Genomic DNA, 56,850 nt, shown 5'->3' on the forward strand with positions numbered 1-56,850 from the left:
GCAACGAGATCCTCGTGCCCGCCCCCGACTATCCGCTGTGGACCGGTGCGGTCTCCCTCACCGGCGGTACGCCCGTGCACTACCTGTGCGACGAGGAGAACGGCTGGAACCCGGATCTGGCGGACATCGAGTCGAAGATCACCGAGAACACCCACGCCATCGTCATCATCAATCCGAACAACCCCACGGGCGCCGTCTACTCCGAGGATGTCGTGCGCGGCCTCGTCGACATCGCGCGCCGCCACGACCTCGTCGTCATGGCCGACGAGATCTACGAGAAGATCCTGTTCGAGGACGCTGTGCACCACCACGCCGCGACGTTCGCGGGCGATGACGTCCTGTGCCTCACCTTCAGCGGCCTGTCCAAGGCCTACCGCGTGTGCGGTTACCGCGCCGGCTGGGTCATGATCTCCGGGCCGAAGCACCTCGCCGAGGACTTCCTCGAGGGTCTGACGCTGCTCGCCAACATGCGCATGTGCGCCAACGTGCCCGCGCAGCACGCCATCCAGACCGCGCTCGGCGGCTACCAGTCGATCAACGAGCTCATCGGGCCCGACGGCCGCTTCTACGAACAATCGATGCTGGCCTGGCGAATGCTCAACGAGATCCCCGGCGTCAGCTGCGTCAAGCCGATGGGCTCGCTCTACACCTTCCCGCGCCTCGACCCCGAGATCTACCCGATCGACAACGACCAGGACTTCGTCATCGACCTCCTGCGGGCCAAGAAGATCCTCGTCACGCACGGCACGGGCTTCAACTGGGTCGCCCCCGACCACTTCCGACTCGTCACGCTGCCCGACGTCGACGTGCTCGAAGAGGCCATCGGACGCATCGCCGACTTCCTCGAGGACTACCGCCACCGCGCCGGCACCGCCGACCTCGTGCCCGAACGCGCCTGACGGCAGCAGACGACGAACGGGCGCCCAGTACTTGCTGCGCGGGTCGGTCGAGCCCGGGTAGACGGCGTCGCGACGCTCGTACGGGTGCTCCCAGTCGCTCGTCAACGACTCCGCGGTGTGCGGCGCGTGACGCAGGGCCGACTCGTCGGCGGCGACCTTGCCGTCGATGACGTCCTGGATCTCGGCGCGGATGGCGAGCATCGCGTCGACGAATCGGTCGAGCTCCTCGAGCGACTCCGACTCCGTCGGCTCGACCATGAGCGTGCCCGCGACGGGGAAGCTCATGGTCGGGGCGTGGAAGCCGTAGTCGATGAGGCGCTTGGCGACGTCGTCGACGGTGATGCCCGACTCCTTCGTCAGCGGACGCAGGTCGAGGATGCACTCGTGCGCGACGAGACCGTCGGAACCCGCGTAGAGCACCGGGTAGGCCTCGCGCAGACGCTTCGCGACGTAGTTGGCGTTGACGACGGCCATCTGCGTCGCCTTCGTCAGCCCCTCGCCGCCCATGAGACGCACGTACGCCCACGAGATCGGCAGGATGCTCGCCGAGCCGAACGGCGCCGCCGAGATCGGGCCGACGCCCGTGGCGGGACCGGCCTCCGCGAACAGCGGGTGGTTCGGCAGGTGCGGCGCGAGGTGCTCACGCACCGCGACCGGGCCGACGCCGGGGCCACCGCCGCCGTGCGGGATGCAGAACGTCTTGTGCAGGTTGAGGTGCGACACGTCGCCGCCGAACTTGCCCGGCTGAGCGAGCCCGACCATCGCGTTGAGGTTGGCGCCGTCGACGTACACCTGCCCGCCGGCCTCGTGGACGAGGCTGCAGATCTCGGTGATCGTGTCCTCGAACACGCCGTGCGTCGAGGGGTAGGTGATCATGATGGCCGCGAGGTTCTCGCCGTGCTCCTTGAGCTTGGCCTTGAAGTCGTCGAGGTCGACCTCGCCCGAGGCGGCCGTCTTGACGACGACGACCTTGAGGCCCGCCATGACGGCCGACGCCGCGTTCGTGCCGTGCGCCGAGGCGGGGATGAGGCAGATGTTGCGGTGCCCCTCACCGTTCGCCTCGTGGTAGGCGTGGATCGCGAGCAAGCCGGCGAACTCACCCTGCGAGCCGGCGTTCGGCTGCAACGAGATGTCGTCGTAGCCGGTGATCTCGCACAGCCAGCCCTCGAGGTCGGCGATGAGCTCGCGGATGCCCTCGTTCTGGTTGGCGGGCGCGAACGGGTGCAGGTGCGCGAACTCGGGCCAGGTCACTGCTTCCATCTCGGTCGTGGCGTTGAGCTTCATCGTGCACGAGCCGAGCGGGATCATGCCGCGATCGAGCGCGTAGTCGCGGTCTGCGAGACGGCGCAGGTAGCGCAGCATCGCGGTCTCGCTGTGGTGGCTGTTGAACACCGGGTGCGTGAGGTATTCCTCCGTGCGCTCGATCTCCTTCGGCCACGCCGTGTTCTCCGCCGCCTCACGGGCGCGGAAGCCCCACGCGGCGCCGAGCGCATCGAGCTCGTCCTCGCTCGTCGTCTCGTCGACACTGACGTAGACGGTGTCCTCATCGGCCTTCCACACGTTGACGCCGTGCTCGAGCGCCGAGTCGACGAGCGACTGGGCGCGGCCCTCGGCGCGCACCGCGAGGGTGTCGAAGAAGGTGTCGTGCTCGACCTCGAGGCCGGCCTTCGGCAGCGCCGCCGCGAGGCGGCGAGCGGTCTCGTGGACGCGCTCGGCGATCGCCTTCAGCCCCTGAGGGCCGTGGTAGACGGCGTACATCGACGCCATGACGGCGAGCAACACCTGGGCGGTGCAGATGTTCGACGTCGCCTTCTCGCGGCGGATGTGCTGCTCACGCGTCTGCAGCGCGAGGCGGTACGCCTGGTTGCCGGCCGCGTCCACCGAGACGCCGACGAGGCGGCCCGGCATGTTGCGCTCCAGCCCGGAGCGGACGGCCATGAATCCGGCGTGCGGGCCACCGAAACCCATCGGGACGCCGAAGCGCTGCGAGCTGCCGACGGCGACATCGGCTCCCCACGAACCGGGCGAGGCGAGCAGCGTCAGCGCGAGCAGGTCCGTCGCGGCGGCGATGAGGGCGCCGTGCTCGTGCGCGGCGTCGGCGAGCTTCTTCCACGCGACGATCTGACCGTCCGCCGCCGGGTACTGGACGACGACGCCGAACACGCTGCGACCACCGGCCGCCTCGACGAGGGCCTCGGGCGAGTCGACACCGCGCAGGTCGGCGACGATGACGTCGAGCCCGAGCGGGGTCGCGCGGGTTTGCGTCACGGCGATGCTCTGCGGCATGACCTTCGCGTCGACCAGGAGCACCGCATCCTTGGGCGCCTTGCTGACGCGGCGCATCAGCGTCATCGCCTCGGCGACGGCGGTCGCCTCGTCGAGCAGCGACGAACCGGCCGTCGCGAGCCCTGTGAGGTCGGTGACGACGGTCTGGAAGTTGAGCAGCGCCTCGAGGCGGCCCTGGCTGATCTCCGGCTGGTACGGCGTGTAAGCGGTGTACCAGGCCGGGTTCTCGAGGATGTTGCGCTTGATGACACCCGGGGTGTGCGTGCCGTAGTAGCCGAGGCCGATCATCGAGGTGAGCACCGCGTTGCGCGACGCCTTCTCCCGCAGCTCGGCGAGGACGGCGGCCTCCGACGGCGCGGCATCGAGGGCGAGGGGGCGCTGCTGCGCGATCGTCTGCGGCACCGCACGCGCGATGAGATCGTCGAGCGAGCTCGCACCGATCGTTTCGAGCATGTGGTCGAGATCGTCGTCGCCGGGGCCGATGTGGCGGGCGACGAAGGGGGCGAGCGATTCGCTGGTCATGGAGGACTCCCGTGACACGTCGTGGGTGACGGCCAGCCGTTTGGCTGGCTACTCCCCCTCTGTCACACGCACGCGCTCCAGAGTTGCTTCACCTGGACGGTCCACTTCGCCTGAGAGGTTGCGGGGAGGCTTGCCCCTTCGGCGCCCGTGCTCGCGGCAACAGGTCTCTCCCGACAGGTTCGACAGCGAACACCACAGTACCCGACACCCCTCGCGGGTATCGGGTACTCGAACGGACGAAAAGAGGCGGGTCAGCCGGCCTTCTTCGCGACGCGACGGCGGCGCAACTCGTCGCCGGGATGCTCGGCCATCTCAGTGGCGTCGGGGCGCTCGCTCGGCAGTTCGGCGAGGGTGCCCTCGACCTCGCGCCAGACCGAACCGAGCGCGATGCCGAACACACCCTGGCCGCCGCGCAGCAAGTCGATGACCTGGTCGTCGCTCGTGCACTCGTACACGGACGCGCCATCGGACATCAGCGTGATGCCCGCCAGCTCGCGCACGCCGTGGTCGCGCAGCGCCGCGACCGCGACCCGGATCTGCTGCAAGGAGACACCCGCGTCGAGCAGGCGCTTGATGACCTTGAGGACGAGGACGTCGCGGAACGAGTACAGACGCTGGTGGCCGGAGCCGCTGACGTTGCGCACCGACGGCTCGAGCAGACCCGTGCGGGCCCAGTAGTCGAGCTGACGGTAGGTGACGCCCGCCGCGCGGCAGGCGGCGGGGCCGCGGTAGCCGAGCGTTGCGTCGTCGAGCGCTGCGGTACGGCTGATATCCGCATCGAGCGGCGCATGAACCTGCTTCTGCGATTCGTGCGCCTTGCCGGTGCTGACCACGGCGACCTCCTGGAAGAACAAAGACGTGAGCACGTGCAGCACGCCCTCTTGACTTCCTCAACGGTACGGGCGCGGGTCGCGCCGGGCAACGATTCGACACGCGACACGCCGGAAAGATTTCCCGCCATGACGCGGCATCACGGTCCGATCACGGACATTAACGTTCGAGTCGACGGTGAGTTCCACCCCTGCACTATAGCTCAACGTTAAGTTGAGGGTTAACTCATTCGCCCGGCTCCTCGAAGTCGTCGGCGCTCACCTGGTCGAGGAATTCGCGGAACTTCTCGACCTCTTCCTCCTGCTCGTCGGCCACCTCGAGCCCAGCGGCGGTGATGACGGCGTCGTCGACGAGGATCGGCGTCTGGGCGCGCACGGCGAGGGCCACGGCATCACTCGCGCGCGCATCGACGCGGCCGCCGTCGTCGAAGACGAGGCTCGCCTCGAAGACGTCGTCGACGAGACGCGAGATCTCGACGTGGTCGAGGGCGCGACCGGAGGCGGCGGCGACGTCGAGGAGCAGATCGTGCGTCAGCGGGCGCGGCGCTTCGACGCCCTCGGCGTACAGGGCGATGATGGAGGCCTCGGACGAACCGATCCACAATGGGACGTGGATGGGGCCGGATTCGATCCGCAGCAGCAGCACGGGGCTTGCGGTGGGGACGTCCATGCGGATTCCGGCGATCTCAGCGCGTTTCACGACGACCACGCTACTCCGTCGACGCCACATCGGCGCGTGCCGGTCGCGCGCGCTCGGGGCGTGGCGAGCACTGTCAGTGACGCAGGCCGGCCTTGACGAGCGCGATGTGCAGCGCGAAAGCGCGCTGAGCGATCGTCACGCGTTGCGTCGTGTCACGCAGCGGCACCTGCTCCACGAGACCGACCTCACGGTCGGCGGCGAGGCGGAACGGACGCAGGTGACGGGCCTGCACACCGAACTCAGCGAGCCCGGCAGCGGCTGTCGCGACGGCGAGTGCGTCGGCGTCGAAGTGACCACCGGAATCAGCGCGGATGAGGCCGAAGGTCACGAGGTCGTCGATGAGCGAGGTGCTCGCCTGAGCCCCACGGGCCAGTTCGTCGCGCGTCAGCGACAGGTTCTCGCGGGGTGCGGCCGTGAGCTGCTTCTCGCTCGGGACGTCTTCGTCGACGTGCTGAGCGGGGACGGCGGGCACGGCACTCGCCATGACGTCCTCGTCCGGGGTGAGACCGCGATCATAGGCGTCGAGGGCGTCACGGATGACCTTGAGCGGCCAGAAGCGGTCACGCTGCGCGCGCAGCACGAAGCGGAGGCGGTCGATGTCCTCGTGTGAGTAGCGGCGGTAGCCCGAATCGGAGCGCTTCGGCGAAACGAGCCCCTGCGCGTCGAGGAAACGGACCTTGGAGACGGTGAGGTCGGGAAACTCCTCGCGCAGTTCGTCGAGAACACCGCTGATCGTGAGACCGTGCGCCATGCGTGAAGCCCTCAGGCCTTCGTCGGGGCCGCGTAGTAGGTGAGACGGTACTTGCCGATCATGACCTCGTCACCGGTGCGCAGCTTCGCCTGGTCGACGAGCTGACGCGCGACGTACGTGCCGTTGAGCGAGCCGATGTCCTGCACGCTGTAGCCATCCTCGTCACGCACGAAGATCGCGTGACGTCGCGAGACGGTGATGTCGTCGAGGAAGATGTCGCTCTTCGGGTGACGCCCGGCGCTGACCTCGGCGGCGTCGAGCAGGAAGCGCGCCCCGGCGTTGGGCCCGCTGAGGGCGATGAGCAGGGCGGTGTTCGGGCGCAACGCCTCGACCATGGCCTGGTCGGCGGGCGACAGGCTGCGCGGCGCCTCCGTCGACAAGGTCGCAGCGGCCTCGTGCGAGCCGGGGACGCCGATCGTCGTGGCGTCACCGACGTAGGTGTTCTGCTCGTCAACCATGGTGTGCACCCCCGCGCCGCGATGACGCCGTTCGTGGATCTCGCCTCAGCCGCGAAGGGCTGGAGGGCTCGGAACTGTTGGTCAGAATACCGTCACCCGGCGATCGTCGTGCAATCGCCGGGTGATCTCCTCCTCGAGGAGCTCAGTCGAGCGAGGCGCGGTAGGCCTCGACGTCCATGAGGGCCTCGACGGCGGAGGCGTCGGAGACGCGGATCTCGAACATCCAACCCGACTCGTACGGGTCGGTGTTGACCGTGCCCGGCTCGGCGTCCAGGGTGTCGTTGACGGCGACGATCTCGCCGTCGAGCGGGGAGTACAGGTCGCTGACCGACTTCGTCGACTCGACCTCGCCACACGACTCACCGGCGGTGACGGTGTCGCCGACGGCCGGCAGGCTGACGTAGACGACGTCACCGAGAGCGTCCTGGGCGTACGACGTGATGCCGACGCGCACTGTGCCCTCGCCCTTGTCGGCCACCCACTCGTGGTCCTCGGTGTAGCGCAGGTCGGCGGGGTACTGAAGATCGCTCATGACTCTCCTTGGTTGGTCGTCGTGGTGTCGGCGAACACGGTGGGGTTCACTTCGCCCCGGCGATCGAGGTGATCTTGTTCGTGGCGCCCTCGGTGACCTTAACCCGGGCGCCTGCTTGTGTCAGCGTATCCGTCACACCACCCGGAATGGCCATTGCGGTGCTCATCGTGTGCGGATCGCCGATGGCCGTGATCGTGAACGTCGAGGGCAGCTTGTCGCCCTGCACGCCGGCCGAACCGTCAACGTCCGAGAACCACGTCGAGGCGATGACGCGATGACCGCCGACGTCGATCGACTCGGCGCCCGCGTCCCGCAGTTCCTGCACGGCGTCGAGCACGTTCGCGGACGTCACCTTCTCACCGCCGTCGACGCTGATCGTGATGCCGGGGCCGCTGACGGCGACGCTGCCGTTGAGGATGCGCATCTGGTCGAGCCGCTTCTGTGCGTCCTCGACGGCGGCGCGGTCACCGCCGGAGGCGAGCTTCGACTTGCTCTCGCGCAGGTCGCCCAGCTCTGTCTCGAGGCGCGCCGACTGATCCTGCACGGTCGACAGCAGCGCCACGAGGTCGGGCTGCGACAGGTTGTCCAGGCCCGACTTCTCGTGCTGACGCACCTGCGTCATGACGGCGAAGCCCAGCCCGAGCGCGAGCACGGACGCCGCGAGCGTCCCGACGCCGGTGCCGGGGCCGCCGAACGCGAACCGCTTCCACGGACGGTGGTGCGCCTGGGGCGGCGAGCCCGCGTCTGAGGAGTTCTCGCCCGAGGGGTTCTCGGGCCGAGGCTCGGGCCCGTGCGGGGCCTGAGCGTCGAGCTGCCCCTCGGGCGTCGTCTCACGCGGGGTCGCGGGCTCGTCAGCAGGTGTGCTCATGCCGGTCGCGCTCATGCCTTGAAGATGTGACGACGGATGGAGGCGACGTTCGTGAAGATGCGCAGGCCGAGAACGACGACGACACCCGTCGACAGCTGACTGCCGACGCCGAGCTGGTCGCCGAGGAAGACGATGAACGCGGCGACCACGACGTTCGACAGGAACGACACGACGAAGACCTTGTCGTCGAAGATGCCGTCGAGCGCCGCGCGCAGACCACCGAACAGCGCATCGAGCGCGGCGATGACGGCGATCGGCAGGTACGGCTGCATCCACACGGGGACGTCGGGGTGCAGCCACAGCCCGAGGGCGAGGCCGACTGCGAGTCCGATGGCAGGTAACAACGTGTTCTCCTCGGGGGTGGTGCGTCAGGGAACGATGCGAGCGTGCGTGACGTGCACGCTGTCGAGGGCGGGCAGGTCGACGTCGTTCGAGGCGTTGCTCGTCACGCCGAAACCGGACTTGCGCAGACTCGCGGCGTACTGGTCGGCGAACGAGCCGGTGAAGGTCTTCTGCATGTCGTCTGGTCCCATGACGCTGATCTCGTACGGCGGCGTGAGCGGGCGGAAGTTGACGAGGACGGCCGAGCCCGCGAACCGGATCGCCGTCATCGACGTGACGCGCTGGCCGTTGATGGCGATACCGGTGGCGCCGGCCTGCCACCACCCGTTGACGAGCTGCTGCAGGTCGGTCGAGGTGACCGCGTCCGCGGCGTTCCCGGTGCGTGGATCGCTGTCAGCCGAGTCGGCGTCCTTGGTGTCGGGGTTCGACACCGTCATGACGACGCCCGGGCCGCGAACCTCGGCGAGGCCCGCCGTCCGCGTCGCGTCGTCGAGCGTCTTCTTCAGCCCCGCCTGCGACTGACGATCGAGAGCGCCCTTCTGCGCCGACGCGACGTCGTCGCGCAGCCGCGTGAGCTCGGCGGAGGCGTCGTCGTTGTCGCTCTGCTTCCTCTCGATCTGGTCGACGAGCTGTGCGTGCCGATCCTGCGCGACGGCGCGGGGCACGCGCAGCGCGTGCGCGGCCGCGCCGACCATGAGGCCGATGAGCAGCAGGGAGATGATGAGCAGCGGTGAGCGTCGCCAGCTGCGCGCAGGCGCGCCCTGAGCCTCGCGGCGCGCCGCCGAGTCGGCGTACGAGGGGTCGATGGGGTGACGCATCGCATCGAAGATGAGCGCCATGCTCGCCGCGGGGTCACGCACCTCGACCTCGCGCGGCGCGGCGCCCGGACGTTCGTGGCGGCGCCAGTGAAGGCGCGTCACCGTGCGGCCTGCGGGGCTCGAACGGCGTTGACCATCTCCCTCACCTGCACGGCGTAGAGCAGCCCGGCGAGCCAGTACAGCGTCACGCCCCAGATGACGAACGCCCAAGCGATGGGAGCGGCGACATCCCCGACGGTGCCGTCGAACTGTGCGACGACGAGCAGCGGGAAGGCGTAGAGGAGGTTGAACGTCGCGGCCTTGCCGATGAAGTGCACGGGCGGCAACGGCAGCCGGTGACGGCGCACCGTCGGCGCGAGAGCGAGGATGAACAGCTCGCGCGCCACGAGGGCGAGCACGACCCACAGCGGCAGGATGCCGCGGATCGCGAGGCAGACGATCGTCGCGGCGATGTAGAGCCGGTCGGCCGCAGGGTCGAGCAGCGCGCCGAGACGCGATTCCATGTGGAACCTGCGGGCGATCTTGCCGTCGGCGTAGTCGGTGAACCCGGCGATCATGAGGACGACGAGACCCACACCGTCGTGATGGGCGAGCAGCAGCCACACGAACAGGGGCACCCCGAGCAGCCGCAGCATCGACAGCGCGTTCGGCACCGTCCACACGCGACTCGTCGGATCCCGGGTCTCGCTCACGGTGCCACCCTAGGTCCGATGACGCCCGGAGGCGAACACGACGCGCCACCCGTGAACAGGGGGCCGTCGCCATCCGCGCCTCGGGCCTCGGCGCGCCGCCGGTGGCGCCCGGTGCCTGCGTGGATAGGTTGGAGGGGACCAGCCGTCCATCCGAAGGAGTGACAGGTCTTGTCCATCCGCCACCGCACGCTCGCCTCCGCGAGCGTCGTCGCAGCCATCGCCGCGCTGAGCGCGCCGTCCGCCATGGCGGGTGCTTCGCACCCCGCCCAGCCCGCCGCGAGTGCCACGTCGAAGAACGCTGCGCCGAAGAAGGCGACGCCGAAGAGCGCCGGCGCGAAGAACGTGACCGCGACGCCCTCGTCAGCGCGCCATGTCTCCACCGCGACGAAGGGTTCGACGAAGCCGGCGACGATGCGTGGGGCCAAGAGCACGCCCACGACGAGGGCGCGAGCTGCGCACGCCGCGCCCAAGCAGGCGACGCCCGACAGCAGCGTCATGGTCCGCCCGAAGGCGACGGTGCGCCCGGCGCCCGTCAAGCCCGCCGCGTACGCGAACTGGGCGGGATACCGGGCGAGTATCGCCGGCCCTGAGAGCATCCACGGCACCTGGATCGTGCCCAAGGCATCGTGGCCGGGGCGCGACGGGTACTCGGCCATGTGGGTCGGGCTCGGCGGAGGCACCGCGAAGCAGGGCGAGCTCGTGCAGGCAGGAACGGAGTTCGATGTCGTCTGCACCGCCGTCACGCGCGGGCACTGCACGAAGTGGAAGACGAGCTATTACCCGTGGATCGAGACCTACCCGAGCCGCGCGCAGGAACGCATCACGAACCTGGCGGTCGCGCCCGGCGATGCGGTCGAGGTGACGGTGCGCTACGCGGCGAAGGAAGGCCGTTCGTACTTCACGCTGTGCAACTGGCGCACGAACGACTGCGTCGGCACGGACCGCACGAGTGCGGCACCGCGCGGCGTGGCCGAAGCGGTGCTCGAACGCACGAGCGGCGCGGACGGCCGGGCCCGCGCGCTCGCGAACGTCGGTTCCCCCACCTTCTCCAGCGTCTACGCCAAGGGCAAGGACGGCACGCGCAACCTCGCCGGTTGGCCGTCGACACGCATCACGATGAGCACCGGCGCCGCACTCGCCGTCCCCAGCGGGATCAGCCGCACGGGTGACACGTTCTCCGTGAGCTACCGCCGCCCGGCTTGAGGCGGGTCTCCGAGGCGCGTGATGCCTCAGACCGCCTGTGACGTCGCGCGAGTGACGATGTCGCTGCCGTCCTCGGGGCGCACGGCGCTCGGGCGGATGAGTCGCTGCAGGCGCAGCGGGAACTTGAGCGCGACGAGCAGGATGACGACGCCGGTGAACGTCGCCGACAGCGTCATGAGCGCCGATCCGAGTGGCATGCGTCCGGCGAGCTGGGCTCCGACGACGGGTGAGATGGCGCCGCCGAGTGCGCCGACGTTGTAGGTGAAGCCGAGCCCGGCCGCGCGCTTGTCGAGCGTGAACCAGCTGACCATCCACTTCGGCACGAGCCCGCCGACGCCCGAACCGAAGCACTGCTGGACGAAGAGCATGACGCCGATGAGGACGACGTGCGAGCCGCTCATCGTGAAGATGGGCCACAGCAGCGGGATCGACAGGGCGAGGCTGCCCCAGTAGGCGCGCGTCGTGCCGAAGCGGTCGCCGGTGAACCCGGCCAGGACGGCGCCGGCGGCCGTACCGAAACCGGACCAGAACAGCACGTCACCGACGGTCGCGGCGCTGAGGTGCAGCTCCGTCTTGAGGTACGTCGGCAGCAGCGCGGTGATGGGCCACGCGAAGGAGAACACGGTGAACACGACGAGCGTGACGCCTAGCGCCGTCGGCCAGCGCTCGGGTTCGAACTGGACGAGGAACCACACGAATGTCGCGGCCGTCATGAGCGCGAGCACCGTCGTCATGGGCACGCCGCTCGAGTGGCCCGTGAAGATGACGAGCAGCGCGGCGAACACCACCAGAGTCAGGACGACGTTGAGCGCCGCGCGACGACCGCGGTAGAGCGTCGTGAACATGTCGGGGGCTGCGTCGAGGTCGCCGTTGCGCTTGGCGTGTTCGAAGTCCGCGGGTTCGGGCAGCGCGCGCCGCAGCCACAGTGCGAGGACGATCGGCACGAGCCCGAGCGCGAACAGCGCCCGCCATCCCCACGCCGGGACGACGAAGCGGTACAGCTGCGCGACGAGCACCCCGCCGATCGAGAAGCCGCTGATGAGGAACGCGGACGCCTTGTTGCGCAGGTGCTGCGGCCACGACTCGATGACGTACGTCGCGCTCGCCGAGTACTCCCCCGCCATGCCGAACCCGATGAGCAGACGCGCGACGAACATCATGAGGTAGCCGGTCGAGACGGCGCACAGCGCGGAGCCGACGGAGAACGTCACGATCGCTGCGACCATCGCCTGCCGACGCCCGATCGTGTCGGCGACGGCGCCGAGGACGAGCCCGCCGAACCAGCGGGAGACGAACGCCGCGCTGATGAGCGTCGTCGCCTGCACCGTCGACAGGTGGAACTCGTCGGCGACATCCGTCAGCACGAGCGTGATGATGACGAAGTCGAATCCGTCGAGCAGGTAGCCGAGCCAGTCGGCCCAGAACGCCTTCCACTGCGGCCCGCTCACCTCGCGGTACCAGGGCAGGTCGTACCCGGGCGCGTCGTCGCGCGGCGGGCGCTCGGAGGCGGATGACGTCCTCATGGCGTCAGCATAGGCAGTCGTTGCAGCGGGGGCGTAGCGTTGGTGCCATGGATGCCATCACGCTCATGCTGGACCTCGCACAGCGCCCCCTCGACGCGTCCGGGTCCCTGCGCCCGCAGCTGACCCACGAGGAACTCAACGCCCACCCCGGCGGGCACGACAACTCGATCGCATGGCTGCTGTGGCACACCGCGCGCGAGATCGACGCCCAGGTCGCGCAGTTGTCCGGCGACGAACCGATCTGGACGGCACAGGGTTTCGATGCGCGCTTCGGACTCGATGTCGACGATGACGAGACCGGCTTCGGCCACAGCCCTGAGCAGGCGCGGGCGGTCGTCGTCACGGATGTCGCGTTGCTGTTCGAGCACCTCGAGGCGGCCGTGGCGGCGCAGAAGGCGTACATCAGCTCGCTGTCCGCCGCGGACCTCGACGACGTCGTCGACGAGTCGTGGGATCCGCCCGTGACACGCGCGGCGCGTCTCGTCAGCTGCACCGAGGACGCGCTGCTGCACCTCGGCCAGGCGCTCTACGTCGCCGGCATGACGTCGCTCGGGGAATGACGCCCCGTGGGCTGCATCAGGCCGTGGTTCACCATGTACCAGGCTCGAGGGTGAACACAGAAACGTTCGGGCCTCACGCCATCGCGTGAGGCCCGAACGTCCTCGGTCGGGCTGACAGGATTTGAACCTGCGACCCCTTGACCCCCAGTCAAGTGCGCTACCAAACTGCGCTACAGCCCGTTGCACCTCACGGCGCAAGCCCCGAAGGGCGTGATGAACCATACCCCACGCGGGGCCCGGGCGACCAATCGGCCGGGCCCTGCGACGTCTGGCGGTCGCCCGGAGATGGGGCAGGCTCGGCCCCTGGATGACGGGCCGGCGTCAGAAGTCGAAGATGTCGCCGACGGCGTCACCGATCGAGCCGAAGACGTCGCCGAGACCGTCCGTCAGGCCGCCGAGGTCGAACAGCCCGTCGGCGCCCGAGAGCAGGTCGGCCATTCCGCCGATCGCCTCCGCGCCGAGGAAGACGAGGTCGTCGCCGTAGAACATCCAGAAGAACGGGTCAGAGGCGATGTCGCCCATGATGTTGCCGAAGCCCTCGAGCTGCGCCATCTTCGCGACCTCACCGATGACGCCCGCCCACCGGTCGGCGAGACCGAAGACCATGGCGTACGGCAGGTAGCGGTTGAACAGGTCGGCCGCTTCCTCGAACTTGATCTGCTTGGCCTCGGCCGTCGCGATGTATTTCTTGAACCCGAGCGTCTGGATGCGCACCGCAGTGCCGTCGGCGGTGCGCGGCGAGCGCCCCATCCCCAGGAAACCCTTGCGGCGCGGGTCTCGCTCGTACCAGCCCCGATGAATCGTCTCGCGGTACATACCGTCGGCGATGTCGCGCAACGGCCCCCGCAACTGCGCCTTCATCTGCGGCAGCGTCACGTAACGGACGCCGGGCGGGAACAGGGCGTTGAGGAAGTCGGCCTCGACCTGCGTGATGACGTCGCCGCCAGGAAACTCATTCTGGATGAACACCCAGTCACCCTGCGGCGCCTTGGCACCCCGCCTCGACGTCGGCGCCGGCGACGCTGCGGGCGCCGAACCGTCAGCGGGCTGCAGCTTCTCGATGCGGAACCAGCCGCGCAGCGACAGGTCGATCATCATGGCGCCGATGTCCTGCGAGTCGACCGACCCGTCGACGACGGTGCCTGCCATCGCCGCGCTCACGCCCTGCGGCGGATGGAACTGCACGGCCGGCTCACCCGACCACTCCTTCGCACCCTTGACGCGGCGCACCTCGCCCACGCCGTCCGCCGGGCGCATGCCGGGGGTGACGCCGACGTACTCGTAGTCGTGGTTCCAACCGAACACTGCTTCGTCTGCCTCTCACCGTGAATGGGATTCTCACCCGACGTGCGACGCCGGACGCCGATCATGGCAGGTAACGCACGAGTTACCAGCGCACTACGCGCCGACGCGTGAGTCACTCGCCATCCTGGGGCAGGCGTCGCGCGCGACAGCGCACGCCCGCCCCTCGAAGGTAGGCCCCCCGCTCAGCGCTGCTTGCGCTTCTCGCGCACGCGCACGCTGATCTCGATCGGCGTCCCGTCGAAACCGAACTCCTCACGCAGGCGACGCTCTATGAAGCGGCGGTACCCGGCCTCGATGAAGCCGCTGGCGAAGATGACGAAGCGCGGCGGGCGCGTCGAGGCCTGCGTCGCGAACAGGATTCGCGGCTGCTTGCCGCCGCGTACCGGGTGCGGATGCGCCGCGACGACCTCGCCGAGGAAGGCGTTGAGCCGACCCGTCGGGATGCGCTGGTCCCACGAGTCGAGGGCGACCTCGATGGCGGGAACGAGGCGGTCGGTGTGACGTCCCGTCTTCGCCGACAGGTTGACGCGCGGAGCCCACGGCACCTGGACGAGCTCGCGCTCGATCTCCTTCTCCAGGTAGTAGCGGCGCTCCTCGTCGAGTGTGTCCCACTTGTTGTACGCGATGACGAGCGCGCGGCCGGCGTCGATGACCTGCTGCACGACGCGCACGTCCTGTTCGGCGATGCTCTGCTCCGCGTCGATGAGGACGACGGCGACCTCCGCCTTCTCCAACGCCGTCTGCGTGCGCAGGGAGGCGTAGAAGTCGGCGCCGCGCGTCTGGTGCACGCGGCGTCGGATGCCGGCGGTGTCGACGAAACGCCAGGTCTTGCCCCCGAGTTCGATGTACTCATCGACCGGGTCACGCGTCGTGCCGGCGACGTTGTCGACGACGACGCGCTCCTCCCCCGCGAGCTTGTTGAGCAGCGACGACTTGCCGACGTTCGGACGCCCGAGCAGCGCCACGCGACGGGGGCCGCCGCGCGGGTACGCGCCGGCGACAGCCGTCTTGTCGGGCAGCAGGTCGATGACGGCGTCGAGCGCGTCACCGGTGCCACGCCCGTGCAGCGACGAGACGGGGTACGGCTCACCGAGGCCGAGCGACCACAGCATGGCCGCGTCGGCCTCCGAACGGTTGTCGTCGACCTTGTTCGCGATGAGGACGACGGGTTTCTTCGAGCGGCGCAGCAGCTTGACGACGGCCTCGTCGGTGTCGGTGGCGCCGACCGTGGCGTCGACGACGAACATCACGGCGTCGGCGAGTTCGATCGCGACCTCGGCCTGTTCTGCGACGCGCAGGTGGATGCCGCTCGCGTCGACCTCCCACCCGCCGGTGTCGACGAGTGTGAACCGGCGTCCGACCCACTCGGCGTCGTAGGCGACGCGGTCACGCGTCACACCCGGCACATCCTCGACGACGGCCTCACGGCGCCCGAGGATGCGGTTGACGAGCGTCGACTTGCCGACGTTGGGACGACCGACGACGGCGACGACGGGCCGCAGGTCGGCCTCTCCGTAGCCGCTGTCCTCGTCGACCTCACCGTACAGCAGGGCACGGTCCTCGTCGCTCAGGTCGAAGTCCTCGAGCCCGACGCGCAGCGCCTGCTCGACCGACTCGTCCGGGCCGGGCGCATCGTGGCGCAGGTCGTCGTGCTCGGCTCGCTCGTCGTGCTCGTCGTGGGGGAAGTACTGGTCGTCGCTCACGCGGATTACCTCAGATCGTGGAGTATCCCGCCGGATCCGGCGGGCTCGGAGGCTCTCCCCCGCCACGTGACGGCGCGGCGGCTCGCGCCGTGACGTCGGGTGGGGAGGTCTCGTGTGACGCGCCCGAATGCGCGTCACAAGACCATTCTCGCGCATGGGCACGATTTTTCAGAGTCGAGCGCTCGCGGCCAGCCACGCCCTCGCGACGAGCGCCCGGGGAGACGATCCGGCTCAACCCGCTACGTGGTCGGCGAGGCGGACACGCAGTTCCTCCGTCGCGGCCGCCAGCCGAGCGCGACCTGTCGCGCCCGCCACCGCCTCGGCGTCACCGAGGCGGAACGCCGGCCCGAACGTCACCTGCAGACGACTGCGCAGCCGCGGCCAGCGTCCCCGCGTGCGCCCGGCCGTGCCGACGAGACGCACCGGCACGATCTGAGCATCCGCACCGAGCGCGAGGAACGCGGCGCCCTGGTGCACCGCCTGCACCGACCCGTCACCGCGCGTGCCCTCGGGGAACACGCCGACGACGCCACCCGCCGCCAGGACGCCGCGCGCCGCCGTCATCGCCTCCCGGTCGGCGCTGCGCTGCGTGACGGGGATCTGCCCGAGCCGCCTCAGCAGCGCCCCGAGCGGCCCGACGAAGTACGCACGCTTGACGAGGAAGTGCGCCGGGCGCGGCACGAGCGACGCGGCCAGCGGGCCGTCGATGACGCCGATATGATTCGCGACCACGACGACGGGGCCGTCAACCGGCACGTTCTCGCGCCCGGTCACCTCGAGGCGGTACAGCGCACCGAACAGGCCCTCGACGGCGGGACGCAATCGGCGCATGAGCCCCTCGCACGCGGACGGATCGCGCGGCGTCGAATCACGCGACGCGGCAGCCTCGACGTCACGACGCGGGAACATCAGCCGCGCGCCCGTTCGACGAGCGTCAGGACCGCCTCGACGGACTGCTGGAACGTCAGGTCGCTGGTGTCGAGCGTGACGACCCCGTCCGCAGCGCTCATGAACGACGAGACGGTCGAGTCGGCCTTGTCGCGGTCGACGATCTGCGTCCGCGTCGCCGCGATGGCGGCGTCGTCCGCGCCGCCGTGCAGCTCCTTCGAGCGGCGGGCGAGCCGTGCGGCCTCGCTCGCGACCATGAGGATGCGCACGTCCGCGTCGGGCGCGACGACCGTCGTGATGTCGCGCCCCTCAGCGACGACGCCACCCCGGTCCGCGGCGATCTGCGCCATCAGCTCACGCTGACGCTGCTGCAGCTTCGGGCGCACCTGCAAGTTGGTCGCGACCTTCGAGACGACCTCGGCGATGCGCGTCGTGCGGATTTCCGCGTCGATGCGCGTACCCCCCATGCTGATCGACGGCGCGCTCGGGTCGGTACCCATCTCGAGCGGCATCGCGGTGACGGCGTCCGCGACGGCGCCCAGGTCGTCGAGGTCGATGCCCCGATCGAGGCAATACCAGGTGAGCGCGCGATACATCGCGCCCGTGTCGAGGTAGCCGATGCCGAGGTGCGCCGCCACCTTCTTGCTCACACTCGACTTGCCCGAACCCGAGGGCCCGTCGATCGCTACCCGGATGCCGTTCGCCACGCTCGTCATGAACGCAGATTCTAGGCGGTCTCGACGAGGTGGGCGGCCCACCCCCGCGCGCTGAGCGCGCTGACGAGGGTCTGAGCGCGCAGCGGCACGACGCTGAGCTCGAGCAGACCGGCGGCGACGGCGTCGTCGTGCTCGAGGCGCATGTCCTCGACGCTGATGCCGGTCTCCCCCACGTCCGTGAACACGCGACCGAGCGCACCCGGCTCGTCGGGGATGACGACGGCGACGCTCGCGTACGCCTGCGCCGGCGCGCCGTGCTTGCCCGGGATGCGCGCACGACCCTCCTGGCCACCAGCGATCGTCTGCGCGAGCACGGCCCGGGGGCCGGGGGTGGCAACCGCATCGCGGATACCGACGGCATCCTGTGTCACGGGGGTGGCCGGTGCAGTGACGGCAACCGACGTGCTGCCTACGACCGCCGCATCGGCCAGGCCACGCGTACCGCCCGATGCGTCGCCCCCGGACGTGATGACCGACAGGGCGTGGATGACATCGTCGAGCGAGGCGCGGACCCGTTCGAGCAACGGCAGCACTGCGGCCGCGTTGCCGGCGAGGATCTGCGTCCACAGCATCGGGTCGCTCGCCGCGATGCGCGTGACGTCGCGCACGCCCTGCCCGCTGAGAGCGACGGCGTCGTCGGGCAGCTCACGCAGCTGCGCGGCGACGAGGCTCGCGGCGACCTGCGGCACGTGCGAGACGGCGGCGACGGCCTCGTCGTGCGCGGCAGGGCTCATCGTGACGACGTGTGCCCCGCAGACCTGCGCGACGGCTGTCACGTCGGCGACGTGGGCGTCGTCCGCGCCGTCAGGGCAGATGACCCAGGTGCGCCCCTCGAACAGGTCGGAGCGCGCCGCGACCGCGCCGCTGCGCTCACGACCGGCCATCGGATGCCCCGGCACGAAGCGGCGCCGCTCGGCGCCGCAGCGTCGTGCCACCCCTTCGACGACGACGTTCTTCACGCTCGTCACATCCGTCACGGTGGCGTCCGGCCACGCCGTGAGCTCCGCGGCGACGACGTCGACGACCACGTCAGGCGGCGCGGCGACGACGACGAGGTCGGGCGCCTCGTCCTGGGCGTGCGCGACGCGGCCGGCGCCCATGTCGGAGGCGAGCGCCGCCGCCGTCGGCGAGGTGTCGGCGAGGGTGACGTCGACGCCTCGCGCCTGCAGCGCGAGCGCCAGCGACGTGCCGAGCAGGCCGGTGCCGACGACGCGGACGCGCTGCGGCAGTGTCACAGACCGGCAGCCTTGTACAGGTCGGCGACCTCGCGCTTGTTGAGCGGCCGCATCTTGCCGGGGCGCAGATCGCCGACCTTCACGGGCCCGACCTGCGGGCGCGCGAGCGCGATGACGGGGTGACCGACCTCGTCGAACATGCGACGCACGATGCGGTTGCGGCCCTCGTGCAGCACGATCTCGACCAGGGCCATGCCCGGCTGAGAGTCGACGACCTTGAACGAGTCGACGGCGGCCGGGCCGTCCTCGAGCTCGATGCCCTCGCGCATCCGCTTGCCGAGGTCGCGCGGCACCGGGCCGGGGATCGTCGCGAGGTAGACCTTCTCGACGCCGTAGCGCGGGTGCTGCAGGCGGTTGGCGAGGTTGCCGTCATTCGTCAGCAGCAGCAGACCCTCGGTGTCGTAGTCGAGTCGGCCGACGTGGAACAGGCGCTCGGTGCGCCCCTCGAGGTACTCACCGACGCACGGGCGACCCTCTTCGTCCTGCATCGTCGACACGACACCCGTGGGCTTGTTGAAGGCGAGGTAGACGAGCGTGTCGTCGAGCTGGATGCGGTCGCCGTCGACGTGGATGACGGCGCTCTCGGGGTCGATGCGCGTGCCCAGTTCGGTGACGACCTGGCCGTCGACCTCGACTCGACCCTCGGCGATGAGGTTCTCGCAGTGGCGTCGCGAACCGACGCCGGCCTGCGCGAGCACCTTCTGCAGACGCGTGCCCTCCTCGACGTGCACGTCGCGCGTCGCGGCCTTCGGTGCACGCTCTCGCGGCGGGGCGACCGGCTGCCCGCTCTTCGTCGTGCCGATGCCGAGGACGTCGGCCTCGTAACGGCTGACGCCGCCGCCGGAGCCGCGGTTGACGCGGCTGCTTCGGTTGTCGCGCTGACCCTGACGGGGTTTCCTGGAGTTCATCCGTGTCCTTGTTCCACTAGTTCGTCGATGATGGCGGCGTCCGGCAGGTAGGGCGCCAGCGGGGGAAGCTCGTCCAGCGAGCCGAGCCCGAGCCGCTCGAGAAAGGTTGGGGTAGTGCCGTAGAGCGTCGCGCCCGTCTCGGGGTCGTCACCAACCTCCGTGACGAGCCCACGCGTGAGCAGGGTGCGGGTCACGCCGTCGACGTTGACGCCGCGGATGGCGCCGACGCGCGAACGCGAGATCGGCTGCCGGTAGGCGATGACGGCGAGCGTCTCGAGTGCCGCCTGCGTCAGCTTGGCCTGCTGCCCGCCCCGCAGGAACGTCTCGACGGCATCCGCGTAGGCCGGCCGCGAGTACATGCGCCACGTGCCGTCGACCTCGCGCAGGGTGAACCCCCGCTGCTGGGCGCGGTATTCCACCTCGAGGCCCTCGAGGTTGGCGCGCACCTCGCTCTCGCCGACGCCGAAGGCCGCGGCGAGATCGGCCACCGAGACGGGCTCGTCGACGACCATCAGCACCGCTTCGAGCGTCGATCGCAAGCCGCCGGGCAGGTGGTGCACGACGACCGGCTCGCGGGCGCCCCGCGCCGGTGGTTGCGCCGTCGTATCGTGCGTCGTCATGCGTTCACCTCCTCCTGCTCCGGGCCGTCGTCGGCGCGGGTCGTTCGTCTCGTGTCCCCACCCATGAGTCGTCGCAGCGCGGCGAAGTGTGAGGTCGCTCGTGTCATTGTCTCAGGACGCAGCGTCATCGCTCGCGCCCACGCCGCCCGAGCCCGGCTCGGCGTCGTACTCGTCGGAGACGAGGATGCGCGCATCGGGCGCCGCGACCCAGCGCACGGTGAGCGGCCGCAGGTGCTCGGCCTGCTCGAACGCGATCGCGGCCTCCTTGAACAGTTCGAGGATGGCGAGGAAACGCCCGACGACGACGAGGTTGTGCTCCGCGTCCGCGACGAGCTGCGCGAACGTCAGCTCACCACCGCGTCGCAGCTTGCTCGTCACGATGCGCGCCTGCTCACGCACGCTGACTTGCACGGCGTGCAGGTGGTCGACGTCGACGCCCGGCGGCGCCTTGGGCGTCAGCGCCCGCGCGGCGACGGCCGCGAGCTGCTCGGGCGTCACCGTCATGACGAGCTCAGGCAGTAGCCCCGAGAAGCGTTCCTCCAACCCGGCCTGACGTGCGACGAGACGCCCGTCGCTCTCCATCCGATCGGCCAGGAACTGCGCCATGTCCTTGAACGCCCGGTACTGCAGCAGCCGGGCGAACAGCAGGTCGCGCGCTTCGATGAGCTCGAAGTCCTCCTCGTCGGAGCCGCCGAGGTTCGGCAACAGCCGCGCTGCCTTGATGTCGAGCAGCGTCGCGGCGATGAGGAGGAACTCGGTCGCCTGCGACAGATCCCACTCGTCACTCGCCTCGCGGGCCGCCCTGATGTGCGCGATGAACTCGTCCGTCACCTGCGACAACGAGATCTGCGTGACGTCGAGACGATGCTTCGCGATGAGGCCCAGCAGCAGGTCGAACGGTCCGTCGAACACCTCGCCCAGGTGGACGTGGAACGGCGTCGCCGCCGCACGCCGCGTCAGGACGCCGCCGGGTGCGCTCGCCGTCGACGCTGCCGTCGGCCCAGAGGTCGTGACCGCCACTGCCGATGCGGGCGCGTCGCCGACGGGCTCGGCCTCGGTCGCCGTCATCGGCGTGCGGCTCAGGGAGCCCCGCCGCGCGAGATGAGCTCGCGCGCGAGCTGGCGGTACGACTCCGCGGCACCGTGCCCGGAGGCGTACTGCGTGATCGGCTCGGCCGCAAGCGTCGCGTCGGGGAACTTGACGGTCCGCGAGATGACGGTGTGGAACACCTTGTCGCCGAAGTGGTCGACGACGGAGCGGACGACGTCGCGGCTGTGCAGGGTGCGCCCGTCGTACATCGTCGCGAGGATGCCGTCGATCTCCAGGCGCGGGTTGAGCCGATCCTGCACCTTCTCGATCGTCTCGACGAGCAGCGCTACGCCGCGCATCGCGAAGAATTCGGCCTCGAGCGGGATGACGACGCCGTGCGACGCCGTCAGCGCGTTGACGGTCAGCAGACCGAGCGACGGCTGGCAGTCGATGAGGATGACGTCGTACTCGTCCGCGACGCTGCGCAGGACGCGCGCGAGCACCATCTCGCGGGCGACCTCACCGACGAGCTGCACCTCCGCGGCCGACAGGTCGATGTTGGCGGGCAGCACATCGAGGTTGTGCACCCGCGTCGTCTGGATGACGTCGTGCGCGTCGTGGCCGCGCTCGACGAGCAGGTTGTAGATCGTCACGTCGAGATCCTGCGAGCGCACGCCGAGGCCGACGGACAAGGCTCCCTGCGGGTCGAAGTCGACGAGCAGGACGCGGCGGCCGTATTCGGCCAGGGCGGCGCCCAGGTTGATCGTCGACGTCGTCTTGCCGACGCCGCCCTTCTGGTTGCACATCGAGATGATGCGCGCGGGGCCGTGCGACTCGAGAGGTCGAGGCGTCGGGAAGCCGGGCAGGGGTCGACCGGTTGGACCCCACTGGCCCGTCGCGTCGATTCCCGGCAAACGGTCAAGTCGAACGTTAGAGTTCGTCGACTTCTGTGAACTCTCGGAAGTCACTCGAAAGCCTCCACTGATAGTTGAGCGTTTGGCATCACGCCAATCAGCACCAGATTAGCGCCCCGGGTGCGGCAACGCCCAAACCGTCGCCCGTCGACCGTCAGTGGGCGCGCGGATGCGCCGCCGCGAACGTCTCGCGCAACTGCTGCACCGACACCATCGTGTAGATCTGCGTCGTCGTCACCGAGGCATGGCCGAGAAGCTCTTGCACGACGCGCACGTCGGCGCCGCCTTCGAGCAGGTGCGTCGCATAGGAATGCCGCAGCGTGTGCGGCGAGATCTCGCCGTCGAGCCCGGCCACCTCGGCCGCGCGACGCACGAGCCCGAACACGCTCTGCCGGCTCAACCTGCCGCCGCGCTGATTGAGGAACACGGCAGCCCCGGCCTTGCCCTTCGCCGCAAGAGCAGGCCGCTCACGCGTCAAGTAGGAGCCGAGCGCGTCGGCGGCGTAGCGCCCGAGCGGGACGATGCGCTCCTTGCTGCCCTTGCCGAACAGTCGCAGCGAACGCGACATCAGGTCGACGTCGTCGACGTCGAGCCCGACGACCTCACTCACGCGCGCACCGACCCCGTAGAGCACCTCGAGCAGCGCACGATCCCGGAGTGAACCGGCGTCCTCGCCATCGCCGGCAGCCGCGAGCAAACGTTCGACGTCAGCTAGAGGGATAGCCTTCGGGAGTTTGCGGGGCAACCTCGGCGGCGCGACGTCCGTCGCCGCGTCGGGCGCGTCCGTCTCGAGCGAAACGAACGCATGGAGGCGGCGGACGGCGACGAGCGCGCGTGCCGCGGAACTGGCCGCCAGCGGCGGATGGCCCTGGCCGCCCCCACGCAGCGATCGCAGGAACGCCTCGACGCGCGCCTCCTCGACCCCGTCGAGCGAGGTGACGCCGGAGGCGGCGAGGTAGCCGAGGTAACGCGTGACGTCACGTCGATATGCCGCGAGCGTGTGCGGCGAGAGGCCCCGCTCGACGCGCAGGTGATGCAGCCACTGCGTCATCACCTGCGTCAGTTCGAGCGAGGGCTCCAGGGCGCTCACGACGCCGGTGACGCCTCGGCGACCTCGAGTCGCACCTGCTCGTCGGCCGCGGGGAGCACCCAGCTCGTCGCGTCCGCATCGAACTGCTCACCGCTGCGGATGTCCTTGATCTGGTCGCCGGTCTCCCCCGCGCCCGGGAACCAGACGTACGGGATGCCGCGACGGTCGGCGAACTGGATCTGCTTGCCGAACTTGGCGGCCTTCGGCGACACGAGCGTCGGGATGCCGCGCTCACGCAGTGCCGCCGCGATCCGCATCGACTCGGCGCGTGAGGTCTCGTCGTTGACGGCGACGAGCACGGCCGTCGGCGTCGGACGGCTCGTGCGCAGGCCGCCGTCACCGATGAGCTTCGCGAGCAGGCGCGAGACACCGATCGACAGGCCGACGCCAGGGTAGGTCCTCTTGCCGTCACTCGCGAGCGAGTCGTAGCGCCCGCCGGAGCAGATCGAGCCGTAGCCCTCCTCGCCGACGAGCTGCGTCTCGTAGACCGTGCCGGTGTAGTAGTCGAGGCCGCGTGCGATCTTCAGCTCCGCGACGAGCAGGCCGGGTGCGTGCTCGGCGGCCGTCTCGACGACGACGCGTAGCTGCTCGAGGCCCTCCTCCAGCGTCGGGTGTTCGACGCCCAGTGCGCGCACCTGCTCGACGAAGGACGTATCGGGCGTCGAGATCGCCGCGAGGGCGAGGATCTTGTCGGCGGCGTCTTCGACGCCTTCGGCGACGAGCAGCTCCCTGACCTTGGCCGGGCCGATCTTGTCGAGCTTGTCGACGATGCGCAGCGTGCCGACGATGTCGTCGATGCCGAGCCCGCGGTAGAAGCCCTCGGGGATCTTGCGGTTGTTGACCTGGATGCGGAACTCACCGATCGGCAGCCGCTTGAACACGTCCGCGATGACGAGCGGCAGCTCGACCTCGTAGTGGAACGGCAGCTCCCCCACGTCGACGATGTCGATGTCGGCCTGGACGAACTCGCGGTAACGCCCCGCCTGCGGGCGCTCGCCGCGCCAGACCGGCTGGATCTGGTATCGGCGGAACGGGAACGTCAGCTTGCCCGCGTTCTCGATGACGTAGCGGCTGAACGGCACGGTGAGGTCGAAGTGCAGGCCGAGGCCCGGCTCGGCCTTGTCGGCCTCGTCCGCAGCGAGGCGGCTGACGGCGTAGATCTCCTTGTCCGCGTCACCGCCCTTGCCCGTGAGGCGCTCGACGGGCTCGACCGCGCGCGTGTTGATCGGCTCGAAACCGTGCAACTCGAACACCTCACGGATGATGTCGAGCACCAGCTGCTCGGTGTAACGCTGCGCCGGCAGCCATTCGAGGAAGCCGGAGATGGGGGTCGGTTTGCTCATGCGCCAGATCCTTGGAGTGCTTGCAGGTACGGGTTGCTCACGCGCTCGCGCGCCATCGTGCTGGCCGGGCCGTGCCCGGGAAGGATGAGGGACGAATCAGGCAGCGGTAGCACCTTCGTGCGCAGGCTCTGCTGCATCGCCGCGTCGCTGCCGCCCTCGAGGTCGGTGCGTCCGATCGAGCCGGCGAACAGGACGTCCCCGGTGATGACGCTCTGGTTCACCGTCGCGGCGACGGCGTCGTCGAGCCCGTCGGGCACCTCGTCGACGGTGAACATGACGGAGCCCTCGGTGTGCCCCGGCGCGTGGGTGACGCCGAACGTCAGCCCCGCGAGTTCGAGGGGTTCGCCCTCGTGGATGGAGACGACCTTCTCGGGCTCGCGCCACGTCGCGCTCTTGCCGAACGACTGCTCGAGCATGCCGCGCAGCTGCGGGCCGAGCTGGTCATAGGGGTTGACGAGGCGGTAGCGATCGTCGGCGTGGATGTGCGCGGCGATCCGCCCACCGCACACCGGCGTCACGGAGAAGGTGTGGTCGAGATGGCCGTGCGTCAGCAGCACCGCCGTGGGCTTGAGATCGAGTTCGCCGAGGACCTCGAACAGCTGGTCGGTGACGCCGATGCCCGGGTCGACGACGACGCACTCGCTGCCGCGTTCACGGGCGAAGACGTAGCAGTTCGTACCCATCGCGGCTGCGGGGAAAGAGACGGTCAACACGTGCCCCAGCCTATCGGGCGCGCGCACGGGCCGTCCGACCCGAGGAACGCCGGGCCGCTGCGGGCACGCGGACAACCTCCTCCCCCTAGACTGATGACGTTGCTGTCCGGTCCGCGCGTACCCGCGGGTCGGCTACGTCGAGAAAAAGGTCATGACCGTGTCCGAGGACTCCACCATCCCCACACCCGCGTCCGTGAAGCCGAGCGTCGTGCCGAAGCCCCCGAGCGCGGCATCCAAGGCGCCGACCCCGGCCGCACCGACGTCGCCGTCGGTTCCTGCGGACACCCCGGCAGCCGCCGCGACCGAGGCGAGCGCACCGGCCACGCAGGCGGCGCCCGCGCCGTCGGCCGCGGTGGAGACGCCGTCGAATTCGAACGCCGCCTCGTTCGGGCGCGTCGACGAGGACGGCACGGTGTACGTACGCACGCCCGACGGTGAGAAGGCCGTCGGCTCCTACCCCGGCAAGAGCGCCGATGAGGCCCTCGCCTACTTCGCGCGCAAGTACGACGAACTGCGCGCCGCGGCCGCCTTGCTGCTGCAGCGCGTGACGCAGACCGACATCAGCGCCCACGACGCCGGCGAGTCGCTCAAGACGCTGCGCAAGCAGGTCGCCGAGACGAACGCCGTCGGCGACCTGCCCGCGCTCGACAGCATCATCGAAGACATCGCGACGGCGCTGCGCGTCAAGCAGCAGGTGGAGGGTGAGGCCCGCGCCGAGGCGAAGAAGGAGGCCCTCGTCCACCGCGAGCAGCTCGTCGCCGAGGCCGAGCAGATCGCCGCACAGGATCCCGAGAAGGTGCAGTGGAAGAAGAGCACGACGCGCATGCGCGAACTGCTCGACGAGTGGAAGAACCACCAGAAGAACGGTGCACGTCTCGACCGTGACGTCGAGTCGGCGCTGTGGCAGCGTTTCTCCGCTGCTCGCAACGGGTTCGACAAGACGCGTCGCACGCACTTCAGCCAGCTCGACGAGCAACACGGCGCGGCGAAGAAGGAGAAGGAGCGTCTCGTCGCCGAGGCCGAGAAGCTCGCCACCTCGAACGACTGGGGGCCCACGGCGTCGGCGTTCAAGCGCCTCATGAGCGAGTGGCGTCAGGCCGGGCGCGCGTCGCGTTCCGACGACGACGCGCTGTGGCAGCGCTTCAAGAAGGCGCAGGATGCGTTCTTCGCGGCGAAGGATGAGGTCGTCGCCGAGGAGAACAAGGTTTTCGAGGCCAACGCCAAGGTCAAGGAGGAGCTGCTGGCCGAGGGCCAGAAGATCCTGCCGGTCAAGGACCTGGGTGCCGCGAAGGCCCAGCTGCGCGCGCTGCAGGAGAAGTGGGACGCCGCGGGCAAGGTTCCGCGCAAGGACATGGACCGCATCGAAAAGGGTATGCGCCGCATCGAGAACGCCGTCCGTGACGCCGAGCAGGCGCAGTGGAAGAAGTCCGACCCCGAGGTGAGCGCGCGCGCCAACTCGATGGTCACCCAGCTCGAGAACGCCGTCGCGTCGCTGCGCAGTGACGTCGAGGCCGCCGAGGCCGCGGGCAACTCGAACAAGGCCGCGAAGCTGCGTCAGGAGCTCGAGGCGAAGCAGTCGTGGCTCGAGCAGGTGCGCTCGACCGCCAACGAGCTGGAGGGCTGAGAGGCATCATGAGTTTCGGATCCGGACGTTTCACGACGGATTCGGCCGCCGAAGGGTTGGTCGCGTACCTGCGCACCAGCCCTTCGCCGTTCCACGCGGTCGCATCCTCTCTGTCGATGCTCGTCGAGGCGGGCTTCACGCCCCTCGACGAGCGTGACGCCTGGGCGAGCGAGCCGGGACGTTACGTCACGACGCGCGGCGGGTCGCTCGTCGCGTGGTCGACGGAGCGCGTGCTCACTCGGCCGTTCGACGGCTCTGGTGGTGGCGCTGATGACGGTGACGCCGGTGGCGAGCGCGGCGCGGTCGCGTTCCGAGTCGTCGGTGCACACACCGACTCCCCCAACCTGCGCATCAAACCGCGCCCCGACCACGAGCGCGTCGGCTGGCAGCTGCTCGGCGTCGAACCGTACGGCGGCCTGCTGCTCAACTCGTGGCTCGATCGCGACCTCGGGCTGTCAGGGCGCGTCGCGGTACGCGAGGCCGACGGCAGCGTCGGTGAACGGCTGTTCGCCGTCGACGAGCCGCTGCTGCGCGTCTCGCAGCTCGCGATCCACCTCGACCGCTCGACCAACGACGCTCTGACGCTCAACAAGCAGCTGCACATGGAACCGTCGTGGGCGCTGTCGCAGGCACCACTGTTCGTCGAGTGGCTCGCCGAGCAGGTTCGCGTCGAACCGGTCGACGTGCTGAGCTGGGACGCGATGACGCACGACGTGCAGCCGGCCGCGCGCACCGGGTTGCACCGCGAGTTCGTCGCGGGCGCCCGGATGGACAACCTCGCGACGAGCTACGCCGCGACGCAGGCACTCATCGACGCCGTCGAGCGCCCGGCACCCGAGGGTGAGGTGCCGCTCGTGCCGCTCATCGCGCTGTTCGACCACGAGGAGATCGGCTCGATGTCGGAGCGCGGCGCGTTCTCGAACCTGCTGCCGACGATCTTCGAACGCATCATCTCGACGCTCGGCGGCGGGCGTGACGACGTGCACCGCGCGATGGCGCGCACCGTCATCGCCTCGGGCGACATGGCGCACGCGACGCACCCGAACTACGCCGATCGTCACGAACCTGCGCACCACATCGCGATGAACGGCGGGCCGGTGCTGAAGATCAACACGAACCTGCGCTACGCGACGGATTCGGTCGGCGCCGCCCACTTCGCCGCCGCGTGTCGGGAGGCGGGCGTGCCGGTGCAGGAGTTCGTCGTGCGCTCTGACCTGCCGTGCGGCTCGACCGTCGGGCCGATGACGGCGGCGCTCACCGGCGCGACGACCGTCGACTTCGGCGCCCCGACTCTGTCGATGCACTCGGCGCGCGAACTCGTCGGCGCCGCCGACCAGGCGATGTACGGCGCGGCCCTCGCAGCGTTCCTCGCTCCGGGGCGTGACTGACGGGTCGGCGCCTGGCGCGCACGGCCGCTGAGGTTGCGCAAAGGTCCCCAGCTCGAGCCACATCGCCCGAGAACGCGTCAGCCGTGACTCGTTCTCGGGCGATGTTCGTGCGGTGACGCCGTACACCGCCGTGAGGTCAACCCTGGGCGGCGTGCTCGTTCAGCCCGGCGAAGATGCCGCACAAGCGCGCGGCGCGCTCGCTCGTGAAGACGTCCTCGAGCCGGATCGGCTCACCGTCGGGGCCGGACAGCGGCACACGCCAGTTCGGGTACTCGTCGGCCGTGCCGGGCTGGTTCTGCACGCGCACGTCGCCGACGGCGTCGACGAGCGCGACGTTGAGCATCCGTGACGGCGTCGTGACGAGGAACGCGTGCAGTGCCTCGACGACCTGTTCGTTCGGCGCGTCGGCGTCATCGAGCAGGCCCTGAGCGACGAGAAACTCGCGCCACCGCCGGCGGTCCGCCTCGTCTCGCGCCAACTCGTCCTCGAGCGAGCCGTCGAGCAGCCCCAGCTCGTGACGCAGCCGCACGTGCGCGGCGTCGAGATAGCCGGCCGTCGGCGGCAGGTCATGCGTCGTCACCGACGCGAGGCACTTCTCGCGCCAATCCTCGGGTGGCAGCGGACGCTGCGCATCCCAGTCCTGTTCGAACCACAGGATCGACGTGCCGTACACGCCGCGCTCGGCGAGGAACGTCTGCACCCACGCCTCGAGCGTGCCGAGATCCTCCCCGACGACGAGCGCACCCGCGCGCTGCGCCTCGAGGACGAGGATGCCGATCATCGCCTCGTGGTCGTACGTCACGTACGTGCCGTCCTTCGGCGTCATGCTCTCCGGCACCCACCACAGGCGGAACAGCCCGAGAATGTGGTCGATGCGCACCCCACCGGCGTGGCGCAGGACGATGCCGACGATCTCGCGGAACGGCGCGTAAGCCGTCTCGGCGAGACGATCCGGGCGCAGTGGTGGCTGCCCCCAGTCCTGCCCGAGCTGGGTGAACTGATCAGGCGGAGCGCCGACGTGGATGCCCGCCGCGAACGCGTCCTGCAGGGCCCAGGCGTCCGCGCCCGCGGGGTTGACGCCGACGGCGAGGTCGTGGACGACGCCGAGCGCCATGCCCGCGGCGACGGCGTCCGACTGCACGCCGCGCAGCTGCTCGTCGAGGCACCACTGCAACCAGCGGTGGAAGTCGACCTCGTCGGCGTGCTCGGCGCCGAACCGCGCGACAGCGGGCGCCGTCGCGTCCTGATAATCGTGCGGCCAGGTTCGCCAGTCGGGCCCGAAGGTGCGGAACAGCACGCACCATGTCGCGAAACGGGTGAGCTGCTCGCCGCCGGCGCGGCAGTAGGCGTCGAACGCGGCCTGACGCCCCGGCGTGCGCCCGATCTGCCACAGGACTCGCAACGCCTGCTCCTTCGCCCCCCACGCAGCGTCGCGGTCGATGCGGTCGACGTCGTCGAGGCGCGCGTGGACATCGCGCGCCAGGTCGTCGATGACCCCGCGGACGTCGGCGGACGCGCTCGCGTACTCCTCGACGTGCTCGACCCGCAGGTAGAGCGGGTTGACGAACCGGCGCGACGTCGGCAGGTACGGCGACGGCTCCATCGGCGCGCTCGGTTGTGCCGCGTGCAGCGGATTGACGAGGACGTAGTCGGCGCCGTGCTCGGCCGCCGACCACACGGCGAGGTCGCGCAGATCGACGAGGTCGCCCACGCCCCATGACCCCTGCGAACGCACCGAATACAGTTGCGTCGCCAGGCCCCACACGCGCTTGTCGCGCATCGTCGCCGGCACCTCGAGCACCCGCGGGGTGACGATGAGGCTTGCGCGCGCACCCGCGGCCCTCATGTCGTGCCCGTCGCCGGCCTCGGTGGACGGGCGATCCTCGCCGTCGACGCGCGTGTCGTCACTGTCGCCGTCGCCCGCAGCAAGGCCAACAGGCGACACGATGACGGTGTGGTACCCCAGCGGCAGGTCGCCGTCCACGCGCGCGACATGCCGTTCGACGACGCATCCGTCGACCTCGCGGGTCTCCTGCGCGCGCGACGACACCGTCACCGAGACATGCGTCCCGACCTCGGTGACGACGTGCACGGCCACCTGGTCGCACTCAGCGACGTGCACCGGGAACTCGACATCGTCGCCCTCGCGCACGACGACGCACGGCGGGACGATCCGGCGCCATGGCGCGTCACGACGGGCCTGCAACGCCGAGCGCACGGCGTCGGGCGTCGAAGCGTCGACGTCGAGCGCCGCCAGGACGGCGACGAGCGTGTCAGCCGCGACGCTGACGCGGACCTTCTTCCAGTCCTCGTACTCGGTCGTGATGCCGTACGCCTCGGCGAGTTCGACGAGGTCAGGCGTGGCTGCGGAGTCGGTCACGGCGGGCGTCCGTTCGTGCGGGGGCAGGTCGCCGTCAGCCTATCGCTGGGCGCCGACACACCGTCGGCACCGTCAGCGGCTGCGGTTCACTCGTCCTCGTCGGCCGCCGGCGACGCGGCGGGCTTCACCTGCTCCGGCGTCGTGCGATGGTCGGCGCGCGCGCCGGTGCCGGTGCCGGTGATGCGGTAGACGTCGAACACGCCACTGACCTTGCGCACCGCGCGCATGACGTGGTCGAGGTGGCTCGCATCGCCCATCTCGAACGTGAACTTGCTGATGGCGACGCGGTTGGCTTGCGTCGCCAGGTTCGCCGACAGGATGTTGACGTGCTGGTCGCTCAGCGCGCGCGTGATGTCGGAGAGCAACCCGCTGCGATCGAGCGCCTCGACCTGCAGCTGCACGAGGAAAACGCTCGCCTGTCCGGGCGCCCACGCGACGTCGATGAGCCGCTCGGGCTGGCGACGCAGGTTCTCGATGTTCGTGCAGTCCTCGCGATGCACGGACACGCCCGAGCCCGTCGTGACGAACCCGACGATGTCGTCGCCCGGCACCGGTGTGCAGCAGCGCGCGAGCTTGACCCACACGTCGTCGGTGCCGACGACGGTGACGCCCGGATCGCCCGCACGTGAGCGCGGCGCGGTGCGCGGCGTCGTCGCCTCCGCCATGTCCTCCGTGGCTGCTTCCTCACCGCCGTGCGCCTTGACGAGGGCACGCATGACGGCTTCGGTCGAGACGTGCCCGTCACCGATCGCGGCGTACAGGGCGTCGATGTCGGCGTGGTTCATCCGCGTCGCGACCTCGGTCAACGACTCGTGCGACATGAGGCGCTGCAGGGGCAGACCCTGCTTGCGCAGTGTCTTCGCGAGGGAATCCTTGCCCTTCTCGATGGCCTCCTCGCGGCGTTCCTTCGTGAACCATTGCTTGATCTTGCTCTTGGCACGCGGCGACTTGACGAACGTCAGCCAGTCGCGACTCGGCCCGGCGCCGTCCGCCTTCGAGGTGAGCACCTCGACCGAGTCGCCCGTGACGAGCGTCGTCTCGAGTGGCGCGAGACGCCCGTTGACGCGCGCGCCGATGCAGTGGTGGCCGACCTCGGTGTGCACGGCGTACGCGAAGTCGACGGGCGTCGACCCGGACGGCAACCCGATGACGCCGCCCTTCGGCGTGAAGACGTAGATCTCGCGGCTGCCGACCTCGAAGCGCAACGACTCGAGGAACTCGCCCGGATCCTCCGTCTCGCGCTGCCACTCGAGCAGCTGACGCAGCCACGCCATGTCGTTCGTGCCCGTCGCCGGCGAGGCGCTGACCGTGCCGTCGGCGCTCGTCGCACCCTTCTTCGCGTCGTCCTTGTACTTCCAGTGCGCGGCGACGCCGTACTCGGCGCGACGGTGCATGTCGTAGGTGCGGATCTGGATCTCGACGGGTTTGCCGCCGGGGCCGATGACCGTCGTGTGCAACGACTGGTACATGTTGAACTTCGGCATCGCGATGTAGTCCTTGAACCGCCCCTGGACGGGCGTCCACCGCGTGTGCAGCGTGCCGAGCACGGCGTAGCAGTCGCGCACCGACTCGACGAGGACGCGCACGGCGACGAGGTCGTAGATGTCCTCGAAGTCGCGGCCGCGCACGATCATCTTCTGGTACACGGAGTAGTAGTGCTTGGGCCGGCCCGTCACCTCACCGGCGATGCGCGCGGCCCTTAGATCGGCCGACACCTGCTCCTTGACGGTGCGCAGGTACGACTCGCGCGCCGGTGAGCGGTCGGCGACGAGGCGGACGATCTCGTCGTAGACCTTGGGATAGAGCGTCGCGAACGACAGATCCTCCAGCTCCCACTTGATCGTGTTCATGCCGAGCCGGTGCGCGAGCGGCGCGTAGATCTCGAGCGTCTCCGTCGCCTTGCGCTGGGCGGACTCGGCGGAGACGTACCGCCACGTGCGCGCGTTGTGCAGGCGGTCGGCGAGCTTGATGACGAGCACACGGATGTCCTGTGCCATCGCGACGACCATCTTGCGCACCGTCTCAGCCTGCGCGGCGTCGCCGTACGTCACCTTGTCGAGCTTCGTCACACCGTCGACGAGACGCGCGATCTCGGGCCCGAAGTCGTCGGTGAGCTGCTCCAGCGAGTAGTCGGTGTCCTCGACCGTGTCGTGCAGGAGGGCCGCGGCGAGCGTCGGCGGCGTCATGCCGAGCTCGGCGAGGATGGTCGCGACGGCGAGCGGGTGGGTGATGTACGGGTCGCCGCTCTTGCGCACCTGATGACGGTGGCAGCGCTCCGCCACCTCGTAGGCGCGCTCGATCAGCGCGGTGTCGGCCTTCGGGTGCGTCTCACGCACCGTGCGCAGCAGCGGGTCGAGCACACGGTTCAAGCCCGGACGCGGGCCCCCGAAGCGGACGAGACGGGCGCGCACGCGCGAGGTCGCGTTGGAACCGGACTGCTCAGCCATGCGCCGATCGTAGTGCCCCTGGCGTCAGTTGACGACGAGGCCCGTGTGGAGCTCCCACCGATCAAGCCGTTCGCGGCCGGGCAGGAAGGCCAGTTCGACGAGCACGTCGAGGCACGCCACACGCCCGCCGACCTTCTCGATCAGCTCGCAGGCAGCCACGGCCGTGCCCCCGGTCGCGAGCACGTCGTCGACGACGAGGACGTTCGCACCCGGCGTCACCGCGTCCGTCTGCACCTCGATCGTCGCCGAGCCATACTCGAGGTCATAGGAGGCGGAGACGACGTCACCGGGCAGCTTGCCCTTCTTGCGGATCGGCACGAACCCGACGCCCATGCGCTGCGCCAGCGGCGCGCCGATGATGAACCCGCGCGCCTCGACGCCCGCGACGACGTCGACGCCGTCATGACGCTGGGCCAGCAGGTCGAGCACCTGTCCGAACGCCGCCGGGTCGGCGAACAGGGGCGTCAGATCCTTGAAGACGACACCGGGGCTCGGGAAGTCGGCGATGTCACGCGTGTGGCGGGCGACGACGTCGGCGATGCGCTGCTCGATCATCGCGGCGGCCTCAGTCGTCACGCTTGGCAGCGGGGTGGATGCCGCGCGTGCGCGCCGTCTGCGACGCGCCACCGCCCTGGGAAGGGGCCGGCGCCGTCACGACGCCCGAGGCGGACGCCGCGGTGGCGTGCTCGTCGTCGGTCGTGGCACGCGACTGGTAGCTCCCGGCTCGACGCGCGAGCTCCTGGACGCCCTTCTCGCGGCGGCGCAGGTCCGTCAGGGCCGGCGTCGCGATGAAGATCGACGAGAAGGTGCCCACGGCGATACCGATGAACAGGGCGACGGCGATGTCGAGTAGCGTGCTCGGGCCGATGAACAGCGCGCCGACGACGAGGATGGCCGAGATCGGCAGCAACGCCACGACGGAGGTGTTGATCGAGCGCACGAGCGTCTGGTTGACCGCGTAGTTCGCGGCCTGGTCGAAGCTGCGGCGGCCGGTCGCGAACGCCTCGCTCGTGTTCTCGCGCACCTTGTCGAACACGACGACGGTGTCGTAGATCGAGTAGCCGAGGATCGTGAGGAAGCCGATCATCGTCGCCGGCGTCACCTCGAGCCCGGTGAGGGCGTAGATGCCGACCGTGAAGAACAGGTCGTGCAGCAATGCGATGAGCGCGGCGGCGGCCATCGTCCAGGTGCGGAAGTACAGCGCGAGCAGGACGGAGACGAACGCGAGGAAGACGAACAGCGCGACGATCGCCTTGTGCGTCACCGTCTCACCCCACGAGGGGCCGATGAACGAGGACGTGACGTTGCTCGGCGACACGCCGAACTCCTTGGCGAGGGACGTCTTGACGGCGTCCGTCGCGTCGGCGGTGCCGTTGCCGAGCTTCTCGCTCTGCACGCGGATCGTGTCGGAGCCGAGCTTGGTCACGACGATGTCGGCGTTCGAGCCGGTCGCCGACTGGACGGCCTTCTCGGCGCGCGTGTCGTAGTCGTGCGTGCTCGAGACGCCGGGCACGCGCAGTTCGGAACCACCGGTGAACTCGAGGCCGAAGTTGAGCCCCCGACCGAACAGACCGACGGCGGCGAGCGCGAGCAGCAGCGCCGTCAGGGCGTACCAGCGCTTGCGCTTGCCGATGAAGTCGATCTGGCGACGACCGGTGAACAGGTCGTTGCCGAATGTTGCGAGGCTGGCCATCAGGCTGTCTCCTCCTGTGCGGCGGCGCGGCGGCGGTCGGCGATCGTCACGCGACCGCGGCCCGCGTATGCGGCCTGACGGGCGCCCAGACGCGCGGGGTCGAGACCGGAGGCGGGGTGGCCGCCACCGAAGAACTTCGTGCGGGCGAGCAGGGCCAGCACCGGGTGGGTGAAGAACATGACGACGACGATGTCGATGATCGTCGTGAGACCGAGGGTGAACGCGAACGCCTTGACGGTGCTCTCCGACAGCACGTAGAGCACGGCGGCGGCGAGGAAGTTCACCGCGTCCGAGATGATGATGGTGCGCTTCGCGCGCGTCCATCCCGTCTCGACGGCGGCCCGCAATGGCCGTCCGGCGCGCACTTCGTCTCTGACGCGTTCGAAGTACACGATGAACGAGTCGGCCGTGATGCCGATGGCGACGATGAGGCCGGTGACACCCGCCATCGACAGGCGGAAGTTGTTGAGCGAGCCGAGCAGCGTGACGGCGAGGTAGGTCATCGCCGCGGCGACGAGCAGGCTCGCGACGGTGACGAGGCCGAGCGCGCGGTACTGGATGAGCGAGTACAGCACGACGAGGCCGAAGCCGATGGCTCCCGCGATGAGACCCTTCGTCAGCTGGTCGGAGCCGAGCTGGGGGCTGACCTGGTCGGAGGTGAGTTCCTTGAAGGACATCGGCAGCGCACCGAACTTCAGCGAGTCTGCGAGCAGCTTGCCGCTCGACTCGGTGAAGCCACCGGTGATCTTCGCCTGACCGTCCGTCAGCGGGGCCTGCACGGCCGGCGCCGAGATCGACTGACCGTCGACGACGATGGCGAAGCGGTTGCGCGGCTGCTCGAGCGGGGCGACGCGACGCGTCACGTTCGCCAGGGCCGTCTTGCCCGAGCCGTTGAGCGACAGGTTGACCGCGACCTCGCCGGTCTGGTTGCCCTGCTGGTTCGTGTCGAGGCCGCTGCTCGCGTCCGTCAGCTGCGAACCCTTGATCTCGACCGGGCCGAGGAGCAGCTTCTCGTTGCCCTCCTTCGCGCACATGACGGTCGGCTTGTTGTCAGGGGCGGCCGCGGCCACCTCCTGGTAGGCCGGGGTGCAGGCGTAGAGCTGCAGCAGCTGGTTGTACGTCGTCGACGGGGTCGCGATACCGGCCTTGACCCAGACCGAGTCGACCTTCTCGTTTCCCCACGCCGGGTCGCTCGCGTTGGCCGGGCCGGCGGTCTTGAATGCGGCCGGCAGTCGGTCCTTCGAACTGGACGACGGTGACGACGAGGCCGAGCTCGACGCAGAACCCGAAGCGGAGGCCGATGAAGACGGTGACGCGGACGCCGAGCCGGGGGCGCCGTTCTTGGCGGCGTTCGAGGGGTTGACGACCTCGGGCAGGCGATACGGCGAGGTACCCGTCGTGCTGCCCTGCGCGGCGGCGATGACTGCGCGGAAGTTGAGCTGCGAGCTGCGCGAGAGCGAGTCGAGCACCTGCTGGCTGGGGTTTCCGGGGATGGAGACGACGATGTCCTTCTCCCCCAGCGTCGTCACCTCCGCCTCGGACGTGCCGGTGGCGTCGACGCGGTTGCGGATGATGTCGACGGCTTGCTTGACCTGGCTCGAGTTGACGCTCTTGCCGCCTGTGACGACCGGTTCGAGGACGACGGTGCGCCCACCTTCGAGGTCGAGCCCCAGCTTCGGTGTCCAATGTCCCGTCGCAGCGATGCCACCGACGAGGACGAGGAACAGGGCGAGAAGCACGGCCAAGCCACGCTTGGGGTTGGTGTGCTTCGGCTTCTTGCGCGCCGCGGGGCGGTTCGAATCGACCGCATAACGGTTCTCGTCGGCGCGCTCGGCGCCTGCGGGCGTGCTCATCGACCCTTCTCCATCTCGTCGGGGGCTGCGGGCAGCAGGGCCCGACGATCGAACCTCACCACGGTGCCGGGGGCGATCTCGAGGTGTCCACTGACGTCGTCGAGTTCGCGCAGCGTGCCGAACAGCCCACTCGTCGTGCGCACCTCGTCACCGACGCGAAGCGCGGCCTGCGCGCGCATCGTCGCCTGGGAGCGCCGACGCTGCGTGAAGAACATCAGCGCGAGCAGGAGGAAGGGCAGCAGCACGAGCAGGATCGGGAAGCCCGAGCTTCCCGCCTGCGACTCGGCGACCAGGTACGGCATGTGGGTCCTCACGTCAGGTCTCGAAGCGCCTCGCGCGCTCTCACCGGTGCGCGGTGCGCGGACTCGAGCGGTGGCCGCACCACCCTACCCGGTGAAACGTCCGCCCCCGTCGTCGGTGTCGCGCTGAAATGTCTCGGTGAAGTGCCCGTCCGGCGGGCGCAGCCCGAGGTGCGTCCACGCCCGCGGTGACGCGGCACGCCCACGCGGCGTGCGGATCATGTAGCCCTCGCGCACGAGATACGGCTCGGCCACCGTCTCGACCGTGTCGGGTTCTTCACCGACGGCGACGGCCAACGTCGACAGCCCGACCGGCCCACCCCCGAAGCGTCGGCACAGGGCTTCGAGCACCGCGCGGTCGAGGCGATCGAGGCCGTCGTCGTCGACGTCGAACAGCTCGAGCGCGGCACGCGCGGACGTCAGGTCGACGACGTGGCGCCCGTGCACCTGCGCGTAGTCACGCACCCGGCGCAGCAGCCGGTTGGCGATGCGCGGCGTGCCGCGGGAGCGGCCGGCGATCTCGGTGATGCCCTCACGTGTCGCGGGTACGCCGAGCAGGTCGGCGTTGCGGGCGAGGATGTCGGCGAGGTCGGCCGCGTCGTAGTAGTCGAGATGGCCGGTGAAGCCGAAGCGGTCGCGCAGTGGCGCCGGCAGCAGACCGGCGCGCGTCGTCGCACCGACGACGGTGAAGCGCGGCAGCTCGAGGGGGATCGCGGTGGCCCCTGGGCCCTTGCCGACGATGACGTCGACCCGGAAGTCCTCCATCGCGAGGTAGAGCATCTCCTCCGCGGGGCGGGCCATGCGGTGGATCTCGTCGAGGAAGAGCACCTCCCCCTCGTTGAGCGAGCTCAGGATGGCGGCCAGGTCACCGGCGTGCTGGATGGCAGGGCCGCTCGTGATGCGGATGGGCGCCTCGAGCTCACTCGCGACGATCATCGCGAGCGACGTCTTGCCCAGGCCGGGCGGGCCGGAGAACAGGATGTGGTCGGGCGGCGTCGCTCGGCGCCGTGCCGCCTCGATGACGAGGCTCAACTGCTCGCGCACGCGTGGCTGCCCGGGGAAATCGGCCAGCTTCTTCGGCCGCAGGGCCGCTTCGAGCTGCTGCTCGTCCTCGGTGCCGTTGGGGTCGACGAGGCGCGGCGAGACGTCGGCGCTGTGGTCCTCGAAGTGGGACGGGCTCATCGGCCCAGCTCGCGCAGCGCCAGCCGGAGCACGGTGGGCGTGTTCGCGCCCTCGGCCTCAGGACGGGCAGCCACCTTGGCGACGGCGTCCTCGGCCTGTTTGGCGCTCCAGCCGAGCCCGATGAGCGCCTCGGCGACCTGGTCGTCACCCGCAGTGGCCGGGACGACGGCCTGGGGCGCCGCCTCCCCGCCGCCACCACTGACGGAGACGACCTTGTCCCGCAGTTCGAGGACGATGCGCTCGGCACCCTTCTTGCCGATGCCGGGCACCTTCGTCAGCGCCCTGACGTCGCCGCCCGCGATCGCGGTGGCGAGCTGCTGCGGCGGGTGCACGGCGAGCATCGCGAGGGCGAGACGCGGCCCCACGCCACTGACCGTCTGGACCTGCTCGAACAGGGCCCGTTCGTCGTCGTCGGCGAAGCCGAAGAGTGTCAGCGAATCCTCACGCACGACCAGGGACGTCGCGAGGCGCATCGACTCCCCCGGGCGTGCCGCGGCGGCGGTTGCCGGCGTCGTGTGGACGAGCAGACCCACGCCACCGACCTCGACGACGACACTGTCGAGACGGGCGGTGAGCACCTCACCGGTGAGGCTGGCGATCATGGGCGAACTCCCCTGTTGGCGGGTCGAGTGGCAGGCGCGCTCTGGGACGCGGCACCGAGGGCGTCACGGTATGTCTTGCTCGCCGAGCGGGAACGTCGCGCCGCGGCAGCCGCAGCCTGCCGGTACGCGACGGCGGCCGGCGCTGCCGACGCTCCGTCAGCGCTCGCACCCCGGCGCGCCAACCCGCCACCGCGCCAGTGATGACAGATGGCGAGGGCGAGCGCGTCGGCGGCGTCGGCCGGTCTGGGAGCGGCCTCGAGGCCGAGGATGCGCGTCACCATCGTCGTCACCTGCGCCTTGTCGGCGCGCCCGTTACCCGTCACCGCCGCCTTGACCTCCGAGGGCGTGTGCAGCCCGAGCGGCAGGCCGCGTTCAGCCGCGGCGAGCATCGGGACGGCCGACGCCTGCGCGGTGCCCATGATCGTCGAGACGTCGTGGCGCGCGAACATCCGCTCGACGGCGACCGCATCGGGGTGGGTGCGCTCGAACACGGCGTCCAGTTCGACGCGCAACTCGTGGAGGCGTTCGTGCAACGGCAGGTCTGCCGAGGTACGGATGACCCCCACCGTCACGATCTGCAACGTCGAGCCCTGGCCCGTCGCGACGACGCCCACGCCGCAGCGCGTCAGACCGGGGTCGACAGCGAGCACCCGCACGTCACACCTCCGGCCTCGACGGGTGCGAACGACGCACCCGATAGAACACTTGTTCGCATCCACCGTACCCGATGCACGCGACGGCCGTGCCCCGCGGGGCCCCGCCCGTCGATCACTCACGGAACGACCGGGATCAGTCCTCGGCGTCCAGTTCGGCGAGAACCTCATCAGAGACCTGGCCGTTGGCAAAGACGTTCTGCACGTCGTCCGAGTCCTCGAGGGCCTCGATGACGCGGAACATCTTCTTCGCGCCGTCCTTGTCGAGCGGCACCTCCATCGACGGCACGAACGACGCCTCGGCCGAGTCGTAGTCGATGCCGGCGGCCTGCAGCGCCTCACGCACGCCGACGAAGTCACCCGCCTCGGACACGATCTCGAAAGATTCGCCGAGGTCGTTGACATCCTCCGCGCCCGCTTCGAGCACGATCTCGAGCAGCGCGTCCTCCGTCGTGTCGGGCTTGTCGCCCTGCGCCTTCGGGACGATGACGATGCCCTTGCGGTTGAACAGGTAGGCGACCGAACCGGAGTCCGCCATCGAGCCACCGTTCTTCTGCAACGCGGTGCGGACCTCGGCGACGGCGCGGTTCTTGTTGTCCGTCAGGCACTCGATGAGCAGCGCGACGCCACCGGGCGCGTAGCCCTCGTACGTGAGGGCCTGGTACTCGGCGCCACCGGCCTCGGCGCCGGAGCCGCGCTTGACGGCGCGGTCGATGTTGTCGTTGGGCACCGACGACTTCTTCGCCTTCTGGATGGCGTCGTACAGCGTCGGGTTGCCCGTCGGGTCACCGCCGCCGGAGCGGGCCGCGACCTCGATGTTCTTGATCAGCTTCGCGAACAGCTTGCCGCGCTTGGCGTCGATCGCAGCCTTCTTGTGCTTCGTCGTCGCCCACTTGGAGTGACCGCTCATGTCTGCCTCTCGGATGCTCGTGCTGCCGTGCTCGAACACGCCCGATGCGGGGCGCGGGGCGAACGCGACGGCAGATGGGCGCGCTCGCTCGGATCGCGGGCCAGTCTAGCGCCGTCGCGAGCCGCGGCCCCAGTCGTCATCCGCGAGCGTGCTCGACCATGCGCACGAACAGGGCGTGGACGCGCGCGTCGTTCGTCACCTCCGGGTGGAACGACGTGGCGAGCAGATTGCCCTGACGCACGGCGACGACGGCCTCACCGCCCGTCGGCAGCGCGACGCTGGAGAGCACCTCGACGCCGGCGCCGACCTCCTCGACCCAGGGCGCGCGGATGAACACCGCCCGCACCGGGCCGCCGTCCACGCCGTCGACGGTGACGTCCGCCTCGAACGAGGCGACCTGACGACCGAACGCGTTGCGCCGCACCGTGACGTCGAGCCCGCCGAGCGTCTGCTGACCCGCCGTCCCGTCGAGGATCCGATCGGCGAGCAGGATCATGCCGGCGCACGAGCCGTAGGCCGGCATCCCCGCGGCGATGCGTTCGCGCAGCGGTTCGAGGAGGTCTCCCTGAGCGATGAGGCGCATCATGACCGTCGACTCCCCGCCGGGGATGACGAGTGCGTCGACGTTCGCAAGATCCGCGGCACGACGAACGCGCACGGCATGCGCGCCGACGTCCTCCAGCATGCGGACGTGCTCGACGACGTCGCCCTGCACCGCGAGCACCCCGATGACGGTCCGTGGCGTTGATTCCATGCCCGCGACCCTATGACACAGGCGTATCTGCTACCCGTGTGGCGCGCGCAGGGGCGGTGGCCCCATACTTTCCGGGTGAGTACTGAAGCGAGCGTGACGAGCGAGGGCGCGTCCACCCCCGAGTCGAACCCCGGCGGCCATGCCAAGAAGGGCATGGCCGCGCTCATGCTCGGCGCCCTGGGCGTCGTCTTCGGTGATATCGGCACCAGTCCGCTGTACTCGGTGCAGAGCGTCTTCAACGTCGACCACAACGCCGTCGTCGCCAACGAGAGCGACATCTACGGCGTCATCTCCTGGATGTTCTGGGCACTCACCATCATCGTGACGATCAAGTACGTCCTGTTCGTCCTGCGCGCCGACAACGACGGCGAGGGCGGCATCATGGCGCTCGCCGCGCTCGTGCGACAGGGCGTGCCCAAGGGCGGCAAACGCTGGGGCATCGTCATGATCCTCGGTGTCATCGGCGCGTCCCTGTTCTTCGGCGACAGCGTCATCACGCCGGCGATCTCCGTCATGTCGGCCATCGAAGGTCTCGAGACGGTGCATGAAGGGCTCACCGAGTACGTCGTCCCCATCGGCGCGATCGTCATCACAGCGCTGTTCTTCATCCAGCAGAAGGGCACGGACGCCGTCGGCAAGTTCTTCGGCCCCGTCATGATCGTCTGGTTCGTCACCCTCGCCGCGCTCGGCGTCAACCAGATCGTCCGCGACCCGGAGATCTTCCGAGCACTGCTGCCGACGTACGCGGGCAGCTTCGTCATCGGCCACCCCTTCATCGCGTTCGTCGCGGCCGGCTCGATCGTCCTGTGCGTGACGGGCGCCGAGGCACTGTACGCCGACATGGGCCACTTCGGTCGCGCGCCGATCACGCGCGCCTGGTTCGTGCTCGTCTTCCCCGCCCTCATCCTCAACTACATGGGGCAGGGCTCGCTCATCCTCAGCGACCCGAAGAACATCTCCAACCCGTTCTTCCTGCTCGCCCCCGAATGGGCCAAGCTCCCCCTCGTCATCCTCGCGACCGCGGCCACCGTCATCGCCTCGCAGGCCGTCATCTCCGGCGCGTTCTCCGTCGCCCGCCAAGCGGAGCGCTCCGGCTACCTGCCGCGCATGACGGTGCGTCACACCGGCGAGGAGGAAGAGGGCCAGATCTACATCCCCGGCGTCAACTGGGTGCTGTTCATCGGCGTCATAACGCTGCTGCTCGCGTTCCGCAGCTCCGAGAAACTCGCCGTCGCCTACGGCCTCGCCGTGACGGGCACGTTCCTCATGACGACGACACTGTTCCTCGTCTACGCGCAGAGCACGCTCAAGTGGCCCAAGTGGCGCCTCGTCGTCCTCGGCTTCTTCCTCTACCTGTTCGAGGGGATCTTCTTCACCGCCAACGTCGCGAAACTGTTCCACGGCGGTTGGCTGCCCGTCGTCATCGCCTGCGGCATCGGCCTGTCGATGCTGACGTGGCAGAAGGGCCGCGACATCGTCGCGCGCCGCCGCCACGACATCGAAGGCCCCCTCGACGACTTCGTGCGCTCCGCCCGCTGCGGTGACCTGCGCGAGGTCCCCGGCACCGCCGTGTTCCTCCACCCCGACCGGACGACGACGCCGCTCGCCATGCGTGAGAACGCCAACTTCAACCACGTCATCCACGAGAACGTCTTCATCGTGACGACGAAGAGCGCCAACGTGCCGCACATCGCACCGGAGGACACCGTCGTACTGGACCACCTCGGCAACGACTACGACCGCATCACGCACCTGACGCTGCGCTACGGCTTCCAGGACGACCAGGACGTGCCCGCCGCCCTGCGCATCGCCGCCGACCAAGGCGTCGACATCGACCCCGACACCGCCTACTACTTCGTCTCCGAGATCGGCCTCATCGACGCAGGCCGCCCCGGCATGTCCAAGCTCCGCAAACTGCTGTTCATGGCGATGAGCCACAACGCCGCCGTCCCCGCCGACTACTTCCGCCTCCCCAAGGAACGGACGGTGATGATGGGGGCTCAGATCCTTCTCTGATCCGCGAGCGGATCAAAGAAGGATCTGAGCCGTTGTCCCGCGTGCTGTCGCACCGAATGAGAATTGTCCGGGGCGAGCTTGCGAGCCCCGGACACGGCGAACCGGAAGACGAGCCGAGGAATTATCACCAACCCCGTTCGGACAGGCGGTGGGGTTCGGGGATCTCGTCGACGTTGAGGCCGACCATGGCTTCGCCGAGGCCGCGGGAGACCTTGGCAAGGGTGTCGGGGTCGTCGTAGAAGGTGGTGGCCTTGACGATCGCTTCGGCGCGTTGGGCGGGGTTGCCGCTCTTGAAGATGCCGGAGCCGACGAAGACGCCTTCGGCGCCGAGCTGCATCATCATGGCTGCGTCGGCGGGCGTCGCGATGCCGCCTGCGGTGAACAGGACGACGGGCAGCTTGCCCTTCTCGGCGACCTCACGCACGAGGGCGTAGGGAGCCTGCATCTCCTTGGCCGCGACGTAGAGTTCGTCCTCGGCCATCGACGTCAAGCGGCGGATCTCGCCGCGGATCTTGCGCATGTGCGTCGTCGCGTTCGACACGTCGCCGGTGCCCGCTTCACCCTTGGAGCGGATCATCGCGGCGCCCTCGTTGATGCGTCGCAGCGCCTCACCGAGGTTGGTCGCGCCGCACACGAACGGCACGTCGAAGGCCCACTTGTCGATGTGGTTGGCGTAGTCGGCGGGCGAGAGCACCTCCGATTCGTCGATGTAGTCGACGCCGAGCGCCTGCAGCACCTGCGCTTCGACGAAGTGCCCGATGCGCGCCTTCGCCATGACGGGGATCGACACGGCCTCGATGATGCCGTCGATCATGTCGGGATCACTCATGCGCGAGACACCGCCCTGCGCGCGGATGTCCGCGGGCACACGTTCGAGGGCCATGACGGCGACGGCTCCTGCGTCCTCGGCGATCTTCGCCTGCTCGGGGGTGACGACGTCCATGATGACGCCGCCCTTGAGCATGTCGGCCATGCCGCGCTTGACGCGGTCGGTCGCCACGGCGGTGTTCTGTTCGGAGCCTGCAGAGCTCATGTGTTCGTCCCTCTTTCTGATGGGCGCCGCGGATGCGACGCGAGAGCCCACGCTAGCCCCGAGACGGGCATGAAGGAGACAGATGATCGTCGATGGCAGCTACCGGCCACGGCATGATGGGGCCGACGACGCCAGCCCGAACACGGCTGCTCCGGCAGAAATCAGCGCCACGCGTCGGTGCGACCGAGGCCGTGGACGCGGGTGGCAAACGTGACTTCTTCCGGCAGCTGCGTGCGTCCAGCCAGGTGCAACGCCCGGACGATCGCCTTGGCGCGTACGCGACGTACGTCGCGTACGGCCTCGTTGTGGAATCGGTAGGCGAGTTCGACGCGATCGCATGCGTCCGCGAGACGCTGACGGGCCCCGTCGTCACCCTCCGCGGGCGCGCTGCCTGGGACGTCAGGCACGGTGCTGATCGGGCGGCGCCCAGCTGCTTCCGCCCGCGACGCGGCGCCGTCCGTCGCCGACGCGTCACCCACGACGAGCGCAAGCGTCTGCGTCAGCGCCGTCTCGGCCTGCGCACGCTCGACGGGTACGCCGACCTGTTGCACGTCGTCCGTGATGAGGGCGCCGTCGGCGGCCTGCAGCGAATCGGCCGCCGACGAGGCGAGCAGCAGCGCGCTCGCCGGGTCGAGAGCGGTGGCCTGCGCGTACTCGGCCGCGGCCTCGGCGCGGCGCACGAGCTGCGCGTCGAGCGAGGCCAGCGACCCCTCGACGCGAGCGTGCAGCCGGTCGAGGCGCGCTGCGGTGTAGCTGAGATACCAGGCGAGCGCGAGCAACAGCGCGACGACGACGGCGACGTCGGCCCACACGCCGCTCATGATCGGCGTCCCGCCACCGCGGCGGCCGCGGCATGCGAACTGCGGACCGTCTCGTACGCGGAGATGACCTGCTGCCCGACGGCCGACCAATCGTAGAGCCGCGCGCGCTCTCTCCCGGCCCGGGACAGGGCGTCACGCGCACCGCGGTCAGCGAGCACCCCCGTCACCGCATGCGCCAGCGCCGCCGCGTCGCCGGTGTCGAAGAGGACGCCGCAGCGGCCGTCGTCGAGCACGCGCGCGAAGGCCTCCAGATCGCTGGCGACGACGGGGGCGCCGGCGCTCATCGCCTCGATGAGGATGATCCCGAAGCTCTCGCCACCGATGTTGGGCGCGACATACGCGTCGCACGACGCCAGCAACGACGCCTTCTCGGCGTCGCTGAGCAGCCCGAGGAACTCGACGTGACCCTCAGCCGAGGCGGGCACCTCCCGCCGCGCCGCGTCGACGTCACCCGGCCCCGCGACGAGGACGCGCACCCCGGGGTGCGCCCGGGCGATGAGCGGGACGGCGTCGAGCAGAACGCGCAGGCCCTTGCGCGGCTCCCCCATGCGTCCGAGAAAGGCGATCGTCGGGCGCTCGCCCCCATCCTGCCAGCGCGCCTCGGGGCGAGCCGTCGCGAACCGGTCGACGTAGACGCCGTTCGGCACGAGCGCGGCGTCACCGCCGAGATGGCGCGCGACGGTGTCCCGCGCGGCGCGCGAGACGGCGATGCGCCCGGTGATCTTCTCCAGCGCCGGGCGCAGGAACGGTTGGGCGAGCTGCAGCGCGCGCGAACGCTCGATCGAGGTGTGGAACGTCGCGACGACCGGCCCGTCGTACGTGCGCAGCGCGAGCAGCGACACGCTCGGCGTCATCGGTTCGTGGACGTGCAGGACGTCGAAGTCGCCGCGCTCCACCCAGCGCGCCGTCCGGCTCGCCGCGACCGGACCGAACGCCAGGCGCGCGACGGAACCGTTGTAGCGGATGGGCATCGCTCCCCCGGCACTCGTCACGTACGGCGCACCCGCGTCGTCACCGTCGCTCGGCGCGAGGACGCTGACCTCGTGCCCTTCTGCGAGCAGGTACGTCGCGAGGTCGCGCACGTGCAGCTGCACACCGCCGGGCACGTCGAACGAGTACGGGCTGACGAGGCCGATCCGCACCGCTCAGCCCCGGCGCGCGTCGAGGTCGCGGACGAACACGCGCTGCATCATGTGCCAGTCCTGCGTGTGCTCGCGGATGGCGCCACCGAGCGCGTCGGCGCACGCCTGGACGGCGGTCTGCACGTCGGCGCGGGCATCATCGGTGTGGGCGATGTCGACCGCCGGGTGGAAGCGGATGTCGATGCCCCAGCCGCTGCCGCCGTCGCGCCGGCGGTAGGTGATCGTGATCGGCACGAGTGCCGCACCGGTGCGTCGGGCGATGACGGCGGGGCCGGCAGCGAGGCGGGCCGGCTCGCCGCACAGGTCGACCGTGACGCCGCGGCTCGTGAGGTCGCGATCCGACAGCAGCGGCGCGAACGCACCCGGTTCGCGCACGAGCGTCTCGACCTGGCCGAGGACGTTCTCGCCCTTGGTCAGCGGGATGATCGTCATGCCCAGCTCTTCGCGGAAGTGCAGGAACGCGCGGAAGAGAGCGTCGGGCTCGAGTCGCTCGGCGACCGTCGTCACGTGCGCGAGCTGTGTCGCCGACCAGGCGCCCGCGAGATCCCAGTTGCCGAGGTGGCCGAGGTAGGCGACGACGCTGCGTCCATCGGCGAGCATGCTGCGGGTCGCCTCGAGTTCACCCGAGGTGGTCACCCTCTCGGCGATCTGCTCGCGTGTCAGCGACGGCAGTCGGAACGCCTCGCACCAGTAGCGCAGGTACGAGCGCACGCCGGCGGCGACGAGCGCGTCGAGGGCTGCGTCGTCGAGTTCGGGGCGCGCGATCGCGTAGTTGGAGCGCATCCGCGCGACGCTCGGGCCGCCGCGGCGCGTCGTGACGTCCGCGATGACGTCGAAGAGGCGGTGGGCGGCGCGCTCGGGCAGCGCCCGCACGCCCCACCAGGCGCCCTTGAACGCTGCGACGGTGACGGCGTCGCGGGCGCGCGTCGTCAACCCCTCGGCGGCCACGCGCTCAGCCCTCGAACGGCTTGGCGAGGGCCTGCTTCCGCACCATGAGCATGCGCTGCACGACCGTGATGAACGATGCGACGGCGAGCAGCGTGAGCACGACGGTCAGCACGATCTCGGGCAGGAACCAGCCGACGAGGCCGGTCGTGACGAGCACGGCGACGAGACGGTCGGCGCGCTCGGCGATGCCGACGTTCGCCTGCATGCCGAGACCCTCGGCCCGGGCCTTGGCGTAGGAGACGACCGAGCCGAGCACGAGGCACGCGAGCGCGAGGCACGCCATGAGGAAGTTGTCGCCCTTGCCCGCGTAGTACAGGACGAGGCCGCCGAAGATCGCGGCGTCACCGACGCGGTCGAGCGTCGAGTCGAGGTAGGCACCCCACGTCGACGAGCGGCCCGACAGGCGCGCCATGTTGCCGTCGAGCATGTCCGAGAAGACGAAGACGGTGATGAACAACGTGCCGACGAGGAAGTCGCCGCGCGGATAGAACCACAGTGCACCGAACGCGACACCGACGGTGCCCACGATCGTCACGACGTCGGGGCTGATGCCGAGACGCAGCAGGAGCTGGGCGATGGGCCGGAAGATGGCGGAGAAAAACGCGCGCGCGTACTTGTTGAGCATGGTGGTTCAACTGTAGCGGTTCGATATACCCGTTCGAGGCAGCGCACTGCCCGTGGTGCCCGGTGTCAGTCGTTCGGCCAGTTCGCGACGATGCGCTGACGGCTGTCCTCGAGCAGCACCGGCAGCGCCTTGGTGCGCCCGATGATCGGCATGAAGTTCATGTCGCCACCCCAGCGCGGCACGATGTGCTGATGCAGGTGCGCGGCGACGCCGGCACCTGCGACGTCACCCTGGTTCATCCCGAGGTTGAACCCGCCCGGGTTCGACGCGGCCTTGAGGGCACGCACCCCGGCCTTCGTCAGCTTCATGAACTCCTCGGTCTCGTCGTCGGTGAGGTCGATGTACGAGGCGACGTGACGGTACGGGCACACGAGCAGGTGGCCCGGGTTGTACGGGAACAGGTTCATCACGACGAAACAGTGCTCACCACGGTGGACGATGAGGCCGTCGGCGTCGGTCTTCCTAGGCGACGCGCAGAACGGGCAGCCGTGGCCGGCGTCCTTTGTCGGACGCTCGCCCTCGATGTACGCCATGCGGTGCGGCGTCCACAGCCGCCCGAACCCGTCGGCCTCGCCCGCGAAGGCGCCGGCTTGCTCGATGAGGATGTCGTCCTGCGAATCAGTGTTGAACTCGTCGACCATGGCCCGATCCTAGAGCCCCGCCTGCCTCGACGCAGCGGCCGCGGGTGGGCTCGCGCGCACCATGCACCCCGGGTGAGCGGTCTCAGACCGCCGCGATCTCGCGCAGACGCGCCGGGACAATGGTTCGGTCGGCTTCCCCCGCGTGCGCGACGTCGCCGACACGGCCCGCCAACGTCCGCGCGACCTCGGCCGCGTCGCCGTCACCGACGACGGCGACGATGCTCGCCAGCCCGGCGAGGCCCGTGACGGCGTCCTCGAGGTCGAGCCAGTCGTCGTCATCGAGGCCGGCCGCCGCCCCCGGCCATGCGACCGAGGCGGCCATGACGCCGTCACGAGCCCACTGCTCGACAGCGTCGCGCGCGAGGGCGCCGTCAGCACCGAGGTGCAGGACGACGGCGTTCGCGACCGGTTTGGACGGGCAGGCGATGCAGCGCTCGCGCTGATCGAGCGCCCAGATGACGTCGTCGCTCATGACGCACGCTCCGCATCGCGGCGGGCGTCGAGGCCGAACGGCGCCACACGCTGCATGTGACGTTCGTCCGGCGGGCCGAAGCCGGCCCGTTCGTACAGCCTGCGGGCACGCGGACGGGCGTTGAGCATCATTCGCGCGACGTCGTGCGCGTCGGCCCAGGCGTCGACGATCCGCAGCATCCGCTCGGCCAGGCCCTGGCCGCGCGCCGACGGCGTGACGAAGACGACCGCGATGTAGAGCGACGGCTGCGCCGGCCGAGCCAGCGCCGGGGGCCGGTGCACGAGCGACGTCTGCACCATGCCGAGAGCCGTCCCGTCAGCACTCGAGGCGAGCCACGTCGGCAGATCGTCGTAGTGCGCGAGCCAGTGATCGGCATACTCGGTGATGAAGCCGGAGCGGTTGCTCTCCCCCGCCTCGAGGTCCATCTGCAGACGCAGCGCCGCGCAGGCGAACGCGTCTTCGCGGCGCGCGCGGACGATCGTCGGTGTCATGGCAACAGTCAAGCACGGCATGAGGGTCGTCGCCCGTAGGCGCGTCGCGTCAGCACGGGGCCGCGACCGGAATGTGAGACAGCATTCCCGCCTGATGACACCACCCGGCCTAGAGTGGCCGCAGGTCACGAGCGCCAGCGTCAAACCCCGGTTTGCTGGCCGGCAACCCTCCCACCGCGGCGGGGTGCTCCGGGTGACGACCTGGCCCGGCGCCGAGCGCGTCCGGGCAAGCGCGGAGGGATTCCCCTTCGGGCACCACACGTACGGTGCGCCGCCCGTGCGTCCACGCACTCCTCAAGAGGGACATCATCATGAGCTCCGAGAACTGGGCCTTCGAGACCAAGCAGATCCACGTCGGCCAGAACGTCGACGGCGACACCGGCGCCCGGGCGCTGCCGATCTACCAGACGACGTCGTTCGTCTTCGACTCCGCCGAGACCGCGGCCAACCGCTTCGGCCTGTCGGATCTCGGCCCCATCTACACGCGCATCGGCAACCCGACGGCGCAGGCGGTCGAAGACCGCATCGCCGCGCTGGAGGGCGGCGTCGGCGCGTTGCTGCTCGCGTCGGGTCAGGCGGCGACGACGTTCGCCATCCTCAACGTCGCTCAGGCCGGCGACCACATCGTCGCCTCGTCCGCGCTGTACGGCGGCACGTACAACCTGCTGAAGTACACGCTCAAGCGACTCGGCGTCGAGACGACGTTCATCGACAACATCAACGATCTCGACGAGTGGCGCGGCGCCATCCGCGACAACACGAAGCTGCTGTTCGGCGAGACGCTGAGCAACCCCGACCAGAAGGTGCTCGACGTGCGCGGCCTCGCCGACGTCGCGCATGACGCCGGGGTGCCGCTGTTCGTCGACAACACCGTCGCGACGCCGTACCTGCTGCGCCCGATCGAGCATGGCGCGGACGTCGTCATCCACTCCGCGACGAAGTACCTCGGGGGGCACGGGACGTCGATCGCCGGCGTGCTCGTCGACGCCGGCACGTTCGACTACGCCGCCGACCCGGCGAAGTTCCCGCAGTTCAACGAGCCGTCGGAGAGCTACCACGGTCTCGCGTTCGCCCGCGACCTCGGCGTCGGATCGCCGCTCGGCGCGAACCTCGCCTTCATCCTCAAGGCGCGCGTCGAACTGCTGCGCGACCTCGGCGCGGCCGTCTCCCCGTTCAACGCGTTCCTCATCGCGCAAGGCCTCGAGACGTTGTCGCTGCGTGTGGAGCGACACGTGGAGAACGCGAAGAAGGTCGTCGAGTTCCTGAAGTCGCAGCCGCAGGTCGAGACGTTGTTCTACGCCTCCGACCCGTCGAGCCCCTACAAGGAACTCGCCGACCGCTACCTGCCCGCCGGCTCCGGCGCCGTGCTGTCGTTCGAGATCGCCGGTGGCGTCGAGGCGGGCAAGAAGTTCGTCGACGCCCTCGAACTGCACTCGCACGTCGCGAACATCGGTGACGTCCGTTCCCTCGCCATCCATCCTGCGTCGACGACGCACTCCCAGGGCAGCGACGAGGACCGCCGCGGCGCCGGCGTGACGCCCGGCCTCGTGCGGTTGAGCGTCGGCATCGAGAACTCCGCCGACATCATCGCCGACCTCGAGAAGGGCTTCGCCGCAGCGAAATGACCATGCGCTGAGGTGGGTCCCCGCGACGGGTGACGCAGCCGGGTTTCGTACCCCGAGCGTGGTCATCCGGCCGTGTCGAACGCCGGCCTTCGGGTGCACATGCCAACACACGAGCGCGCCCCCGAACCGCGAGGTTCGGGGGCGCGCGTCGTCGTCGCGGCAGGAGTCAGCCGGCCGTCGGGTCAGTGTTCTGACGTTCGGTGATGACGCGGGTGATCTCGGCGATCGCGTCGGCCACCGGCACGCCGTTCTTCTGCGACCCGTCGCGGAAACGGAACGAGACGGCGCCGTTGTCGCGGTCCTCTTCACCGGCGATCAGGATGAACGGCGCCTTCGACTTGGACGCGTTGCGGATCTTCTTCGGGAAGCGGTCGTCGCTCATGTCGACCTCGACACGCACGCCGGCTTCGCGCAGCTTGATCGCGACGTCCTGCAGGTAGTCGTAGTACTCCTCCGCGACGGGCACAGCGAGCACCTGAACCGGCGCGAGCCACGCCGGGAACGCGCCCGCGTAGTGCTCGACGAGCACGCCGAGGAAGCGTTCGATCGAGCCGAACTTCGCCGAGTGGATCATGACGGGCTGCTGGCGCGAACCGTCCGCCGCCTGGTACTCGAGGCCGAAACGAGCGGGCTGGTTGAAGTCGTACTGGATCGTCGACATCTGCCAGGTACGGCCGATGGCGTCGCGCGCCTGCACGGAGATCTTCGGGCCGTAGAACGCGGCACCGCCCGGGTCCGGCACGAGCTCGAGGCCGGACTCGAGCGCGACGTCCGACAGCACCTTCGTCGCGATGTCCCACTGTTCGTCGGTGCCGATGAACTTGTCCTTCTTGTCCCCGTCGACGTCGCGCGTCGAGAGCTCGAGGTAGAAGTCGTTCATGCCGAAGTCGCGCAGTAGGCCGAGGATGAAGTCGAGCAGGTGCTTGATCTCTCCCGGCGCCTGTTCGGGCGTGACGTAGCTGTGCGAGTCGTCCTGGGTGATCATGCGCACGCGCGTCAGACCGGAGAGCACGCCCGACTTCTCGTCGCGGTACACCGTGCCGAACTCGAAGAAGCGCAGCGGCAGCTCACGGTAGGAGCGCCCACGCGAACGGAAGATCTCGTTGTGCATCGGGCAGTTCATCGCCTTGAGGCGGTAGTTCTGCCCGTCGACGTCGAGGGGCGGGAACATCCCGTCCGCGTAGTACGGCAGGTGACCCGAGGTGTAGAAGAGGTCTTCCTTCGCAATGTGCGGCGTGCCGACGTAGGAGAAGCCCTCCTCGATGTGACGGCGGCGGACGTAGTCCTCCATCTCACGCTTGATGATGCCGCCCTTGGGGTGGAACACCGGCAGGCCGGGGCCGATGTTCTCGGGGAAGCTGAACAGGTCGAGCTCGGCGCCGAGCTTGCGGTGGTCGCGCTTCTCGGCCTCGGCGAGGCGCTCGAGGTAGGCCTTCAGCTCGTCCTTCGTCGGCCACGCAGTGCCGTAGATGCGCTGCAGCTGCGGGTTCTTCTCGCTGCCGCGCCAGTACGCGGCGGCCGAACGCATGAGCTTGAACGCGTTGCCGAGCACCTTCGTCGACGGCACGTGCGGGCCGCGGCACAGGTCGCCCCAGGCGACGGTGCCGTCGCGGCGGACGTTGTCGTAGATCGTCAGCTCACCGCCACCGACCTCGGCCTCCGCGCCCTCGGCCGCATTCGCAGCGTTGCCCTTGAGGCCGATGAGCTCGCACTTGTAGGGCTCGTGCGCGAGTTCTTCGAGGCCCTCGGCGTCGGTGATGACGCGGCGGTTGAACGTCTGGCCCTCGTTGACGATCCTCTGCATCGCCTTCTCGAGCTTCTTGAGGTCGTCGGGCGTGAACGCCTCGGCGACGTCGAAGTCGTAGTAGAAACCGTCGGTGACGGGCGGTCCGATGCCGAGCTTCGCGCTCGGGTTGATCTGCTGCACCGCCTGCGCGAGCACGTGGGCCGCGGAGTGACGCAGGACGGCGAGGCCCTCGGGGTCCTGCGCGGTGACGGGCTCGACGGACGCGCCGTCCGGGATCTCGCGGAACAGGTCGCGCAGTTCACCGTCGATGCGCATGACGAGGACGGCCTTGTCGCCGCCGAACAGGTCCGTGCCCGTCGTGCCCTGCTCGACCTCGCGTGGTTCGCCGTTGACGGTCAGGGTGATGTTCTCGGACACGGCTGTGCTCCTTGTTCGTGACGTGCAGACTCGGCCGCACACGTACGAATGGCACGGCCCGTGCCGCCAAGGCTACCGGGTGCCCCCCACCACCCCACGCCGAGCCGCCGGCACCACCCAGGCGTGACGTTGGTCGCCCGCGGTGATGCGAGGCGGCCGTTGCTGAGGATCTCCTACGAATGTGGACGTAGATCGCCGATGTGGACAAAAATCGCAGGTGGGTCAGGGGCCCGTGCTCATCTGCGATTGCGTCCACATTCGCGGTTCCTCTACACATCGGCGAGCGGATTCACACTCGCGATTCCCGTCCACACTCGCGAGGTTCGGCCGCCATTACCAACCTGGGTGACGGTCGTCGACGGCGCCGTGCCCAGCCGACGACCACATTGCCGCCCGGACGCGACGAGCGTGCAACCTTCCTCGACCGATGCCGATGTCTTGGTCGATCAGCGCCGATGTCCTGGTCGATCGGCGCCGACGTCTCGGCAGGTCAGTCCGTGCCGAACTCCATCGCCGCTTCGTCGAGTGCGAGAGCGTCGGCGTCGACGTTCGGGTTCGACGCGATCTGCTGCGCGCCACCGGGCTCGAGCTGGCCGACGAGGTCGGTCTGCGCCTTGCCCAGCCCGCCGCGTGCGGCGTAGAACTCGAGCTTGCCACGCGTGTCGGCGATGTCGAGGTTGCGCATCGTCAGCTGCCCGATGCGGTCGACGGGGCCGAATGCGGCGTTCTCGGTGCGCTCCATGGACAGCTTGTCGGGGTGGTAGGAGAAGTTGTCGCCCTGGGTGTCGACGATCGAGTAATCCTCGCCGCGCCGAAGGCGCAGCGTCACCTCACCCGTGACGGCGGACGCCACCCAACGCAGCAGACCCTCGCGGATCATGAGCGACTGCGGGTCGAACCAGCGTCCTTCGTACAGCAGCCGCCCGAGGCGCCGTCCGTCGTTGTGGTACGCGGCGATGGTGTCCTCGTTGTGGACGGCGTTGAGCAGCCGTTCGTAGGCGATGAACAGCAGCGCCATGCCGGGCGCCTCGTAGATGCCGCGCGACTTGGCCTCGATGATGCGGTTCTCGATCTGGTCGCTCATGCCGAGCCCGTGGCGTCCGCCGACGGCGTTGGCCTCCTGGAACAGGGCGACGACGTCGCCGCCGAAGTCGTCACCGTTGATCGCGACGGGCAGCCCCGATTCGAAGCGGATGACGACGTCCTCGGTGTCGATCTTCACCGCGTCGTCCCAGTACGCGACACCCATGATCGGCTTGACGATCTCCATCGACTCGTCGAGGTGCTCGAGCGTCTTCGCCTCGTGCGTCGCGCCGAGGATGTTGGCATCCGTCGAGTAGGCCTTCTCCGCCGAGTCGCGGTAGGGCAGATCGTGCGCCGTCAGCCATTCGGACATCTCCTGGCGCCCACCCAGTTCGCTGACGAAGTCGGCGTCGAGCCACGGCTTGTAGATGCGCAGGCCCGGGTTGGCGAGCAGACCGTAGCGGTAGAAACGCTCGATGTCGTTGCCCTTGAACGTCGAGCCGTCGCCCCAGATCGACACGCCGTCGGCCTGCATGGCGCGCACGAGCAGCGTGCCCGTGACGGCGCGACCCAGCGGCGTCGTGTTGAAGTACGTGCGCCCGCCGGAGCGGATGTGGAACGCGCCGCACGCAATGGCGGCGAGACCCTCCTCGACGAGCGCCTTCTTGCAGTCGACGAGACGCGACAGTTCGGCGCCGTACTGGCCGGCACGGCCCGGGATGCCTTCGATGTCGTCCTCGTCGTACTGGCCGAGGTCGGCGGTGTAGGTGCAGGGGACGGCGCCCTTGTCGCGCATCCAGGCGACGGCCACGGAGGTGTCGAGGCCACCGGAGAAGGCGATGCCGACGCGTTCGCCGACGGGCAGGGAAGTCAAGACCTTGGACATGCCTTCAGAATACCCCGACTGAGTAGTTATGCCAAAACAGTGCATAACTACTCAGTCGGCAGGCCTGGGGAGGCGGGACGACGCGCCGGCGCCCCGCAGCGCGAGCCTGGCACCCACGTGTGCACCGACCCGACTACCCGACCTAGGCGCGCCATCGATCGCTCAGCCGCCGATGGCGCTCATCGGCCGCGGCGGCTGGAGGAATCCGGGTTCGTCGATGCCGTGGCCGGGTTGCTTGCCGGCGAGGCAGGCTCGGATGCGGGCGCGGACATCGGCGTCCGCGCCACCGCTGCGCAGCACCGAGCGCACGTCGGTCTCGCCGCGCGCGAACAGGCACGAGCGCAGCTGTCCGTCGGAGGTGAGCCGCAGCCGGTCGCACGCGCCGCAGAACGGCATCGTCACGCTCGCAATGATGCCGACGCGGCCCGGGCCTCCGTCGACCTCGTACAGCTCGGCCGGGGCGGCGCCGCGTCCGGGCAGCGCGTCCAGTGAGTGCGTGCGACGCAGCAGGGCGAGCGTCTCGGCAGCCGTCACCATCTCGGCGCGGTTCCACACGTGCCCGCCGTCGAGCGGCATCTGTTCGATGAAACGCAGTTCGTGCCCCTCAGCGAGGGCCCAGTCGAGCAGTGCAGGCGCCTCGTCGTCGTTGACACCGCGCAGCAGCACCGTGTTGATCTTGATCGGCGCGAAACCGGCGCAGCGCGCCGCGTCGAGACCGGTCATGACGTCGTCGAGTCGATCCCGACGGGTCATGGTCGCGAAACGCGAGGGCGAGAGCGTGTCGAGGCTGACGTTGAGTCGCGCCAGGCCCGCGTCGCGCAACGGTTTCGCCAACTGCGCGAGCCGAACGGCGTTCGTCGTCATCGACAACTCGGGGCGCCCGCCCGGCCCCTCGAGTGCCGCCAGGCGTTCGACGAGGTCGACGATGTCGGGGCGCAGCAGCGGTTCGCCGCCCGTGAGGCGGATCTCGTCGATGCCGGCCTCGACGGCGATGCGAGCCACCGTGACGATCTCGTCGCTCGCCAACAACGAGTCGCGCGGCGCGAGCGGCACACCCTCGGCAGGCATGCAGTAGGTGCAACGCAGATTGCACTTGTCGGTCAGCGAGATGCGCAGGTCACGATGCACCCGCCCGAACGAGTCGACGAGCGGACCGTCATCCGAAACGCCTGCAGCGGTGGAGAGTTCGCCGCGCAGGGCACGGCGCACGCGGGGTGTCGGCAGGTCGATCATGACGGCAGCCCGGACCACACCGCGCTGCCGTCGCGCAGGTGTTGCTGCTTCCACAGCGGGACGTCGTGCTTGATGCGGTCGACCAGTTCGCCGCACACCGTGAACGCCAGGGCACGATGCGGCGAGCTGACGGCGGCGACGATGGCGCTCTCCCCCACCGCGACGCGTCCGATGCGGTGGCTGACGGCCACGCGTGTCTCACCGTACGGATCCAGCTGCGTGACGACGGCCTCCGCCACCTCGCGCAACGTCGCCGCGGCGCTCGGGTGCGCGGTGTAATCGAGCGCGACGACCTCGCCGTCAGCCTCCGGGTCGTGGTTGCGCACCGTCCCGACGAACGTCACGCACGCGCCCTGACGTGCGTCGTCGACGGCGCGCACGTGGGCGTCGACGTCGAGGGGCGAGTCGGTGACGGCGGCGAGCAGGACGGGCATGGGCGCTCCTTCCATCGGCGGCCCAGCGGTGTCCGCGGGACGCAAAAAACGCGGAATCCGATG

General features: G+C 69.6%; 52 protein-coding genes, 1 tRNA gene, 1 pseudogene and 2 riboswitches (1 of these 56 only partly in view). Of the genes and pseudogenes, 7 read left to right on the forward strand and 47 right to left on the reverse strand.

Annotated features, from left to right (window positions below):
- Positions 1-899 carry the 3' portion of a pyridoxal phosphate-dependent aminotransferase gene (locus tag AC1RS9_RS02775; RefSeq protein WP_074045488.1) on the forward strand. The gene continues 355 nt to the left of window position 1, outside the view, so only the last 899 of its 1,254 coding nucleotides appear in the window; the start codon falls outside the window, past its left edge; its stop codon occupies positions 897-899.
- On the opposite strand, the pseudogene gcvP reads toward AC1RS9_RS02775, so the two are convergent.
- The 10 genes and pseudogenes from gcvP to clsA form a co-directional block, all read right to left on the reverse strand.
- A pseudogene (gene gcvP, locus AC1RS9_RS02780) lies at positions 885-3,707 on the reverse strand (aminomethyl-transferring glycine dehydrogenase); the annotation flags it as partial. The gene AC1RS9_RS02775 and the pseudogene gcvP overlap by 15 nt on opposite strands.
- An 87-nt stretch (positions 3,708-3,794) precedes the next feature.
- Positions 3,795-3,890, reverse strand: a riboswitch (glycine riboswitch).
- A gap of 68 nt (positions 3,891-3,958) precedes the next feature.
- Complete coding sequence (locus AC1RS9_RS02785) at positions 3,959-4,477, reverse strand: MerR family transcriptional regulator (protein WP_276525040.1); 519 nt, start codon at positions 4,475-4,477, stop codon at positions 3,959-3,961.
- Positions 4,478-4,763: 286 nt separating this feature from the next.
- A complete protein-coding gene (locus AC1RS9_RS02790) occupies positions 4,764-5,237 on the reverse strand; it encodes a bifunctional nuclease family protein (protein WP_435575427.1) in 474 nt (157 codons plus the stop codon).
- A 73-nt stretch (positions 5,238-5,310) separates the two neighbouring features.
- Positions 5,311-5,988: a transcriptional regulator FtsR gene (gene ftsR, locus AC1RS9_RS02795; RefSeq protein ID WP_474915940.1), complete on the reverse strand. Its 678-nt coding sequence runs from the start codon at positions 5,986-5,988 to the stop codon at positions 5,311-5,313.
- Positions 5,989-5,999: 11 nt separating this feature from the next.
- Complete coding sequence (locus tag AC1RS9_RS02800) at positions 6,000-6,446, reverse strand: FHA domain-containing protein (RefSeq protein WP_040014173.1); 447 nt, start codon at positions 6,444-6,446, stop codon at positions 6,000-6,002.
- 142 nt (positions 6,447-6,588) lie between these two features.
- Positions 6,589-6,978 carry a glycine cleavage system protein GcvH gene (gene gcvH, locus AC1RS9_RS02805; RefSeq protein ID WP_006943367.1) on the reverse strand — a complete coding sequence of 130 codons (390 nt, stop codon included), beginning with the start codon at positions 6,976-6,978 and terminating at the stop codon, positions 6,589-6,591.
- Between the two features lie 46 nt (positions 6,979-7,024).
- Complete coding sequence (locus tag AC1RS9_RS02810; RefSeq protein WP_288756663.1) at positions 7,025-7,861, reverse strand: DUF881 domain-containing protein; 837 nt, start codon at positions 7,859-7,861, stop codon at positions 7,025-7,027.
- Complete coding sequence (locus tag AC1RS9_RS02815) at positions 7,858-8,190, reverse strand: small basic family protein (RefSeq protein ID WP_006943348.1); 333 nt, start codon at positions 8,188-8,190, stop codon at positions 7,858-7,860. The genes AC1RS9_RS02810 and AC1RS9_RS02815 overlap by 4 nt, the downstream gene beginning before the upstream one ends.
- A 24-nt stretch (positions 8,191-8,214) precedes the next feature.
- On the reverse strand, positions 8,215-9,108 hold the full coding sequence (locus AC1RS9_RS02820; RefSeq protein ID WP_006943380.1) for a DUF881 domain-containing protein: 894 nt from the start codon (positions 9,106-9,108) through the stop codon (positions 8,215-8,217).
- Positions 9,105-9,698, reverse strand: coding sequence for a cardiolipin synthase ClsA (gene clsA / locus AC1RS9_RS02825; RefSeq protein WP_038568009.1), 594 nt, complete (start codon positions 9,696-9,698; stop codon positions 9,105-9,107). Before clsA ends, AC1RS9_RS02820 begins: the two co-directional genes overlap by 4 nt.
- A 168-nt stretch (positions 9,699-9,866) precedes the next feature.
- On the opposite strand from clsA, the gene AC1RS9_RS02830 reads away from it, so the two are divergent.
- Positions 9,867-10,901, forward strand: coding sequence for a G1 family glutamic endopeptidase (locus AC1RS9_RS02830; protein ID WP_074039231.1), 1,035 nt, complete (start codon positions 9,867-9,869; stop codon positions 10,899-10,901).
- Positions 10,902-10,927: 26 nt separating this feature from the next.
- Here the strand turns inward: AC1RS9_RS02830 and AC1RS9_RS02835 are convergent, their stop codons facing one another.
- Positions 10,928-12,424: a sialate:H+ symport family MFS transporter gene (locus AC1RS9_RS02835; protein WP_492920437.1), complete on the reverse strand. Its 1,497-nt coding sequence runs from the start codon at positions 12,422-12,424 to the stop codon at positions 10,928-10,930.
- Between the two features lie 47 nt (positions 12,425-12,471).
- Here AC1RS9_RS02835 and AC1RS9_RS02840 point away from each other — a divergent pair, with 47 nt between their 5' ends.
- The gene (locus tag AC1RS9_RS02840; RefSeq protein WP_492920439.1) at positions 12,472-12,984 is read left to right on the forward strand and encodes a mycothiol transferase; all 513 of its coding nucleotides are present in this window, start codon (positions 12,472-12,474) and stop codon (positions 12,982-12,984) included.
- Positions 12,985-13,090: 106 nt separating this feature from the next.
- Here the strand turns inward: AC1RS9_RS02840 and AC1RS9_RS02845 are convergent.
- The 13 genes from AC1RS9_RS02845 to AC1RS9_RS02905 all read right to left on the reverse strand — a co-directional run bounded on the left by AC1RS9_RS02845 (position 13,091) and on the right by AC1RS9_RS02905 (position 25,448).
- Positions 13,091-13,164, reverse strand: a tRNA-Pro gene (locus AC1RS9_RS02845).
- 141 nt (positions 13,165-13,305) lie between these two features.
- Positions 13,306-14,289 (reverse strand): DUF2207 family protein, encoded by a 984-nt coding sequence (locus tag AC1RS9_RS02850; RefSeq protein WP_038567980.1) that lies wholly within the window; start codon positions 14,287-14,289, stop codon positions 13,306-13,308.
- Between the two features lie 182 nt (positions 14,290-14,471).
- On the reverse strand, positions 14,472-15,992 hold the full coding sequence (gene der / locus AC1RS9_RS02855) for a ribosome biogenesis GTPase Der (RefSeq protein WP_492920441.1): 1,521 nt from the start codon (positions 15,990-15,992) through the stop codon (positions 14,472-14,474).
- A gap of 231 nt (positions 15,993-16,223) precedes the next feature.
- On the reverse strand, positions 16,224-16,901 hold the full coding sequence (locus tag AC1RS9_RS02860) for a lysophospholipid acyltransferase family protein (protein ID WP_492920443.1): 678 nt from the start codon (positions 16,899-16,901) through the stop codon (positions 16,224-16,226).
- On the reverse strand, positions 16,901-17,596 hold the full coding sequence (cmk, locus tag AC1RS9_RS02865; protein WP_492920445.1) for a (d)CMP kinase: 696 nt from the start codon (positions 17,594-17,596) through the stop codon (positions 16,901-16,903). The genes AC1RS9_RS02860 and cmk overlap by 1 nt, the downstream gene beginning before the upstream one ends.
- A gap of 11 nt (positions 17,597-17,607) precedes the next feature.
- Complete coding sequence (locus tag AC1RS9_RS02870) at positions 17,608-18,831, reverse strand: prephenate dehydrogenase (protein ID WP_492920447.1); 1,224 nt, start codon at positions 18,829-18,831, stop codon at positions 17,608-17,610.
- Complete coding sequence (locus AC1RS9_RS02875; protein ID WP_239302933.1) at positions 18,828-19,739, reverse strand: pseudouridine synthase; 912 nt, start codon at positions 19,737-19,739, stop codon at positions 18,828-18,830. Before AC1RS9_RS02875 ends, AC1RS9_RS02870 begins: the two co-directional genes overlap by 4 nt.
- Positions 19,736-20,359 carry an SMC-Scp complex subunit ScpB gene (scpB, locus tag AC1RS9_RS02880; protein WP_038567975.1) on the reverse strand — a complete coding sequence of 208 codons (624 nt, stop codon included), beginning with the start codon at positions 20,357-20,359 and terminating at the stop codon, positions 19,736-19,738. The genes AC1RS9_RS02875 and scpB overlap by 4 nt, the downstream gene beginning before the upstream one ends.
- 111 nt (positions 20,360-20,470) lie before the next feature.
- On the reverse strand, positions 20,471-21,427 hold the full coding sequence (locus tag AC1RS9_RS02885; protein WP_131940944.1) for a segregation and condensation protein A: 957 nt from the start codon (positions 21,425-21,427) through the stop codon (positions 20,471-20,473).
- 11 nt (positions 21,428-21,438) lie between these two features.
- Positions 21,439-22,302, reverse strand: a complete 864-nt coding sequence (locus tag AC1RS9_RS02890) for a ParA family protein (RefSeq protein ID WP_207623213.1) — start codon at positions 22,300-22,302, stop codon at positions 21,439-21,441.
- 154 nt (positions 22,303-22,456) lie between these two features.
- On the reverse strand, positions 22,457-23,392 hold the full coding sequence (locus AC1RS9_RS02895) for a tyrosine recombinase (protein WP_131940942.1): 936 nt from the start codon (positions 23,390-23,392) through the stop codon (positions 22,457-22,459).
- Positions 23,389-24,735, reverse strand: a complete 1,347-nt coding sequence (gene hisS, locus AC1RS9_RS02900; RefSeq protein WP_131940940.1) for a histidine--tRNA ligase — start codon at positions 24,733-24,735, stop codon at positions 23,389-23,391. Before hisS ends, AC1RS9_RS02895 begins: the two co-directional genes overlap by 4 nt.
- On the reverse strand, positions 24,732-25,448 hold the full coding sequence (locus AC1RS9_RS02905; RefSeq protein ID WP_038567970.1) for an MBL fold metallo-hydrolase: 717 nt from the start codon (positions 25,446-25,448) through the stop codon (positions 24,732-24,734). The genes hisS and AC1RS9_RS02905 overlap by 4 nt, the downstream gene beginning before the upstream one ends.
- Positions 25,449-25,599: 151 nt before the next feature.
- Here AC1RS9_RS02905 and AC1RS9_RS02910 point away from each other — a divergent pair, with 151 nt between their 5' ends.
- A complete protein-coding gene (locus AC1RS9_RS02910; protein WP_492920452.1) occupies positions 25,600-27,072 on the forward strand; it encodes a DUF349 domain-containing protein in 1,473 nt (490 codons plus the stop codon).
- Between the two features lie 8 nt (positions 27,073-27,080).
- Complete coding sequence (locus tag AC1RS9_RS02915; protein WP_074039223.1) at positions 27,081-28,460, forward strand: M18 family aminopeptidase; 1,380 nt, start codon at positions 27,081-27,083, stop codon at positions 28,458-28,460.
- A gap of 136 nt (positions 28,461-28,596) precedes the next feature.
- Here the strand turns inward: AC1RS9_RS02915 and malQ are convergent, their stop codons facing one another.
- The 11 genes from malQ to pdxT all read right to left on the reverse strand — a co-directional run bounded on the left by malQ (position 28,597) and on the right by pdxT (position 41,233).
- Positions 28,597-30,840: a 4-alpha-glucanotransferase gene (gene malQ / locus AC1RS9_RS02920; RefSeq protein WP_449758704.1), complete on the reverse strand. Its 2,244-nt coding sequence runs from the start codon at positions 30,838-30,840 to the stop codon at positions 28,597-28,599.
- Between the two features lie 86 nt (positions 30,841-30,926).
- Complete coding sequence (locus tag AC1RS9_RS02925; RefSeq protein ID WP_492920454.1) at positions 30,927-33,287, reverse strand: RelA/SpoT family protein; 2,361 nt, start codon at positions 33,285-33,287, stop codon at positions 30,927-30,929.
- Positions 33,288-33,311: 24 nt separating this feature from the next.
- Entirely contained in the window at positions 33,312-33,842 is a 531-nt protein-coding gene (locus tag AC1RS9_RS02930) for an adenine phosphoribosyltransferase (protein ID WP_165583670.1), read from the reverse strand.
- A 10-nt stretch (positions 33,843-33,852) separates the two neighbouring features.
- Positions 33,853-34,980 (reverse strand): protein translocase subunit SecF, encoded by a 1,128-nt coding sequence (gene secF, locus AC1RS9_RS02935; RefSeq protein WP_006944836.1) that lies wholly within the window; start codon positions 34,978-34,980, stop codon positions 33,853-33,855.
- Positions 34,980-36,833 carry a protein translocase subunit SecD gene (gene secD, locus AC1RS9_RS02940; protein WP_492920456.1) on the reverse strand — a complete coding sequence of 618 codons (1,854 nt, stop codon included), beginning with the start codon at positions 36,831-36,833 and terminating at the stop codon, positions 34,980-34,982. The genes secF and secD overlap by 1 nt, the downstream gene beginning before the upstream one ends.
- Positions 36,830-37,135: a preprotein translocase subunit YajC gene (locus AC1RS9_RS02945; RefSeq protein WP_006944834.1), complete on the reverse strand. Its 306-nt coding sequence runs from the start codon at positions 37,133-37,135 to the stop codon at positions 36,830-36,832. Before AC1RS9_RS02945 ends, secD begins: the two co-directional genes overlap by 4 nt.
- Positions 37,136-37,219: 84 nt before the next feature.
- Positions 37,220-38,314, reverse strand: a complete 1,095-nt coding sequence (gene ruvB, locus AC1RS9_RS02950) for a Holliday junction branch migration DNA helicase RuvB (RefSeq protein ID WP_006944831.1) — start codon at positions 38,312-38,314, stop codon at positions 37,220-37,222.
- Positions 38,311-38,916 (reverse strand): Holliday junction branch migration protein RuvA, encoded by a 606-nt coding sequence (ruvA, locus tag AC1RS9_RS02955; RefSeq protein WP_074045386.1) that lies wholly within the window; start codon positions 38,914-38,916, stop codon positions 38,311-38,313. The genes ruvB and ruvA overlap by 4 nt, the downstream gene beginning before the upstream one ends.
- A complete protein-coding gene (gene ruvC / locus AC1RS9_RS02960) occupies positions 38,913-39,572 on the reverse strand; it encodes a crossover junction endodeoxyribonuclease RuvC (protein WP_074045387.1) in 660 nt (219 codons plus the stop codon). Before ruvC ends, ruvA begins: the two co-directional genes overlap by 4 nt.
- 133 nt (positions 39,573-39,705) lie before the next feature.
- Entirely contained in the window at positions 39,706-40,479 is a 774-nt protein-coding gene (locus tag AC1RS9_RS02965; protein WP_038570805.1) for a YebC/PmpR family DNA-binding transcriptional regulator, read from the reverse strand.
- 136 nt (positions 40,480-40,615) lie between these two features.
- The gene (gene pdxT / locus AC1RS9_RS02970; protein WP_006946839.1) at positions 40,616-41,233 is read right to left on the reverse strand and encodes a pyridoxal 5'-phosphate synthase glutaminase subunit PdxT; all 618 of its coding nucleotides are present in this window, start codon (positions 41,231-41,233) and stop codon (positions 40,616-40,618) included.
- A 75-nt stretch (positions 41,234-41,308) separates the two neighbouring features.
- Between pdxT and AC1RS9_RS02975 the strand changes: the two genes are divergently transcribed.
- Positions 41,309-43,249, forward strand: coding sequence for a potassium transporter Kup (locus AC1RS9_RS02975; RefSeq protein WP_231729487.1), 1,941 nt, complete (start codon positions 41,309-41,311; stop codon positions 43,247-43,249).
- A 124-nt stretch (positions 43,250-43,373) separates the two neighbouring features.
- Here AC1RS9_RS02975 and pdxS read toward each other — a convergent pair whose 3' ends face one another.
- From pdxS to AC1RS9_RS03015, 8 genes are all read right to left on the reverse strand, one after another.
- Positions 43,374-44,282, reverse strand: a complete 909-nt coding sequence (pdxS, locus tag AC1RS9_RS02980) for a pyridoxal 5'-phosphate synthase lyase subunit PdxS (RefSeq protein WP_006946845.1) — start codon at positions 44,280-44,282, stop codon at positions 43,374-43,376.
- Positions 44,283-44,443: 161 nt separating this feature from the next.
- Positions 44,444-45,103: a hypothetical protein gene (locus tag AC1RS9_RS02985; protein WP_062257619.1), complete on the reverse strand. Its 660-nt coding sequence runs from the start codon at positions 45,101-45,103 to the stop codon at positions 44,444-44,446.
- Entirely contained in the window at positions 45,100-46,245 is a 1,146-nt protein-coding gene (locus tag AC1RS9_RS02990; RefSeq protein WP_062257618.1) for a glycosyltransferase family 4 protein, read from the reverse strand. The genes AC1RS9_RS02985 and AC1RS9_RS02990 overlap by 4 nt, the downstream gene beginning before the upstream one ends.
- 3 nt (positions 46,246-46,248) lie before the next feature.
- Positions 46,249-47,193, reverse strand: coding sequence for a phosphatidylinositol mannoside acyltransferase (locus AC1RS9_RS02995; RefSeq protein WP_062257616.1), 945 nt, complete (start codon positions 47,191-47,193; stop codon positions 46,249-46,251).
- A 4-nt stretch (positions 47,194-47,197) separates the two neighbouring features.
- Positions 47,198-47,818, reverse strand: a complete 621-nt coding sequence (gene pgsA, locus AC1RS9_RS03000) for a phosphatidylinositol phosphate synthase (protein ID WP_062257612.1) — start codon at positions 47,816-47,818, stop codon at positions 47,198-47,200.
- Positions 47,819-47,883: 65 nt separating this feature from the next.
- Complete coding sequence (locus tag AC1RS9_RS03005) at positions 47,884-48,459, reverse strand: HIT family protein (protein WP_074039222.1); 576 nt, start codon at positions 48,457-48,459, stop codon at positions 47,884-47,886.
- An 82-nt stretch (positions 48,460-48,541) separates the two neighbouring features.
- On the reverse strand, positions 48,542-48,931 hold the full coding sequence (locus AC1RS9_RS03010) for a hypothetical protein (RefSeq protein ID WP_038567939.1): 390 nt from the start codon (positions 48,929-48,931) through the stop codon (positions 48,542-48,544).
- Positions 48,928-49,422, reverse strand: coding sequence for a GNAT family N-acetyltransferase (locus AC1RS9_RS03015; protein WP_006944541.1), 495 nt, complete (start codon positions 49,420-49,422; stop codon positions 48,928-48,930). Before AC1RS9_RS03015 ends, AC1RS9_RS03010 begins: the two co-directional genes overlap by 4 nt.
- Positions 49,423-49,545: 123 nt before the next feature.
- A riboswitch (SAM riboswitch) is annotated at positions 49,546-49,661 on the forward strand.
- Between the two features lie 72 nt (positions 49,662-49,733).
- On the opposite strand from AC1RS9_RS03015, the gene AC1RS9_RS03020 reads away from it, so the two are divergent.
- Positions 49,734-51,047: a bifunctional o-acetylhomoserine/o-acetylserine sulfhydrylase gene (locus tag AC1RS9_RS03020; RefSeq protein WP_144707687.1), complete on the forward strand. Its 1,314-nt coding sequence runs from the start codon at positions 49,734-49,736 to the stop codon at positions 51,045-51,047.
- 166 nt (positions 51,048-51,213) lie between these two features.
- Here AC1RS9_RS03020 and thrS read toward each other — a convergent pair whose 3' ends face one another.
- From thrS to AC1RS9_RS03040, 4 genes are all read right to left on the reverse strand, one after another.
- Positions 51,214-53,211 (reverse strand): threonine--tRNA ligase, encoded by a 1,998-nt coding sequence (gene thrS / locus AC1RS9_RS03025; protein WP_062257610.1) that lies wholly within the window; start codon positions 53,209-53,211, stop codon positions 51,214-51,216.
- Between the two features lie 490 nt (positions 53,212-53,701).
- Entirely contained in the window at positions 53,702-55,120 is a 1,419-nt protein-coding gene (gene argG / locus AC1RS9_RS03030) for an argininosuccinate synthase (protein WP_006944507.1), read from the reverse strand.
- 162 nt (positions 55,121-55,282) lie between these two features.
- Positions 55,283-56,353, reverse strand: a complete 1,071-nt coding sequence (gene moaA / locus AC1RS9_RS03035) for a GTP 3',8-cyclase MoaA (RefSeq protein WP_237723721.1) — start codon at positions 56,351-56,353, stop codon at positions 55,283-55,285.
- A complete protein-coding gene (locus tag AC1RS9_RS03040; protein WP_006944537.1) occupies positions 56,350-56,787 on the reverse strand; it encodes a molybdenum cofactor biosynthesis protein MoaE in 438 nt (145 codons plus the stop codon). The genes moaA and AC1RS9_RS03040 overlap by 4 nt, the downstream gene beginning before the upstream one ends.
- Positions 56,788-56,850: the final 63 nt, after the last annotated feature.

The sequence above is a fragment of the Dermacoccus sp. MPR-E5 genome (assembly GCF_058809565.1).

What these genes read in the sequence shown, in the direction of transcription:
- ftsR (WP_474915940.1), bottom strand. Translation starts at nt 5,988, where the DNA reads ATGGCGCACGGTCTCACGATCAGCGGTGTTCTCGACGAACTGCGCGAG.
- AC1RS9_RS02800 (WP_040014173.1), bottom strand. Translation starts at nt 6,446, where the DNA reads ATGGTTGACGAGCAGAACACCTACGTCGGTGACGCCACGACGATCGGC.
- gcvH (WP_006943367.1), bottom strand. Translation starts at nt 6,978, where the DNA reads ATGAGCGATCTTCAGTACCCCGCCGACCTGCGCTACACCGAGGACCAC.
- AC1RS9_RS02810 (WP_288756663.1), bottom strand. Translation starts at nt 7,861, where the DNA reads ATGAGCGCGACCGGCATGAGCACACCTGCTGACGAGCCCGCGACCCCG.
- AC1RS9_RS02835 (WP_492920437.1), bottom strand. Translation starts at nt 12,424, where the DNA reads ATGAGGACGTCATCCGCCTCCGAGCGCCCGCCGCGCGACGACGCGCCC.
- AC1RS9_RS02840 (WP_492920439.1), top strand. Translation starts at nt 12,472, where the DNA reads ATGGATGCCATCACGCTCATGCTGGACCTCGCACAGCGCCCCCTCGAC.
- AC1RS9_RS02860 (WP_492920443.1), bottom strand. Translation starts at nt 16,901, where the DNA reads ATGTTCCCGCGTCGTGACGTCGAGGCTGCCGCGTCGCGTGATTCGACG.
- cmk (WP_492920445.1), bottom strand. Translation starts at nt 17,596, where the DNA reads ATGACGAGCGTGGCGAACGGCATCCGGGTAGCGATCGACGGGCCCTCG.
- AC1RS9_RS02875 (WP_239302933.1), bottom strand. Translation starts at nt 19,739, where the DNA reads ATGAACTCCAGGAAACCCCGTCAGGGTCAGCGCGACAACCGAAGCAGC.
- scpB (WP_038567975.1), bottom strand. Translation starts at nt 20,359, where the DNA reads ATGACGACGCACGATACGACGGCGCAACCACCGGCGCGGGGCGCCCGC.
- AC1RS9_RS02885 (WP_131940944.1), bottom strand. Translation starts at nt 21,427, where the DNA reads ATGACGGCGACCGAGGCCGAGCCCGTCGGCGACGCGCCCGCATCGGCA.
- hisS (WP_131940940.1), bottom strand. Translation starts at nt 24,735, where the DNA reads ATGAGCAAACCGACCCCCATCTCCGGCTTCCTCGAATGGCTGCCGGCG.
- AC1RS9_RS02910 (WP_492920452.1), top strand. Translation starts at nt 25,600, where the DNA reads ATGACCGTGTCCGAGGACTCCACCATCCCCACACCCGCGTCCGTGAAG.
- AC1RS9_RS02915 (WP_074039223.1), top strand. Translation starts at nt 27,081, where the DNA reads ATGAGTTTCGGATCCGGACGTTTCACGACGGATTCGGCCGCCGAAGGG.
- AC1RS9_RS02925 (WP_492920454.1), bottom strand. Translation starts at nt 33,287, where the DNA reads ATGGCTGAGCAGTCCGGTTCCAACGCGACCTCGCGCGTGCGCGCCCGT.
- AC1RS9_RS02930 (WP_165583670.1), bottom strand. Translation starts at nt 33,842, where the DNA reads ATGATCGAGCAGCGCATCGCCGACGTCGTCGCCCGCCACACGCGTGAC.
- secF (WP_006944836.1), bottom strand. Translation starts at nt 34,980, where the DNA reads ATGGCCAGCCTCGCAACATTCGGCAACGACCTGTTCACCGGTCGTCGC.
- secD (WP_492920456.1), bottom strand. Translation starts at nt 36,833, where the DNA reads ATGAGCACGCCCGCAGGCGCCGAGCGCGCCGACGAGAACCGTTATGCG.
- AC1RS9_RS02945 (WP_006944834.1), bottom strand. Translation starts at nt 37,135, where the DNA reads ATGCCGTACCTGGTCGCCGAGTCGCAGGCGGGAAGCTCGGGCTTCCCG.
- ruvB (WP_006944831.1), bottom strand. Translation starts at nt 38,314, where the DNA reads ATGAGCCCGTCCCACTTCGAGGACCACAGCGCCGACGTCTCGCCGCGC.
- ruvA (WP_074045386.1), bottom strand. Translation starts at nt 38,916, where the DNA reads ATGATCGCCAGCCTCACCGGTGAGGTGCTCACCGCCCGTCTCGACAGT.
- AC1RS9_RS02965 (WP_038570805.1), bottom strand. Translation starts at nt 40,479, where the DNA reads ATGAGCGGTCACTCCAAGTGGGCGACGACGAAGCACAAGAAGGCTGCG.
- pdxT (WP_006946839.1), bottom strand. Translation starts at nt 41,233, where the DNA reads ATGGAATCAACGCCACGGACCGTCATCGGGGTGCTCGCGGTGCAGGGC.
- pdxS (WP_006946845.1), bottom strand. Translation starts at nt 44,282, where the DNA reads ATGAGCTCTGCAGGCTCCGAACAGAACACCGCCGTGGCGACCGACCGC.
- AC1RS9_RS02985 (WP_062257619.1), bottom strand. Translation starts at nt 45,103, where the DNA reads ATGAGCGGCGTGTGGGCCGACGTCGCCGTCGTCGTCGCGCTGTTGCTC.
- pgsA (WP_062257612.1), bottom strand. Translation starts at nt 47,818, where the DNA reads ATGCTCAACAAGTACGCGCGCGCGTTTTTCTCCGCCATCTTCCGGCCC.
- AC1RS9_RS03005 (WP_074039222.1), bottom strand. Translation starts at nt 48,459, where the DNA reads ATGGTCGACGAGTTCAACACTGATTCGCAGGACGACATCCTCATCGAG.
- AC1RS9_RS03010 (WP_038567939.1), bottom strand. Translation starts at nt 48,931, where the DNA reads ATGAGCGACGACGTCATCTGGGCGCTCGATCAGCGCGAGCGCTGCATC.
- AC1RS9_RS03015 (WP_006944541.1), bottom strand. Translation starts at nt 49,422, where the DNA reads ATGACACCGACGATCGTCCGCGCGCGCCGCGAAGACGCGTTCGCCTGC.
- AC1RS9_RS03020 (WP_144707687.1), top strand. Translation starts at nt 49,734, where the DNA reads ATGAGCTCCGAGAACTGGGCCTTCGAGACCAAGCAGATCCACGTCGGC.
- argG (WP_006944507.1), bottom strand. Translation starts at nt 55,120, where the DNA reads ATGTCCAAGGTCTTGACTTCCCTGCCCGTCGGCGAACGCGTCGGCATC.
- moaA (WP_237723721.1), bottom strand. Translation starts at nt 56,353, where the DNA reads ATGATCGACCTGCCGACACCCCGCGTGCGCCGTGCCCTGCGCGGCGAA.
- AC1RS9_RS03040 (WP_006944537.1), bottom strand. Translation starts at nt 56,787, where the DNA reads ATGCCCGTCCTGCTCGCCGCCGTCACCGACTCGCCCCTCGACGTCGAC.